The following is a 57,671-nucleotide window of genomic DNA, read 5'->3' on the forward strand; positions in this document are numbered from 1 at the left end:
TCGTGCTCCAGCCGCAGGGCTATCACACTACTAGGGCACACCTTCTCCCGAAGTTACGGTGTCAATTTGCCGAGTTCCTTCTCCTGAGTTCTCTCAAGCGCCTTAGAATTCTCATCCTGCCCACCTGTGTCGGTTTGCGGTACGGTCGTTTCTAGACTGAAGCTTAGTGGCTTTTCCTGGAAGCTTGGTATCAATCACTTCAGTGCCGTAGCACCTCGTCATCACGCCTCAGATAATTCCCGCGGATTTGCCTACGGGACACTCCTACACGCTTAAACCACCTATTCCAACAGATGGCTGACCTAACCTTCTCCGTCCCCACATCGCATCTAGAACCGGTACAGGAATATTAACCTGTTTCCCATCGACTACGCTTTTCAGCCTCGCCTTAGGGGCCGACTCACCCTACGCCGATGAACGTTGCGTAGGAAACCTTGGGCTTTCGGCGAGCGGGCCTTTCACCCGCTTTATCGCTACTCATGTCAGCATTCGCACTTCTGATATCTCCAGCATCCTTTACAAGACACCTTCACAGACCTACAGAACGCTCCCCTACCATATCTTTCGATATCCGCAGCTTCGGTGCACAGTTTGAGCCCCGTTACATCTTCCGCGCAGGACGACTCGACTAGTGAGCTATTACGCTTTCTTTAAAGGGTGGCTGCTTCTAAGCCAACCTCCTAGCTGTCTATGCCTTCCCACCTCGTTTCCCACTTAACTGTGTCTTAGGGACCTTAGCTGGCGGTCTGGGTTGTTTCCCTCTTGACAATGGACGTTAGCACCCACTGTCTGTCTGCCTTGCTCGCACTTTCCGGTATTCAGAGTTTGCCATGGTTTGGTAAGTCGCAATGACCCCCTAGCCATAACAGTGCTTTACCCCCGGAAGTGATACAAGACGCACTACCTAAATAGTTTTCGGGGAGAACCAGCTATTTCCGGATTTGTTTAGCCTTTCACCCCTATCCACAGCTCATCCCCTAGTTTTTCAACACTAGTGGGTTCGGACCTCCAGTTGGTGTTACCCAACCTTCATCCTGGCCATGGATAGATCATCCGGTTTCGGGTCTACGCCCAGCTACTAAACGCCCTTATCAGACTCGCTTTCGCTACGCCTCCCCTATTCGGTTAAGCTCGCAACTGAACGTAAGTCGCTGACCCATTATACAAAAGGTACGCAGTCACCCCACAAGGAGGCTCCCACTGTTTGTATGCATGCGGTTTCAGGTTCTATTTCACTCCCCTCCCGGGGTTCTTTTCGCCTTTCCCTCACGGTACTAGTTCGCTATCGGTCGATCACGAGTATTTAGCCTTGGAGGATGGTCCCCCCATGTTCAGACAAGGTTTCACGTGCCCCGCCCTACTTTTCTCCAGCTTAGTACCACAGGTGTGTTTTCGCATACGGGGCTATCACCCACTACGGCCGGACTTTCCATTCCGTTCTGCTAACACTCCTGCTATCACTGTCAGGCTCTTCCCTGTTCGCTCGCCACTACTTAGGGAATCTCGGTTGATTTCTTTTCCTCCGGCTACTTAGATGTTTCAGTTCACCGGGTTCGCCTCGCTTACCTATGTATTCAGTAAGCGATACCCTTGCGGGTGGGTTTCCCCATTCGGACATCACGGGATCAATGCTTCGTTGCCAACTCCCCCGTGCTTTTCGCAGGCTTGCACGTCCTTCATCGCCTGTGATCGCCAAGGCATCCACCACATGCACTTAGTCGCTTGATCCTATAACCTTGATGTCTCTTGCGAGACGGTTACAGGCAACTCAATAAACTTTGTGCCGTTTCTGACCTAGCTGTAAGCCAGAAACAGATGCAATCACTGTGTAAGTCGCTTCTCATCAAAGCGCTTACAACCTTCTTCCAATTTGTTAAAGAACAGTAGCAATTTGTTTTACCAAACGCTAAAGATAAACAACCCATGCTTATCTTTAGGTTTTGGTGGAGGATGACGGGATCGAACCGACGACCCCCTGCTTGCAAAGCAGGTGCTCTCCCAGCTGAGCTAATCCCCCGTTAAACACGTATTCATGTTTATCTGATAGACGTTTGGTGGGTCTGGTTGGAATCGAACCAACGACCCCCGCCTTATCAAGACGGTGCTCTAACCGACTGAGCTACAGACCCTCCGTCTGTTTGCTACTTCTATGAACAACCGATAGGTTGTGGGTGCCAGGATGCTTTTCTCTAGAAAGGAGGTGATCCAGCCGCAGGTTCCCCTACGGCTACCTTGTTACGACTTCACCCCAGTCATGAACCCTGCCGTGGTAAGCGCCCCCCTTGCGGTTAGGCTACCTACTTCTGGCAGAACCCACTCCCATGGTGTGACGGGCGGTGTGTACAAGACCCGGGAACGTATTCACCGCGACATGCTGATCCGCGATTACTAGCGATTCCGACTTCATGGAGGCGAGTTGCAGCCTCCAATCCGGACTACGATCGGCTTTCTGGGATTGGCTCCACCTCGCGGCTTGGCAACCCTCTGTACCGACCATTGTATGACGTGTGAAGCCCTACCCATAAGGGCCATGAGGACTTGACGTCATCCCCACCTTCCTCCGGTTTGTCACCGGCAGTCTCGCTAAAGTGCCCAACTTAATGATGGCAATTAACGACAAGGGTTGCGCTCGTTGCGGGACTTAACCCAACATCTCACGACACGAGCTGACGACAGCCATGCAGCACCTGTGTTCCAGTTCCCTTTCGGGCACACCCAAATCTCTTCAGGCTTCTGAACATGTCAAGGGTAGGTAAGGTTTTTCGCGTTGCATCGAATTAATCCACATCATCCACCGCTTGTGCGGGTCCCCGTCAATTCCTTTGAGTTTTAACCTTGCGGCCGTACTCCCCAGGCGGTCAACTTCACGCGTTAGCTACGTTACTAAAGGGTTTTACCCCCCCAACAACTAGTTGACATCGTTTAGGGCGTGGACTACCAGGGTATCTAATCCTGTTTGCTACCCACGCTTTCGTGCATGAGCGTCAGTATCGGCCCAGGGGGCTGCCTTCGCCATCGGTGTTCCTCCACATCTCTACGCATTTCACTGCTACACGTGGAATTCCACCCCCCTCTGCCGTACTCTAGTGAGGCAGTCACAAGCGCAGTTCCCAGGTTGAGCCCGGGGATTTCACGCCTGTCTTACCAAACCGCCTGCGCACGCTTTACGCCCAGTAATTCCGATTAACGCTCGCACCCTACGTATTACCGCGGCTGCTGGCACGTAGTTAGCCGGTGCTTCTTATTCCGGTACCGTCATCCATGTAGGGTATTAGCCCACACGATTTCTTCCCGGCCGAAAGAGCTTTACAACCCGAAGGCCTTCTTCACTCACGCGGCATGGCTGGATCAGGCTTTCGCCCATTGTCCAAAATTCCCCACTGCTGCCTCCCGTAGGAGTCTGGGCCGTGTCTCAGTCCCAGTGTGGCGGATCATCCTCTCAGACCCGCTACAGATCGTCGCCTTGGTAGGCCTTTACCCCACCAACTAGCTAATCTGATATCGGCCGCTCTATCAGCGCAAGGCCCGAAGGTCCCCTGCTTTCCTCCTCAGAGAATATGCGGTATTAGCGTAACTTTCGCTACGTTATCCCCCACTGAAAGGTACGTTCCGATACTTTACTCACCCGTTCGCCACTCGCCGGCACCCGAAGGTCCGCTGCCGTTCGACTTGCATGTGTAAGGCATGCCGCCAGCGTTCAATCTGAGCCAGGATCAAACTCTTCAGTTCAATCCAACAAACTCGCAAATTCACTGACGGTAGATTTCTCTACCTATTACTCGGTGTATTTGCCTTAATACTATTTGCGATTGCTCGCTTTCGCATCAAGACACCCACACCTATCGGTTGTCCAAATTGTTAAAGATCACTACCGCGCCAACTCGTCGTTTCAAACAACTCGTCGTCTGCAGCAGAGAAGCGAGATTATGAACAACTCCTCACTTCTCGTCAAGCACTTTTTTAAAATTTCTTTTTCGAAACCACCGAAAAACAATACCTAAAAAACCGCTTCACTCTTCGCCGCTTCGCTTCCTGACTCGTTTCCGAATCCCCGTCGCGTCGAAGAGGTGCGCATTCTACTCAACTTTAAAAATACGTCAATACCTTTGACGAAAAAATCGTATCTCACCCCATTCGATTAACGCCACGGGCCTGGTTGCTTACAATCACAGAAACTCACAGGAGGACTCATGGGCTTTTTCCTTTCCCTTGCCGATCACCTAGAACGGAACCGGGTCACTCGGCGACAGGCGCTATGGCTATTCGGTGCGAGCACCGTTGTGACGCTTTCCGGTTGCGCCACATCGCCCGTCACCGGCCAATCGATTCTGGTTGGCATGAGCGAGGAGGACGAACGACGCACCGATGCCAAGGTTTCTCCTCATCAGTTCTCACAGGATCTCGGCGCAGTTCAGGATGGAGGACTCCACCGCTACCTTGGCGAGGTCGGCAAACGCATTTCCACCGTTTCGCATCGCCCGCAAATGCCTTATTCGTTTCGCGCCCTCAACGCCAATTACGTGAATGCGTACACATTCCCCGGCGGCGCCATGGGCATCACCCGAGGCATTCTGGTCGAGCTTGACGACGAGGCGCAGTTGGCAGCCCTGTTAGGCCACGAGGCCGGGCACGTCAATGCCCGCCACGCTGCACAACGTCAAGGACAATCGATGATCGCCCAGGTGGCCGTTGCCGGGCTCAACATCGCCACCAGCGACAGCCGCTGGGGTAGCCTGGTTGCACTGGGCAGCCAACTAGGCGCCAGCGCCCTGCTTTCCAGTTATTCGCGCGACAACGAGCGCGAGGCCGACGCTCTAGGTCAGGAATATATGGTTCGCGCCGGATATCCGGCACACGGCATGGTGCAATTGCACGAATTGCTGATCCGGCAGGAAAAATCGGAACCCGGGCTGCTGCAAACCATGTTCGCCACCCACCCGATGAGTCGGGAACGACGCGACACGGCGCGTCATCTGGCCGACACCCAGTATTACGACAGCCAGAAGCGCAATCCGCAAAGAGAACGCTTCATGGACAACACCGCCGGGCTACGGCGCCTGAAACCAACCATTGACGACCTCAAGCAGGGCGAAAGCCGGATGGCCAAAAAAAATCTGCAACAGGCACAAGAAAGCTTTCAGTCTGCCCTGCGGCGCAGCCCCGAGGATTACGCCGCGAATTTGCGCATGGCCCAATGCCTGCAGGCCCGCGGCCAAGGGAGTGAGGCTCTGCGCTACGCCGAAAACGCCTGCCGGATTTATCCTCAGGAAGCACAAGCACACAAGATGGCCGGGGTACTCGCTTTGGAGCAGCGCGATCCGGCGCGCGCCTATCAGCGTTTCGACCAGTTTGACCGCCTGCTCCCCGGCGACCCTGGCACCACCTTTCTTAAGGGTGTCGCCCAAGAGGGACTGGGCAACCGGCAAGCAGCAGCCAATCTTTATGGGCAATATCTCCGCCAGGAGCGCCAGGGCAATGCTTCGCAGTACGCAGCCAATCGCTTGCAGAGTTGGGGATATCTCAAATGACAATAACCCTGATGGCAATACGCTTGAATTAATTGCCATTCTCGGCGATAGTCACGCTTCAATTTTTTGTTGCCACCACCGAACCCAGATGACTGCCACCGCCCGTACCTTTGCCCATGCCGCCGTAGCGCTGCCGGTCGTCGTACGTGTAGTCGTAAGCGTAGTAACGCACGCGCCGTCGCGGTTCGGATAAAGCAGCTAGAAGCCAGATTTCGAAACCCCGCCGGCGCAACCGGCGGGGTTTTTGTTTTTGGGCCCCGCCAGCAGCCAACAACCACCGGCACCCACCCCAGGAGATTTTCATGAGTGAAACCTTGAACGGCGCCCAACTGACCGTGCGCCTCCTTGAACGCCAAGGCGTCCGCATCGTCAGCGGCTACCCCGGCGGCGCGATCCTGCCGATTTATGATGCTCTCGGGCAGTCGACCGTGATTCATCACGTTCTCGCCCGTCACGAACAAGGCGCCGGCTTCATCGCTCAGGGGATGGCGCGCGCCACCGGCCAGGTCGGCGTCTGCCTCGCATCCTCCGGGCCCGGCGCGACCAATCTGCTCACTGCCATTGCCGATGCCAAGCTGGACTCGATTCCTCTGGTGGCGATCACCGGCCAGGTACCGAAGGCGATGATCGGCACTGACGCTTTTCAGGAAGTTGACACCTACGGTCTGAGCATTCCGATCACCAAACACAACTTCCTGGTCTCCTCAGCAGAGGAATTGCTCACCGTGATTCCACGCGCCTTCGAACTGGCCCTATCCGGCCGCCCCGGCCCGGTCCTAGTCGACATCCCCAAAGATGTCCAGATGCAGGCCATCGAAATCAGCAAGTGGCCTACTCCCGGCCAGAGCCAGGCTGCCGAGGCTGCAGATGCCTGGGCCATCTCGGAAGCCGCAGCAATGATCAACAGCGCCAAGCGTCCGCTGCTCTATCTGGGCGGCGGGGTGGTGCACAGCGGCGCAGCCGAAGCAGCACTCGCCTTGGCAGAGAAAGCCAGCCTACCAACCGTGATGACTTTGATGGCGCTCGGCGCCATGCCGGTCGATCACCCCTTGTCGCTCGGCATGCTGGGCATGCACGGCGCACCGTACTGCAACCTCGCACTCGACGAATGCGACCTGTTGATTGCCGTCGGCGCCCGTTTCGACGACCGTGCCACTGGAAAAGTGGCAGCCTTCTGCCCGCAGGCCCGGATCATTCATATTGATATTGACCCGGCTGAACTCGACAAGATCAAAACCGCCCACGTCGGAATTGCCGCCGATGTCCACGAAGCCCTCGAGCGCCTGCTGCCACTGGTCAGTGAAAATTCCCGGCCAACCTGGGTTGACCGTGTCAAGCAACTCAAGCAGGCGCATCCGCAGCAATTCCCGGAGCGGGAGCAGACCCTGTCGCACTTTGGCCTGATCCGCGAAGTAGCCGAAGCCCTCGACGACCAGGCCAGTATTGCCACCGATGTGGGCCAGCACCAGATGTGGGTCGCGCAGGCCTATCCGCTCCGCCGCCCGCGCCAGTGGCTGACCTCGGGCGGACTGGGAACCATGGGCTTTGGTGTTCCGGCAGCGATTGGCGCCGCACTGGCCGAGCCGCAGCGCACTGTGGTCTGCTTTACCGGCGATGGCTCGATTCTGATGAATATCCAGGAACTGGTTACCGCCGGCGAGGAAAACGTCAATCTCAAGATCATCCTGATGAACAACGCCACCCTCGGGCTGGTGCACCAACAGCAAACCCTGTTCTACGGTGAACGGCTGTTCGCCTCGCAATTCAAAAGCATGCCCAACTTCATCAAGGTGGCCGAAGGACTGGGCATTGCCGCCGTTGACCTCGACCAGGAAGCCGATCCACGCGCCGCTTTGCGCGCCGCCCTGCAACGCCCCGGCCCGTGCCTGATCCACGCCAGCATTGACGCCGAGCAAAAGGTTTACCCGATGGTGCCCCCCGGCGCCGCCAACCGCGACATGATTGGAGTCTGAGAATGAATGCGACCAACCAGAACGAACAAACTGCACTGGCCCGCGCGGTGCTGGAAATCGACGTTAACAACCACGCCGGCGTCATGTCGCACGTGGTCGGCCTGTTTTCGCGCCGCGCCTACAACGTCGAAGGCATCCTCTGTCTGCCGCTGGCCGAAGGCGAACAAAGCCGGATCTGGCTGCTGGTGAACGAAGACAACCGCCTGCCGCAAATGATCAAACAGGTAGAAAAGCTGGAAGATGTGATGAAGGTCTGCCGACACAGCGGCGAACACCCGATTTTCTCGGGTCTCGGAGAGTACTTCCGCTAAAGGCTTCGGCTCGACACCGAAGCACCGCCAAGCGCGGCCCGGAATGCTCCGGGCCGGCCGGCCACTCAGGCGGCGGCCCGCCGTTCACGAATCCGACACAAGGTCTGATAGGCCTGGATCACCCGCAGATACTCATCGGCAATCGATTCGAAACGCAAACCGATCAGATAATGCTTGCCCAGCCGCTGTATTCGCATCACGCTGACGTAGGCATCAATCGTGCACGCCAGATCTAGCGATTCGATACGGCAACTGCCAACCTCGCCAGTCGGCTTGGTCCCGAACAAAGCGGAATCCAAAAAAATTCCCACGCCAGTCACCGAAATATCGGCTGCCGGGACCTCGATTTTTTTCCCCGCCAAATGCAGGAAGACTTTGCCCTGCAGATTGAAGCGGTTGAATCGACGACGCTCTCGCACGTTAGCTCCCGAAAACCAAGATGAGCAATTCTGCCATTTCGCCCAGTCGACCGCAAAAGCCAATCACGACGCAACTCAAATTCACCCCGCCACGCAGCGGGTATACTCACAGGCGACTCAAAACCCAGCTAGGACCATGAAAGCACCTGCAATCGTCTGGCAAAAAGCCCACGAATACACCGACATCCTCTACGACACCAGCGAAGGAATCGCCCGCATCACAATCAACCGGCCGGAACGGCGCAACGCCTTCCGTCCCGAAACGGTCAAGCAACTGATCGACGCCTTCCACCGCGCCCATCACGACAGCGGGATTGGCGTGATCATCCTGACCGGCGCCGGCAGCGAAGCCTTCTGCTCGGGTGGTGACCAGAAAGTGCGCGGCGCCGAAGGCTATATTGACGAAGTCGGCACGCCGCACCTCAACGTCCTCGACCTGCAGATGCAGATTCGCCGCCTGCCCAAGCCGGTGATTGCGATGGTTGCCGGCTACGCCATCGGTGGCGGCCATGTCCTCCACCTGGTCTGCGATCTCAGCATCGCCGCCGAAAATGCCCGCTTCGGACAAACTGGCCCGCGCGTCGGCAGCTTTGACGCCGGACTTGGCGCCGGACTGATGGCTCGCACCATCGGCCTGAAACGCGCCAAGGAAATCTGGCTGCTGTGCCGCCAGTATGACGCTGCCACCGCGCTCGACTGGGGTCTGGTCAATGCCGTCGTCCCGGTTGAAAAACTGGAAGAAGAAACCGTTGCCTGGTGCCGCGAAATGCTGCAGCTCTCGCCGATGGCACTGCGCATGATCAAGGCCGGCTTCAACGCCGACACCGACGGCCTGGCCGGAATCCAGGAACTCGCCGGCAATGCCACCGGCCTGTTCTATCAGACCGCCGAAGGCCAGGAAGGCCGCAATGCCTGGTTGGAAAGACGCGCCCCCGACTTCTCCCGCTACCGCAAGCGCCCTTGAAGATCGTCGCTGCGACCTGGTTTCCCTATACCCTGCCCCTGCTCAACCCGTGGGTCACCAGTCGCGGCCGTCGCGAGCACCTCTCCGGGCAATTGCTGCGTCTGAGCAGCGCCGACGGACTAACCGGCTGGGGCGATGCCGCCCCTCTACCGGAATTCTCCATCAGTGCAGAACAGGCCCGGCATTTTGCCCGCGAAACCGCGCTCCTTGATCTCTGCGCACAAGCCCGGCAACTACCTCTGCACCAATTCCTCAGCCAGGGACCATGGATTAGCCGGCTGCGAATTCACGAAAACCTGGGAAATCTTGCCGGAATTTCCGAAAGTCACCTGTCACTCCTCGCCAAACGCAGTGCCCCGGTTTGCAAGATCAAGGTCGGGATTCAGCCCTGGGGTGAGGAGATCGACTCCCTGCGACGAGTCACTCAAGCCTTGCCGGCAAACACCCGTCTTCGCCTGGACGCAAATCAAGCGTGGAACCAGGCCGACGCCCAAGCCTTCATCAAGGCTTGCAGCGAACTCCAGCTGCCAATTGAAAGCCTGGAAGAGCCGCTGCAAGTCGAGTCGCACAACACCGAGTTGCATGCCGCCCTGGGCAGGCTGCAACAATGCTGCGAGTTTCCTCTGGCGATTGACGAATCGGCCGACCTGATCGCCCCCAGCTTTTGGCAAGCACCACCAGTACGCCGGATCATCATCAAACCGGCGCGCCATGGCGGCCTGCTCGGCGCCTTCAACCTCGCTCGCCGAGCCAGGCTTGCCGGCCTCGAATGCGTAGTGACCAGCGCCCTGGAAAGCAACTGTGGCGTACTGGCCTGCGCCCATCTGGCCGCAGCGATCGCCCCCACTACCATCCATGGCCTGCATCACCCAAGGACCGAGGGACACCTGAACCCATCATTCGTGCGTGACGGCAACTTCTACCTACCCAAGCTTCCCGGCCTGGGCCTCCGACCTTAACCAGGCCAATCGCTCCCTGAACTACCGGCACAAACGACAAGACCGGCGATCGCCGGTCTTGTCTGACATCATATTCACGGTCGACGGCTATTTTTCGTCTTTTTCGCCGACACCTGGTTGAAAGCCCGAGAACATATTGCGGGTCTGGCTCTGAATCTGATCCTGCATCGACTGGAACATCTTCTTCGATTGATCCATGTAAGCGCTCATCATGCTCTGCATCGCCGGCTGCTGAAAATTGAGGAACTGCGCCCAGAAGTCAGCCTGCATGTGCGAATTGTCGCCATACATTGAACGCGACTGCTCCTGCATCTTCTGCTGGAAATCGACAAAGGCCTTCATGTTGTTCTCGAGATACTTGCCGAGCATGCCCTGCATCGTACTGCCATAAAAGCGGATGAACCCCGACAGCAACTCGCTGGAGAACATCGGCACACCACCAGTTTCCTCTTCGAGGATAATCTGCAGAAGGATGCTGCGCGTCAGGTCGTCGCCACTCTTGGCGTCGACCACTTTGAACGACTCAAACTTGAGCACCAGATCCTTGACATCACCAAGCGTGATGTATGCACTGGTCTTGGTATCGTACAGACGGCGATTGGGGTATTTCTTGATCAGACGGACCGGATCGGACATGCTGCAAACCTCGACAGTTTTGTGTGCAGCGCAACATTATAGCGGAAAACCGAAGCATACCCGCAGGGAATGCACCAGAATTGCGCAACCCGGAACCTGAAAACAAAAAAGCCCCTGACGGGGCTTTTTTGTTTTCAACTTGGGGCGACATACCGGGATCGAACCGGTGACACCTGGAATCACAATCCAGTGCTCTACCGACTGAGCTAATGCCGCCACTGAAAGATCGCCATTATAGGAAGGACTCAGCCAGTTGTCCACTATTTTTTTCTTTTTTTTGCACAACGCCTGCACATTCGGCCAACACACCTAAAATCCCCTCTGCCGGCAAAGGACGCGAATAGTAATACCCCTGCACCTCGTCACAACCAAACTCCTTCAGAAACTCGGCCTGCTTAGCTTCTTCCACCCCTTCGGCAATCACCCTCAGGCCAAGCTTGCGAGCCACTGCAATAATTGCCTGAACAATCGCCGCATCCCTTCCCTCGGCCTCGGCCAACTCGCAGACAAAACTGCGATCAATCTTGATCTTGTCGAGAGGCAGACGCTTCAAATACGCGAGACTGGAATACCCGGTACCGAAATCATCAATTGCCAACTTCACCCCCATTTGGCGGAATGCAGCCAGGGTTGCAATCGCCGCCTCGGTATTCGCCATCAACATGCTCTCGGTGATCTCCAACTCCAGACAAGCCGGCGCCAGACCGGTTTGTTGCAAGACGCCGGCAACCACATCCACGATCCCGGCGGAGGCCAGCTGCACGGCCGACAAATTTACGGCAACCATCAGGCCCCTACCGGCGAAATCCCAAATCTTTGCCTGCTGACAAGCCTCACGCAACACCCACTCACCCAGCGAGCGGATCAGGCCGGTTTCTTCTGCCAAAGGGATAAAACGTGCCGGCGCAATCCACCCCTCACCCTCGACAAACCAGCGCAACAAAGCCTCCACCCCAACCATGTTCCCAGAGGCAAGGTGATACTGCGGCTGATAATGGAGACACAACTGCCCGACTTCAAACGCCTTGCGCAAGCGCGCATCCAGCTCCACGCGGTCAGCCGCCCGGGCGTTCATTTCCGGTTCAAAAAAACGGTAAGCATTGCGCCCGGCCGCCTTGGCACCATGTAATGCAGCATCCGCATTCTTGAGCAAGGACTCAATATCACCCCCATCTTCCGGATATAACGCAATCCCCGCGCTCAGCGAAATCCTTAACTCGCGCCCATCAATCAACAGCGGAACCATCGCTGCATCGAGCAGTTGCTGCGCCAGTTGTGCAACCCCGGAAACCCCCCCACGTCCGGCGGCAAGAAGCACCAATTCATCTCCTCCCTGTCGAACCAGCAGGTCGGTATCCGCGAGCAGCCCACTGATTCTTCCAGCGAGCTGCTTGAGCACCTGATCCCCAATCCGATGCCCCAAACTGTCATTGATATTTTTGAAATGATCGATATCCAGACAGAGCAAGGCCGGATGAGCTGCCGGACGATTTGCCAACAGGCGAACCAGATGCCCCGGCAACTGCGAAAAATTCGGCACCCCGGTCAGCGCATCAAACTCACTCAGATACCGGGCCCGCTCCTCTGCCGCCTTGCGCTCGGTGACATCCCGGGCAAAACCGGCGACACCCATCAGCTCACCGCGATCATCGCGCAATGGCGAGCGAATATATTCATAGTAGCGGTCAACACCATCTGCATGCCGCAACCTGCCCGCAATCTCAACCCGAGCACCAGCCTCCAGCACCTCGCCATCCTGGTAACGGAAGGCCGCCGCCCGCCGTGCAGACCAGACCTCCTCCAGCAGACACCCCACCACTTGCTCACGCGGCTTACCGCACAACGCAAGGTAGGCATCATTGACTGCCAAAAAGCGACCCTCGCGATCCCTCAACCAAGCCGGATCAGGAATACTGTCAAGCAAGGTACGGGCACGTCGCTCCGAATTGTTATACGCCGACTCCATCTCCTCAGCCAAACGCCAAGCCAGGCGGTAATTGCGCAACCACACCCGGACCAAAGAAAACAAGCCAGCAAGCAACACTGCCAAACAAATGCCATAAACCGCAGCTTTATCCCACCACTGCGCCAGAATATCGGCAGAGGTGCGGCCAATCACCAGCACCAAGGGCAGCCCCGCCACACGCTGAAAAATCAGCCGGTGCTCCACCTGACTACCCGGCAACACCGCCACCCCTCCCCCACGCATCTCTCCCCTGGCCAAAAATTCCACCAAGGCCGGAACCTCCAAATACTGTCCCGGCGCGACATTGATGACAGCATCCGCAGCCACCAACCGCATTTCGGTATCCAGTATCGCGACGAAATTCAACTCCTCTCCGACCACCCGGCGAAACAGACGAGTGAACTGCTCAGCATTGATTGCCGCCTGCACGTGACCGATGAATTCGCCATTAACGGCCCGCAATCGACGACTCAATGTGACCACCCAATTATTGGTCACCCGGGCATAGATCGGCTCAGACAGCACCAATCCGACCGCAGGATCGTTTTTCAGGCGCAAGCGATAGGGACGGTCCGCGACACTGACCGCAGGAGGCATACCAGTGGCATCGCGAATGAAACGACCATCGGCATCTGCAATCCGCAAACTCTGTGAATCCGGGATGCGCGCCAACCAGGCAGCAAGTTCGCGATTGACCTGCGAAGGAGAAGCGGCCACCCATTGCACATAGCCATTCGCAACCGTCACCAAGGCCAAATCAATGCGCTCCACCGTATCGAGGATGTGGCGCTCGAGCATACCGCCGAGAGTCTGCATTTCCCGGTCCGCATGCATCAGTTCGCGCTCGCGAGACAAGCGGAGATCTGCCAGAAGCAGCAACACCAAGGCGACGGTTACCAGCCCGCCGAAAAAAGCCAACCGCCAACTCGATTTTTGTGCCCCTCCCCCCATCGCCCCCCCCTTTATTCGCATCCCCGCCACCGACGGATCCGGCAGCACCGTTGATGTTAGCATGGCCATCAAAAGCGACAGGAAAGCGACAAAGTGCATGGATTTTGGCTTGCAGTTGGAGCTATCCGCTTCCGTGCTAGAATCGTCCGTTTCATTCTCGGCTCCATAGTCACAAGGAATCCAATTTCATGGAAGCAACCACTGCACAAGCCAACGAACTCGAACGCCGCATTGACCTTTCGATCGCCATCGCCGATGTCGAAAAGGAAATGGAACAGCGCCTGAAGCGCATGGGCAAGAACGTCAAAATGCCTGGCTTCCGTCCGGGCAAGGTTCCTTTCAACATCGTCAAGCAGCAATACGGCGACCAGGCTCGCCACGAAGTGCTGGCCGAGGAACTGGACCGCGTTTTCGGCACCTCGGTGACCGAACAGAAACTGCGTGTTGCCGGCTATCCGCGGATCGAACCGAAGGCCAGCGAGAGCACCACCCACCTCGAATTCACCGCAATCTTCGAAATCTATCCGGAATTCAGCCTGGGCGATCTGTCCAACTCCAACGTTGAGCGCCCGACTCTGGAAGTCGGTGCAGCCGAAATCGATAACACCCTCGAAATCCTGCGTAAGCAGCGCGTACGTTATGATGCCGCCGACCGCGGCGCCCAGAAGGAAGACCGCGTCGTCATCGACTTCCTCGGCAAGAAGGACGGCGAGCCGTTCCAAGGCGGCCAGGCCAGCGACTACCCCTTCGTCCTCGGCCAGGGCATGATGCTTGCCGATTTCGAACAAGCGGTTGAAGGCCTCAAGGCTGGCGAAGCCAAAACCTTCGACATGACCTTCCCGGCTGACTACTTCGCCAAGGACCTGGCTGGCCAGACCGTCCAGTTCGAAATTACCGTCAAGCAGGTTCAGGCTCCGCGCCTGCCGGAAATCGACGCCGACTTCGCCAAGATGATGGGCGTTGCCGATGGCGACGTGAGCAAAATGCGCGCCGAAATCGAAGGCAACCTGAAGCGCGAAGTGAAGCGCCGCATCGAAGGCAAGGTCAAGGAACAGGTCATGGAAGCCCTGCTCGCCGCCAACCCGATCACCGTCCCCAACGCTTTGGTCGAAATGGAAGTCCAGCGCCTGATGCAGGCCGCTCGTCAAGATATGGAACAGCGCGGGATGAAGACCAACGACTTCCCGATGCAGCCAGAATGGTTTGCCGACCAGGCCACCCGCCGAGTCAAGCTGGGCCTGATCCTGGCCGAAGTGGTCAAGACTGAAAAGCTGCAAGCCACTCCGGAACAAATCCGCAGTCTGGTGGAAGAAGCCGCCCAGAGCTACGAGCAACCGGAAGAAGTCGTTCGCTGGTACTATGCCCAGCCGCAGCGCCTCTCGGAAGTCGAAGGCGTTGCCATTGAAAACAATGTCGTCGCCTGGGTGCTCAGCAAGGCCAAGGTCGCCGACAAGGCCGTCGCTTTTGACGACCTGATGGGCCAAAAGCAGTAATCAACATCGCAACAGACAAGGGCTGACATGAATATCGACAACGCAAGCAACTGGAACCCGCAGGCATTGGGCCTGGTTCCTATGGTGATCGAACAGAGCGGACGTGGCGAACGCGCGTTCGATATCTATTCCCGCCTGTTGAAGGAGCGTGTGATTTTTCTTGTCGGCCCGGTCAACGATGCCAGTGCCAATCTGGTAGTGGCGCAAATGTTGTTCCTCGAAGCAGAAAATCCCGATAAGGATATCTACTTCTATATCAACTCCCCAGGTGGCTCGGTCACCGCGGGGATGTCGATCTACGACACCATGCAATTCATCAAGCCGGACGTTTCAACCCTGTGCATTGGACAGGCCGCCTCGATGGGCGCCTTCCTGCTCTGCGCCGGGACCAAGGGCAAGCGTTTCGCGCTGCCGAATTCGCGCGTGATGATCCATCAACCACTGGGCGGTTTCCAGGGCCAGGCCTCGGACATCGCCATTCACGCCAAGGAAATCCTGTCGATCAAGGACAAGCTCAACCGGATCATGGCCGAGCACACCGGCCAGCCGCTTGAAAGGATCGAAAAGGACACCGACCGCGACAATTTCCTGTCTTCGCAGGAAGCGGCCGACTACGGCCTGATTGACAAAGTACTGACCCGCCGCGAAGCGGCCTGAACCAAGAGGCACCGATGACCAAAGGCAGCCAGGAAAAACTGCTCTATTGTTCCTTCTGCGGCAAGAGCCAGCACGAAGTCAAGAAACTCATTGCCGGCCCGTCGGTTTTCATCTGCGACGAGTGTATCGCGCTGTGCAACGACATCATCCTTGATGAACTGCCGGCAGAAACTCCTCTCGCCAATCGCCCGGAATTGCCAACCCCTCGCGAAATCCGCAGCATCCTCGACCAATATGTGATTGGCCAAGATCTCGCCAAGCGAATTCTTGCAGTTGCCGTGTACAACCATTACAAGCGCCTGCGCCATCCGGCAAAGGGCGGAGACGACATCGAGCTGGCCAAGAGCAACATCCTGCTGATCGGCCCGACCGGTTCGGGCAAGACCTTGCTCGCCCAGACCCTGGCCCGCCTGCTGAATGTCCCCTTCGTAATGGCCGACGCCACCACCCTGACCGAAGCTGGCTATGTTGGTGAGGACGTCGAAAATATTATTCAAAAGCTGCTGCAAAAGTGCGATTACGACATTGAGCGAGCCCAGCAGGGCATTGTTTATATTGACGAAATCGACAAGATTTCGCGCAAATCAGACAACCCATCGATTACCCGTGACGTTTCTGGCGAAGGCGTGCAGCAAGCCCTGCTCAAGCTGATCGAAGGTACGGTTGCATCAATCCCGCCGCAAGGTGGTCGCAAGCATCCGAATCAGGATTTCGTCCAGGTCGACACCACCAATATCCTGTTCATTTGCGGCGGCGCGTTTGATGGCCTCGAAAAAGTCATCCGCAACCGTTCCGAAAAGGGCGGCATCGGCTTTGCAGCCGAAGTCAGCAGCAAGGACGAGAAAAACAACGTTGGAAAAGTGCTGGCTGATGTCGAACCTGAAGACCTGATCAAATTCGGGCTCATTCCTGAACTGATTGGTCGCCTGCCGGTCGTTGCGACGCTACAGGAGCTCGACGAAGCCGCGCTGATTCAGATTCTGACTGAACCCAAAAATGCTTTGGTCAAGCAGTACCAGAAGCTGTTCACGATGGAAAACGTCGAACTTGAAATCCGCCCGGCTGCGCTGACCGCCATCGCCACCCGCGCCCTCGAGCGACGCACTGGAGCCCGAGGCCTGCGTTCAATCCTTGAACACGCCCTGCTCGATACCATGTACGAACTCCCGGGCATGGACAATGTCTCAAAGGTCGTGATCGATGAAAACATGATCAACGGCGACGCTGCGCCACTCTTGATCTACACCGATCAGCCCAAGGTTTCCGGCTCGAACTGAGCCGGGGATTGAAATCCGTCACAACGCCCCCATCTAGGGGGCGTAACGCTTTTTCAAAGGCACCAGAATGTCTAACCCCAACAGCTTCCCGGAATCCATCGAACTGCCGCTGCTGCCGCTGCGCGACGTCGTGGTCTTCCCGCACATGGTCATCCCCTTGTTCGTCGGCCGGCCCAAGTCGATCAAGGCACTCGAGGTCGCCATGGAAGGCGGCAAGCAGATTCTGCTGGTAGCACAAAAATCAGCCGCCAAGGATGAGCCGGAACCTGCCGACCTGTATCACATCGGCTGCCTGGCCAATATCCTGCAGATGCTGAAACTGCCCGACGGTACAGTCAAAGTTCTGGTCGAAGGCACCCAACGAGCGCACGTTGAAGGCGTTGAAGCCCAGGCGGCGATGTTCGTCGCCACCGCTACCCCGCTCGAACAGGCCGGCAGCGACGATCATGAGATCGAAGCACTGCGCCGCGCCGTGGTCGCCCAGTTCGACCAGTTCGTCAAACTGAACAAGAAGATTCCGCCCGAAGTACTTTCGTCGATTTCCGGGATCGAAGATGCCGGCCGCCTGGCCGATACCATTGCCGCCCACCTGCCACTCAAGATTGAGCAAAAGCAGGAAGTGCTGGAAATGAACCACGTGCGTGACCGGATCGAGCGTCTACTGTCGCAACTGGAAGCCGAAATCGACATTCTTCAGGTCGAAAAGCGGATTCGCGGTCGGGTCAAACGGCAAATGGAAAAAAGCCAGCGCGAGTACTACCTGAACGAACAGGTCAAGGCGATCCAGAAGGAACTCGGCGAAGGCGAAGAAGGTGCCGACCTCGAGGAACTGGATAAAAAGATCAAGGCCGCCGGGATGAGCAAGGAAGCCTTGAGCAAAGCCCAGGGCGAGTTGAAGAAACTGCGCCTGATGTCCCCGATGTCCGCCGAAGCCACGGTCGTACGCAACTACATCGAAACCATGATCGCCCTGCCCTGGCGGAAGAAGACCCGGACCAGCAAGGATCTGGGGGCTGCCGAGAAAGTCCTCGACGCCGACCACTTCGGGCTGGAAAAGGTCAAGGAGCGGATCGTTGAATATCTCGCAGTGCAGCAGCGCGTCGAGAAGGTGAAGGCACCGATCCTCTGCCTGGTCGGCCCCCCGGGCGTCGGCAAGACCTCGCTCGGCCAGTCGATTGCCAAGGCGACCAACCGCAAGTTCGTCCGCATGGCGCTGGGTGGCGTGCGCGACGAGGCCGAAATTCGCGGACACCGCCGCACCTACATCGGCTCGATGCCAGGCAAGATCCTGCAAAGCCTGTCCAAGGTTGGTGTGCGCAATCCGCTGTTCCTGCTCGACGAAGTCGACAAACTCGGCCAGGACTTCCGTGGCGACCCGTCTTCGGCCCTGCTCGAAGTACTCGACCCGGAGCAGAACAACACCTTCCAGGACCACTACATCGAGGTGGATTTCGACCTCTCCGATGTGATGTTCGTCGCCACTGCCAACACGCTCAACATTCCGGCACCGCTGCTCGACCGGATGGAAGTGATCCGTCTCTCCGGCTACACCGAAGACGAAAAGCTGAATATTGCGACCCGTTATCTGTTGCCCAAGCAGTTGAAGAACAACGGTGTCAAAGCCAGCGAACTGACCGTCGCTGAAGAAGCGATCCGCGACATCGTCCGCTATTACACCCGCGAGGCCGGGGTGCGGGCGCTGGAGCGGGAAATCTCGAAAATCTGCCGCAAGGTGGTCAAGCTGCTGGTCCTCAAGGCCAAAGATGCTCCGATCACGGTCAACGCCGAAAATCTCGATAAATTCCTCGGTGTTCGCCGCTATAACTTCGGCATGGCCGAAAAGGAAAACCAGGTTGGCCAAGTCACCGGTCTGGCCTGGACCGAAGTCGGCGGCGAACTGCTGACCATCGAATGCGCCACCATGCCGGGCAAAGGCAACATCCTGCGCACCGGCTCGCTCGGCGATGTGATGAAGGAATCGGTCGAAGCGGCCCGTTCGGTCGTCCGCGCCCGCGCCCGCCGTCTCGGCATCAAGGACGAAGTGTTTGAGAAAAGCGACCTGCACATCCACGTCCCGGAAGGCGCCACCCCCAAGGATGGCCCGTCGGCAGGGATTGCGATGACTACCGCCCTGGTTTCCTCCTACACCGGCATTCCGGTCCGTTGCGACGTCTGCATGACCGGGGAAATCACCTTGCGCGGCGAAGTTCTGGCGATTGGTGGGCTAAAGGAAAAGCTGCTGGCTGCAGTTCGTGGCGGACTCAAGACGGCACTGATCCCGGAAGAAAACGTCAAGGATCTGGCCGAAATGCCCGACAACATCAAGAACCGCATCGAAATTATCCCGGTAAAATGGATCGATCAGGTTCTCGAAAAAGCACTGGAACGCTTGCCGGAAGCCTTGCCTGAAACTCCCGCCGATGCCTCGACCCTGGCCACCGACAGTACCGCCTTGAAGACGGCAGAAACCATCAAACATTAAGGCAACTCTCCGGGAGGCCAGGCCCTGCCGCGCCTCCCGCCGCGAATTCACTTGACACGACAATTTGGCGGACGCTATAAAGTCGCCCGCACAAGCATTTTGGCTACTTTTATTACTTTTCCTGGGACACACCAACATGAACAAGACTGAACTGATCGACCAGATCGCCACTTCCGCCGAAATTTCCAAGGCTGCCGCTGCCCGCGCCCTCGACGCTACGGTAGAAGCCGTCAAGACCGCGCTGAAGAACGGCGACACGGTCAACCTGATCGGTTTCGGCACGTTCTACGTTGGCGAGCGTGCTGCCCGTACCGGTCGCAATCCGCGCACCGGCAAGACCCTCGAAATCAAAGCGGCCAAGTCGCCCAAGTTCCGCGCTGGCAAGGGCCTCAAGGACGCCATCAACTAAGTCCAGTAGGCGGAGCCTTGCTCCCGTTAGCGCAGGCAGACCGCAAAGCCGGTCCGGTGCCCAGCCAGAAACCCGCCGCATACCGGCGGGTTTTTATTTTATGCCATACCTGCCACGGTCAACGGGGCAAAACATGGGATTTTCCCCTTGCTACCAGCCTCCTGGCGGCAGCACACGTGTATACTCGCAGCCGTCAAAACTAGCAAAAACAACATTAGGGAGAGCCGAGGATGCACCATTTTCGATCATGGCCGCACCGCATCGCGTTCTTGGCGGCCCTATGCTTGTTGCCGCTCCCCATCCTGAGCCAGGAGACCCGGCCGCTCAGCCGTAGCCAGACGCTGTACCTGCCAATTTATTCCCACATGTTTTACGGAAATATCGGCAAAAGCGGAAAACCTTCGCATACCCTTCTTTCAGCCTTGGTCAGCATTCGCAACACCGACCCCAAGGCGGGATTGCGTATTCGCTCGGCACGCTATTACGACACCCACGGAAAGCTGCTCGGAGAGCGAGTTCCTGCAGTCACCAGCATTCCGCCCCTGGGAACCCTGGAGTTGTTTGTTGAACTCAACGATGCCTCGGGTGGCTCTGGGGCCAACTTCATCATCAAATGGGATGCCGACCAGTTGATCAATCCACCGCTGGTTGAATCACTGCACGCCAACCTCGACGGCGGCAAGGCAATCGTATTCACCACTCAGGCCACACCGATCAACGACTGAAGCCCGAAGCCAACGTGTCCTCACAAAAAGCCGTCCAGACCGGCTACATCGTTCGTCTGCTCTACATCGCGCTGGTTGCGCTGGTCGCCGTGCACATCCTTGGAACTGTAGGTTACATGTGGCTGACCGAACACAAATATTCCTGGTTCGACTGCTTTTACATGACCTTCATCACCGTCGCCACCATCGGCTTCGGGGAAATCATCGACATGACCAGCAACGAACCGGCACGGATGTTCACCGTCTTCATCGGCATCCTCGGTGCCGGCAATCTGTCGCTGTTATTTTCAGTGGTCACGGTAGCGCTGCTCGAAACCGACCTCAACGGCAATCTGCGGAGAAAAAGAATGGAAAAGACGATCAGGAAGCTCAAGGGCCATTACATCCTGTGCGGCTTTGGCCGGGTTGGCCGCAACATCAGCCACGAACTCGAAGCCACCAACCGGCACTTTGTCTCAATCGATGAAGACGAGAACAAGTTGCTCGACTACCGCGAAAAAACCCCCGGTTTTCTCTATCTGCACGCAGATGCCAGCGACGACGATGTTCTTCTCGCCGCCGGCATCGAAGACGCCAAAGGAGTCTTCGCAGTAACTGGCGATGACTCCCGCAACCTGATGATCGTGATTACCGCCCGCCAGCTCAAACCTGACGTCCGCATCGTTGCCCGCTGCCAGGAAACCCGGAATATCGAAAAGATGCGCAAGGCTGGCGCGGACGCGATCGTCTCGCCGAACTTTACCGGCGGCATGCGCATCGCCTCGGCCATGATCCGGCCGCATGTCGTTTCCTTTCTCGATGAAATGCTCAAATCGGAAAAAAACCTGCGCGTTGAGGAAATTGCCATTCCTGCCGGTTTTATTCCCAAGCCTCTTGGCTCGCTGCAACTGCGCAGTGCAAACTACGTCCTGCTCGCCGTCCGCGAACGCAATGGCAGCTGGCAGTTCAACCCGGCTACCGAATGCCTGCTCAAGCCCGGCTACACCTTGATCGCCATGGCTACACCGCTCGGCCGCCAGGAAATCGAGGCAGCGCTGATCGAAATGCTGGGGTAACACCAACCCGAGCAGCAGCATTAAATGACGGTGCGCTTGTTCGGCTCAAACCCTTCGTGTAGCATAAAAGTCTAGACGCCAACATGTCGGGGGCACTTGTCCGGCACTGCGGTAGACCTGCCTAGGGCATCGCCCGCCATGCCAGGAGCAACGATGCGCCCTCCCCACTTCCGGTTTCAGCACTGGATCATGCTGATGACAACCGCGCTGGTCGTCACACTATCGGCAACCTATTTATTCACGGTCTTCGGCAAATTCACTGCCATGTCCGAGCGCGATGCCCAAGCTCGCTTCGCCCTGATTTCGCAGCGTGCAGCCGCCGAGATTGCAAACCTGATCGCCAATGCCAGTCGCCTGGTACAAACCCAGCGGGCCCTATCCCCTACCCCACTGTTTTCCGATGCAACACCAGAGCAACATCCGCAAACCCGGTTGCTCTTTTCAGCACTGGCTGCCGACCAACATGTCTATGGAATATTTTACGGCACCACCGACAATGCCTTTGTCCAGGCCATCGCATTACGTGACGATCAGCGCCTGAGCTCAGCCCTCAAGGCACCCACAGGCACACACTATGCGTTGCGAAGAATCGGAAGCTCGCAATACGGCCACGGACGACAGGAGGAATGGCGCTTCATTGATGCCGGAGGGCACTTGCTTGCGACCGAACATCGCCCCAGCACCTATGCTCCCAGTACCCGCCCTTGGTTTCGGCAAGCACTGGAGCGGCCAGGTACGGCGATGACCAGCCCCTACCTCTTTGCTTCGACTGGCGAACTCGGAATCACCCTGTCCACAGCACTTGCCGAGCCAGGAAAAATCATTGCCACTGACATCAAACTGAGTACCCTGGAGAACTTTCTCGGCCAACTGACACTCACCCCGCAGGCAGCCATCCTGATGCTTGATTCAGATGACCGGATCATTGCCTTCCAGCACCGGGGCGAACACTATGCCGGACTCAATTTTGCCCCCTTGCAATCCCTGCGTACTCTCCAGCATCCATTGACCTCGGCTCTAGCTGCGCTCGACGGTAAACTCGCGGGAACCAGCCTGCAACAACTAGCCGTAGGACCTGGCCGTTACGAGGAGTTCGTCATCGCTACCCAGCATGTGGAACCGATTCCCGGAACCCGCTTCAAGGTGCTTGCGCTTGCGCCGATGAGCGACTTCACTGGCCCGATCGAAGCGGCACGGATTGATGTCATGCTGGTCTCATTGCTTTTGCTTGCCCTGTTGCTACCGCTGTCCATGTTCGGCTCACGACGCCTAGTCAGCGCACTGGGGCAAATGGCCCGCAACTCAGAAAGTATCAAGCGCCTCGAGTTTGAAGATACCCAACCTGCAACTCCACATACTTTCATCTACGAAATCAATGCCCTGGGAGAGGCCCAGGAGGTGATGCACCGCTCAATCAAAGAGCGCACACAGGAACTCAAGTTATCGCAGCAAAAACTCAAGCTGCTGGTCGACAACGGGCTATTGATGTCACGTGAAACCGAGATGGACAAGTTGCTGCGCGAAATTCTCGAAGGTGGCACCCTGCTAACTCACTGCCAGGCTGGCAGCCTGCTGCTGCCGACAGATCACGACACCCTGTGCTTTGCCATACGCACCAATCGAGAGCCACTGCCCGAAACCGAGATTCCCCTTTATGAAACCGGCACTACCACCCCCAAAGCCGGCTACATCTCAGTTCACTCCTATCTCAACAACCAGACGGTCAACATCGACGATATTTATCAGGAGACTGCATTTGACCTGTCCGGCACTCGTGCATTCAGCGAATCCAGCGAGTTGTCTGTCAAGTCGCTATTGACCGTACCACTGTCGCCGCGAAGCGGCGAAGTAATCGGCGTTCTGCAGCTTATCAACGCGCAGAACCGGCAAAGCGGAGAAATCATTCCTTTCGATGCAGAATCGATCCGTTTTGTTGAAGCCCTAGCCGCTCAGGCTGCCGTCGCACTCGACAACCGCAATTTGTTCGCTGCCCAGAACCGGCTAATGGACTCGATGATTCGCATCATTGCCGGTGCAATCGATGCCAAGAGCCCCTACACCGGCGGCCATTGCGAGCGGGTGCCCGAACTTGCCCAAATGCTTGCCGAAGAGGCAACTGCCAGCAGCAGCGGCAGCCTGGCTAACTTTGCCTTCACCACCGAGGATGAGTGGCGCGAATTCAGGATCGGAGCTTGGCTCCACGACTGCGGCAAGGTAACCACGCCCGAATACGTGGTGGATAAAGCGACCAAGCTGGAAACCATTCACAACCGGATTCACGAAATTCGTACCCGTTTCGAAGTACTGCTCCGCGATGCACGCATCCGGCAACTTCAGGAGGAGGCATCTGGCGTCCCCTCGTTCGTTGCCGCAGCCCATTTCGAGGCGGAAAAAGCCGGCCTTGAGTCCGACTTTGCCTTTATTGCCGAGTGTAACCTGGGCAGTGAGTTCATGGCTCCCGAGAAAATCCGACGTCTTCGGGAAATCGGAGGGCGAGTCTGGCTACGCCATTTCGATGACCGGCTAGGGCTCTCGCAGCAGGAAGGGCTACGCCGCGGCGAGCAAGCCATGCCGCTCCCCGCCAGCGAACAATTGCTCGCCGACCAGCCCTGGCACATCCTGCCGCGCACCGACTGGCGGCCATTTGATGACAAATACGGATTCCAGATCGAAGTACCGCCCCATCTTTACCACTTTGGTGAATTGCACAACCTATCGATCTCCCGCGGCACGCTAACCGCCGAAGAGCGCTTCAAAATCAATGAACACATCATTCAGACCATCGTGATGCTGGAGAACCTTCCGTTCCCCAAACACCTCAGGCGCGTTCCCGAATATGCAGGAACCCACCACGAAACCCTGAATGGCAACGGCTATCCCCGCCACCTGAATGCCGAACAACTCTCGATCCCGGCACGAATCATGGCCATCGCCGATATCTTCGAAGCCTTGACGGCATCGGACAGGCCCTACAAAAAAGCCAAGACCCTGTCAGAAGCCATTCACATCCTTTACGGCTTCAAGAAGGATCAACACATCGATAGCGAATTGTTTGACTTGTTCCTGACCTCGGGCATTTACCTGCGCTATGCGGAACGTTTCCTGCGCCCGGAACAAATCGACCCGGTCGACATCAGCATTTATCTGGAACCCTACCCCCAAAACCCTAAACCTAGCCCCGGTTCCCGGATTCCGATGCTCGACAGTTTGCGTGCGACATTTGCCGGCGCTGCCGCTTAAAGGCCCAGCATACCGACATTCTCCCCCTGGAGCCTAATCGGAAATATCGCTCCAGCGCCGGGGTGGGGATTCCTGGACAAGATCGCCATTCACCTCGGTTGCCAGCAGCCAGGGACGGGCGATCAGTTCGGCCTCGTACTCGATCGCAGCCCGCTCTGCAGGGGGTAGATCGTCGAGCAATTCGTCTGTGGTCATGTGTTCCAGCATGGCACCCTCCTGCTTGAGCGACGTTGACTCGGGCTTTGAGTCGCGCCGGCAAAAAAAGTTTTATTAACCAAGCGACCTCAACGCTGCGCGCTGTGCTGCATCCGGGTTATATTTCGCCCCCTTCGCCGTTTTGTTGCTGCCCCGCCATGCCCTTGCCGATCATCGACCCTGCCCAGTACGACGCCCAGCTTGCCGCCAAGGTTGCCCGTTTCAAGGCTGATTTCGCGCCTTACGCACTGCCCGAGCCGAACGTCCTCGCCTCGGCCCCCAGCCATTACCGGCTACGCGCCGAATTCCGCATCTGGCACCATCGCGACGACCAGGGCAGCGAAGACCTCGATTACGCGATGTTCGACCCGGACAATCCCAAGCGGCCGATCCTGATGGCCGACTACCCGGTCGCCTGTGCCGCGATCTGCGCCCTGATGCCGCGCCTGAAAACGGCGGTACTGGCGCAGGAAATCCTGCACAAACGCTTCTACGCAGTGGAATTTCTCGCCACGCTGGCCGGTGACCTGCTGGTGACGATGATCTACCACAAGAAGCTCGACGCCGACTGGGAAGCCGCCGCCCGCGCGCTGGCCGAGCAACTCGGTGTCGGCATCCTGGGCCGCAGCCGGGGACAGAAGCTGATCCTTGACCGCGACTGGGTGCAGGAAGAACTGGAAGTCGACGGGCAGTTGCTGCGCTACCGCCAGCTCGAAGGCGGCTTCACTCAGCCCAACGGCGGCGTCAACCGGCAGATGCTAGCCTGGGCCCGCCATCAGGCCGGCGAAGTCGCTGCCGCGCGCCAGGCTGGTGATGGCAACGACCTGCTCGAACTATATTGCGGCAACGGCAACTTCACCGTCGCGCTGGCGCCACTGTTCGAGCGCGTGCTGGCCACCGAAATGGCCAAGACCTCGGTCCATGCGGCGCAGCACAACCTGGCTGACAACGGTATCGCCAATACCGCACTGGTTCGCCTCGCCAGCGAGGAAGTCAGCGCTGCGCTGGCCGGCCGCGAGAGCTTCCAGCGACTGAAGGACATCGACCTCGCCAGCTACCGCTTCTCGACCCTGTTCGTTGACCCGCCGCGCAGTGGTCTTGACCCGGCAACGCTGGAATTGGCGGCCGGCTTCGAGCACATTCTCTACATCTCGTGCAATCCGCAGACCTTGCTCGCCAACGTCGCCGCGCTGCACGCCAGCCATCAGATTGTTGCTGCTGCGGCCTTCGACCAGTTTCCCTATACCCACCACCTGGAATGCGGGCTGCTGCTCAAGCGGCGCTGAAATGAAAATTGCCGGTATTCACGGTCGACCGTGAATACCGGCAAAAATCGCTAGACCGGCGAAGATCAGGCGCGGCGGACGCCGACCACACCTTCGACTTCGTGAATCAGCGCCAGGGTCCGCTGCAACTGCTTGAGGTTGGGCACCTCGACGGTAAAGCTCATGTGCGCCTTACCCTGCTTGGACTGGGTATTGACCCCGACGACGTTGATCTTTTCGCGGGTGAAGATTTCAGAAATATCGCGCAACAGGCCCTGGCGGTCGTGCGCATCGACCACGATGTCACTGGCGAAAACGCCGGTGGTCTGCTCGCCCCATTCGGTCTCGATCACCCGCTCCGGATGCAGCGCCGCCAGGTTGGCGAAGTTCGGGCAGTCGGCACGGTGAATCGAAATCCCCTTGCCCCGGGTGATGAAGCCGTGGATTTCGTCTGGCGGCGCCGGCTTGCAGCAGCGTGCCAGCTGGGTCAGCAGCTTGTCGACGCCGACAATCAGGATGCCCTGATTGCCATCGACCGGCCGGCTCGGCCGGGTCTGCACCGCATCTGGCGCCTGCGCTTCGGCCAGCGGGTCGGCACCACGCGCCACTGCCTGAAACTGACGCTGGCTCAGTTCACCACGAGCGGCGGCGATATACAGGTCGTCAGCCCGGGCAAAACCCAGCTTGTGCGCCAAGTCCTCGATGTTGGCGCCGCTCTGGCCGGCACGCTGCAACTCCTTGGCCACCGCGTTGCGGCCTTCGGCCAGGGTTTCCTCCAGCGCCAGACTGGCAAACCAGGCACGCACCTTGGTCCGTGCGCTCTTGGTATGGATGTAACCGAGGGTTGGATTCAACCAGTCGCGCGATGGGCCACCGGTTTTGGCCGTAGTGATCTCGACCGTTTCACCGGTTTCCAGCGCGGTATTGAGCGGCACCAGCTGGCCATTGACCTTGGCGCCACGACAGCGGTGACCGAGGTCGGTATGGACGCGATAGGCAAAATCGACCGGCGTCGAACCGACCGGCAGGTCGACCACCCGCCCCTGCGGAGTCATCACGTAAATGGTTTCGTCGAGCGCCGCCTGTTTGTAATGGGTCACCCAGTCGGAACTGTCAGCGACCTCGTTTTTCCAGGTCAGCAGCTGGCGCAACCAGGCGATTTTCTCGTCGTAGCTATCCTCGCCGGCCCGCTTGTGGCCTTCCTTGTAGCGCCAGTGGGCGGCAACGCCGAGCTCGGCGTGCTGGTGCATTTCCCAGGTGCGGATCTGGATTTCCAGGCTGCGCCCGTCGGGGCAGCGCACCGCCGTGTGCAGCGAACGGTAATGGTTGCCCTTGGGGTTGGAGATGTAGTCGTCGAACTCCTTGGGGATCGGCAGCCACAGGTTGTGCACGATGCCAAGCGCGGCGTAGCAGTCCTTGACGTCGTCGACGATCACACGCAAGGCACGGACATCATAGACCTCGCTGAAATCAACGCCCTTTTTGCGCATCTTGTTCCAGATGCTGTAGATATGCTTGGGGCGGCCGTAGATTTCCGCTTTGGTAATCCCGGCCTGCGCCAGTTCGCTGCGCACGCGGGCCACCGCGTCGGTAATGAATTGCTCGCGTTCGCTGCGCTTCTCGTCGAGCATGCGCGCGATTTTCTTGTAGGTCTCGGGATGGATGAAGCGGAAGGACAGATCCTCCAGCTCCCACTTCAGTTCCCAGACACCGAGGCGATTGGCCAGCGGCGAGTAGAGTTCCAGCGTCTCGCGCGCCACCTGCACGCGCAGGTCGTCGGGGTTGGCGGCATAGAAGCGCAGGGTCTGGGTGCGGCTGGCCAGGCGCAGCAGCACGACGCGGATGTCCTCGACCATCGCCAGCAGCATCTTGCGCAGCACTTCAACCTGCGCCTTCATCTCGGCCGGATTGACGTCGCCGCCTTCGAGATTGGCCGCGACAAACCCTTTGGTGATCGGACGCAAGCGATTAAGCCGCGAAATCCCGCCGACCAGATGCGCCGCCGGCTTGCCGAAGCGCTCCTCGATCAGCGCCTGAGCATGCTCGACGTGCGAGGGAATGGCAAAGAGAACGGCCGCGATCCGCGATTCGACGTCGAGCCTGAGGCCGGCAATGATCACCGACATACCCAGCGCGTGCGACCAGATGCGCTCGCCACTGCCCAGGGTCTGGTCACCATAGACCTCCCAGGCATATTCCACGGCCGCACGCAGCGTGGCCGCCTCCTCGTCGCCCAAGCCGGACGACAGCGTTTTCAGGAACTGTTCGAAGTCGCTCTGCGCAGCGACCGAATGGACGACGGAAACCATCTAGGGATTATACCGTCTGACCTTGCCCGTCGCCGTCGGGCATAATCGCAAAAATGCAGAATACTTCGCCAAATCCGTTTTTCCGCCATTTCGCCAACCCCTACCTGCTGCTGACCCTGACTGCACTGTTCTGGTCCGGCAACATGGTGCTCGGGCGCGGCATCCGCGCCGACATTCCGCCGCTGACCCTGGCTTTCTGGCGCTGGGCGATTGCCTTCCTGCTGGTCCTGCCGCTGGCGCTGCCGCACCTCAAGAGCCAGTGGCCACAGCTCAAGGCCGGCTGGAAGCCGCTGATCGTCCTTGGCCTGCTCGGCGTCGGCGGCTACAACACCTTTGCCTACCTGGCGCTGCAACACACCACGGCGACCAATGCGACCCTGCTCAACTCCTTCATCCCGGTCGCCACCATCGCCATTTCCTGGCTCTTCCTCGGCAAGCGCCTGAGCGGCGGTCAGGCGCTTGGGGTCGGCATCTCGCTGGCCGGTGCGCTGACCATCGTCGCCCGTGGTCAGCTTGATGTGCTGTTGCACCTGCAACTCAACATTGGCGACGTCTGGATGCTAGTCGCCGTGCTTGACTGGGCGATCTATACCGTCGCCCTCGCCTGGCGCCCGGCCGGGGTACATCCGATGCTGATGCTGGCGAGTTCGATCGCCATCGGTCTCTGCGCGCTGATCCCGGCCTGGCTGTGGGAGATGGGCCACCTTGGCGGCCCCGGGCTACACATGAACGTGCATACCGGCTCGCTGCTGGCGCTGGCCTATGTCGGCATTTTCCCCAGCTTCATCGGCTACATCTTCTACAACCGGGGCGTGGCCGAAGTCGGTGCCAACAAGGGCAGCCTGTTCATCCACCTGATGCCGGTGTTCGGCACCCTGCTCTCCTTCCTGATCCTCGGCGAAGTCCCGCTGTGGTACCACTACGCGGGGATCGCGCTGATCTTCGCCGGCATCGGCCTGACGATGAAGAAGTGATGGGCCTCTTCGACTGGTTCAAACCGAAGCCGCCGCCGGCGATCCCGGCGGCGCTATGGCAGCGGACGCTGGCCCGCTACGATTTTCTCGCCGCACTCACGGTCGACGAGCAAAAACGTCTGAAAACCCTGGCTGAGGAATTCCTCGCCAGCAAGGAATTCACCACTGGCGGCGGCCTGGTACTCAGCGACGAAATCTGCGTCACGATTGCCGCGCAAGGCTGCCTGCCGATTCTTCAACTCGGCCTCTCGGCCTACGCCGGCTGGGTCGGGATCATCGTCTATCCCGACGAATTCGTCGTCGCGCGGGCGCTCCACGACGACGACGGCATCGTCCACGAATACGACGACGTGCTCGCTGGCGAAGCCTGGGCTGGCGGCCCGCTGATCCTCTCCTGGCGGGACGTGCAACTGGCCGGACAACACACCGGCAACGACGAAGGCGGCGCCGGCTACAACGTGGTGATCCACGAATTCGCGCACAAGCTCGACATGTTGAATGGCGAAGTCGACGGCATCCCGGCGCTGCACTCGGGCCTCGACGAAGCGACCTGGGACACGGTCTTCCTCGCCGCCTTCGACGACTTCTGCCGACGCGTGGACGGCGGCGAAGAGACGATCATCGACCCCTATGCGGCAAGCGAGGAAGGGGAATTCTTCGCCGTCTTCAGCGAAGCCTTCTTTTTGCTTCCGGCGGTGGTCGACCGTGAATATCCCGAGTTGTACGCGCTGCTTTGCCGCTACTACCGGCAGGACCCGCTGAGCCGCTCGGCAAAACCGACAATCGCCGCCAGCACCGCCGCCTCCTGATCGCGCTGCGGCGAATGGCCGCAAGCCGGCAGCTTGAGCACTTCAGCATCCGGCACCACGGCGCCGATCACCTCGATCTGGCGCATCGTCGCGTACTCGTCGTCCTCGCCCTGCAAGGCCAGCACCGGACAGGCGATCCGGGGCAAATAATCCTCGATGTTCCAGTCACGGAATTCGGGCGCCAGCCAGGTGTCGTTCCAGTCGTGAAAGACGCGCACCGGATCGCGGTGATAACGCGCCAATTTGTCACGCCAGTCGCTTTTCTGCCAGACCTCGCGGGCCGCGCGAATCCCGGCCAGCGTGATTTCCTCGACGAACTCGTGCGGCGCCATCGCCACCAGCCCAACCACCCGTTCGGGATGCGCGCCGGCGCAGATCAGCGCGATGCTGCCGCCGTCGCTGTGGCCGACCAGCAGCGGCCGCTCGATACCGAGCGCGGCGAGAAAGGCCGGCAACATCTGCTCGCCTTCGTGGTGCATGTAGCGCGGCGTACGCGGCTCGGGATAAGCGTCGGAGCCGCCATAGCCAGCGCGCGAAAACACCACCACCCGCGCACCGCTGGCCGCGGCCAGCTTTTGCGGAAAATCGCGCCACATCGCCACCGAGCCCAGCCCCTCGTGGAGCAGGACCAGCGGCGGCAGATCGTTGCGGGTGGCGGGAAAATCGCGATATTCAAGCCTGAGGCCAAGCACTTCTACCTGCTGCATCTGCATCTCTGTTCTCTGATCAATCAATGTTTTTGAAATTATTTCAAGCCGCCAGCAAAAAATCGCGGACCAGCGCGATCTGTGCCGCATCCATGAACATCGGCGCATGCCCGACCCCGGCCACCTCGGCCAGTTGCGCGCATGGGCCGACTTCGCCCATGCGCTGCCAGGTCGCCCGCGTCAGCAGGTCGGATTCGGCGCCGCGAATCACCAGCGTCGGGCAGGCAATTGCCTGATACACCGGCCACAGGTCGATATCCTGCTCGCCACAGGCCGCCCGGAACGGTGCGGCAATCGCCGGATCATAGCGGAAGCCCCAGCGCCCGTCTGTCCGCTGGGCGACACTGGTTTCGGTCAAAAAGTGCCAGTCGGCATCACTCAGCGGGCCAAACGGCGCGCTGATCGCCCGCACATAACGCTCGGCTTCGGCCAGCGTCACCCAGGTCGGATCGTTCCCGACGTATTCGCCGATCCGCTTAAGCGATTCCTGAGTAATCAGGGGGCCGACGTCATTCAGCACCAGCCTACGCAACGGGGCGCCCGGCTGCGCCGCCAGTGCCATGCCGATCAGCCCACCCATCGAGGTGCCGACCCAATCGACCGCCTCGACGTCGAGGCGGGCAAGCAGGGTCACCATATCGGCCACATACTGCGGAATCGCATAGCCGGCCGGGTCGCGCAGACGGCCGCTGCAACCGCGCCCGACCACGTCCGGGCAGATCACCCGGTAATGCCCGGCCAGCGCCGCCGCCAGTCGGTCGAAATCGCGGGCATTGCGGGTCAGTCCATGGACGCAGACAACAACCCGTGGATTGTCATGCGCGCCCCACTCGTTATAGGCCATCCGGTGCAAACCGGACGGGCTCAGGCACTGCACCGTACGTTGAACGTAAGCCATGTCTCGCTCCCCTTTGTCATTAATGATCTGATGTCCTGCCAATTTATCACTGCCGCAACGGCAAAAACCGTGATTTCCACGGTCGACCGTAACAAGGGGCAAAAAATCGCCAGCGCCGCGTAAGCCGCTATAATTGCCGACCGCCATCCAACCAGACCCTGCCCGTGTCCGACCGTCTTGCCGTTCTGCCCCAATACCTGCTTCCGAAACAAGCGCTGACCACTCTTGCCGGCCGGTTCGCCCGCGCCGAAGCCGGTACCCTGACCACCCGAGCGATCCGCTGGTTCGTCGGACGTTACGGGGTGAACATGGCGGAGGCTGCCAACCCGGATATCGCCAGCTACAAAAGCTTCAACGAGTTCTTCACCCGGCCGTTGCGGGCCGACGCCCGACCGCTGGCAACCGCTGATTTCGTCTGCCCGGTCGATGGCGCGATCAGCCAGTTCGGGCCGATTGCCCGCGACCAGATTTTCCAGGCCAAGGGCCACAGCTACTCGACTACCGCGCTGGTTGGCGGCGACCGCGAACTGGCGGGACAATTTGCCGACGGCGAATTTGCCACCATCTACCTCAGCCCGCGCGACTACCACCGGATCCACATGCCTTGCGCCGGCCGCCTGCGGCGGATGATTCACGTGCCGGGCGAACTCTTTTCGGTCAATCCGACCACCGCCCGTGGCGTGCCCGGGCTGTTTGCCCGTAACGAGCGTGTCGTCTGCGTTTTCGATTCGGCGCACGGCCCCTTCGTTCTTGCGCTGGTCGGTGCCACCATTGTCGGCAGCATGGCCACCGTCTGGCATGGCGTGGTCAACCCGCCCCGCCCCGGCCGCCTGCGCGAATGGCGTTACGACGGAGAACAGGCGATCGAACTGCAGCAAGGCGAGGAAATGGGGCGTTTCCTGCTCGGTTCGACCGTGGTCCTGCTGTTCCCGAAAAACACCCTGGCTTTCAATACCGACTGGGCACCGGCCCGGCCAGTACGGATGGGTGAAGCGATGGCCGCCGGCAGCGGCGACTGAGCCGACTCAATCGGCGGCCAGCACCGGCATCACCCGGTTGCGGCCCGCCTGTTTCGCCGCATAGAGTTGCTTGTCGGCTGCCGCAAGCAGGCCTGACGGCGTCAGTTCGGGACTCAGTGCAGCCACCCCGAAACTGGCAGTCACATCGCCGCCGGGCAAGCCGGCACGACGCCCCAGATCGTCGGCTACCGCCTGACGCAAGCGCCCGGCCACCGCCAGCGCTTCGGCCTGGCCGGTGTGCGGCAGCACAATCACGAACTCCTCACCGCCATAGCGAGCAACCCAATCGATCCGCTCGCGCAGGCAAGCGTCGAGACAGACCTTGAGAGCCTTGAGCACGGCATCGCCGACGGCGTGGCCATAGCGATCGTTGATCCGCTTGAAATGGTCGATATCGCAAAAAATCAGGGCCAGCGCCTGCTGATAACGGCTGGCCCGGTCAAACTCCTCGCCGTAACGCTCGTCGAAATGCCGCCGGTTGAAACACCCGGTCAGGGCATCGGTCCGCGACAGGGTCTCGATTTCTGACAAGGCTTGTTGCAAAGCGGCAGTTCGTTGCGCCACCAGTTCATCAAGATGGCGCACATGCTGGTCGACGGTCTGCTGCATGACCCGGAAGCCATCGACCATCAGATCGATTTCGTCGCGCCGGCGCTGTTCCGCCCGCTCCAGCTGCAAAGGCTGGCGCAGCCGTTCCGGCGTCAAGGTTCCGAGGTAGCGGGCCAGCTGGCGCAAGGGATTTTCCAGGTGGCGGCGGAGGAAAAAACCGACCAGCGTACACACCAGCAGGGTCAGCAGACCATAGGCCAGCAAGGTGCTGAGGACCAGGTAGAACAACTCTTCCTGGAAGGCTGCCGGATCGGCATAGACCTCCAGCTGGCCCAGCCGGTTCAGCGGCCGCCCCGGCTGGGGTACTTCGAAGAGGCTGGGTGCCATCCTTTCCGCCAGCCGTTCATCGCCGGCAATGAAGACCTGCCCGGTCGGTACCGTCAACCGGACCAGACCGATCTCGGGACGCTCGGCCATGGTCTCGATCTGCCACTGCACCGCCTCGCGTTCAATGTCCCACAGCGCCACCGCCAGCAAAGGCACACTGGTCTGGGTGATGGCCCGCAGTTCGTCGGCCAGTTCCCCCTGCACATGACGGTAGGACAACCAGCCCTGCAGCGATCCGACCAGCAACGAAGCCAGTGTCGCCCACAGCCAGATCAGGCGCTTGAGCCGCTCGGCAAGAGGGAAAATGCGTTGTTCTTCCATCACCGCCTCAATCGAGCAACTGCCGGAAACGGAAGTCGTACCGCTTCAGTCGCGGGTTCTTCACCTTGCTGTAACGGGAAAAATCAATACCGGAAAAATCAAGCTCACCAAACCGCCGCTCAAAGCGTTCCGCCAGCCGCGAATCGAACGCGACAAACATCGGCTGCTCCAGTTCCAACCCTTCCTCGGCGGCAAAATCGCGGCCATGGTGGTAGTCGTAAAGCATCACCAGGGCCCAGGCGCCGGCGATGAAATGGCCTCCGGACAAGGCGCTCAGTCGCCCCGAACGAATCCCCTCAAGCGCCTCACGGGAAGTGTTGATGGCGCTGAACAACGCATCCCGACCGGGCTTGCCCCCGCGCTTTTCCCAGGCGTGCATCGCACCGAAAGCCATCTGATCACTACCGGCCCACACCAGGCGCGCCTGCGCATGCCGGGCGAACAGCCATTCCGCCTGCTCCTCCGCCTTCTCCCGCTTCCAGGAGGCAAACACTTCCTGATCGACGCTGACATCACCGGCTTCGCTGACCGCCCGCCGCATCCCCTCGCCCCGCCGGATTGACGAAGGGGTCGAGCGATCGCCGCTAATCACCAGCATGTGCAGACGGCCATCTGCCGCCTTCAGGCCGGCACGCCGACCAGCCTCGATCAGCCAGCGGGCCGTCTGGTAACCCGCATCGTCGGCTCGCGGTTCCAGGCTCCCCAGCCAGTGCCGGTAACGCCCGCGCGGCTGCCCGCTCTGGGCGCGGTCAACCGCTTCGACAATCCCGCTGAAGGCAAGCATGACCTTGATCCCGGAGCCGTCGAACAAACGCAACAACTCCGGTCCGGTACCGTAATCGTTGGAAAAAATCACGTATGTCGGGCGCCTTTCCGGCGGACGGGCAACCAACTCGCGAGCGAGATCAAGCGCCCGCAAATGCTGGCGCTCGGCGTAATGCACTTCAAGCTCGACCCCAAGCCGTTCGGCAGCCGACTGCATGGCCCGGGCTGCAGTCAGCCAATAGACCTCGTCCGACTTGCCCGGATTGATGAAGGCTACCGACATCGCCCAGGATAGCGCCGGAGCACATAACAACACGAGCCAAAGAAGCCGACGCACATCCCCTCCCGATCAAGAAACTGGCCGGACCGCCCGGCTGGCAGGACTATGCCACAGTTCAAGCGCAGTGCTTATTACTTAGGTAATACACTTATGCCAAATATTCAAGGAACAAATAACCCCGTCATCTACTTAATAAATCGTCGATAAATCGCATTTCATGGAGCGAAAAAAATTAACCGATTACGCAAAATCGCCTTATCCTTTAAAGCAAGCCGGACTTAGTCGGCGGATGAATGATCACGACAAGGGAGAAGGTCATGTTCCGTTCGCTTCAATCCCGCCTGCAAGCCTTTGTGATCGGCCTGCTGGCGCTTACTGTCATCACACTGGGCGGCCTGTTCTACCGCCAGTTGCATCAATCCCTGCTGCACGATATCGAAAACGAAGCGCGCAGCGCCAGCAACGGCTATGCCTTTGCCATCAGCGAATGGCTGGCGATCCGCTCTGCGACGATAGCCTCGCTGCGACCGCTGGTCGGACAAGCCGATGCTGCCGGCGAGTTTGCCCGCGCAGCCGAGGCCGGCGGCTTCGATCTGGTTTATGCCGGAACGCCGGACAAGAAAATGGTTTTTTCCAAGCACTCGGAAGTGCCAGCCGGCTACGATCCAACCCAGCGTCCCTGGTATCAGGGAGCGGAGCAAGCCGGCGAAAAAGGCGTTTTTGTCACCAAGCCCTACGTTGATGCCTTTACCGGGCAGCTGATCATCTCGATTGCAGCGGCAGCCCGCAAGGAAGGAAAAACGACCGGGGTTGTCGCCAACGACATGACGATCACCCAGATTGCCAAGGAAATCCTCGGCGTGCGCCTGCCGGGAGAAGGTTACGCCTTCATCCTGCACAAGGACGGCACGGTGCTGGTACACCCGAACAAGGAGGCGATCCTCAAGCCGGTTGCCAGCATCGCCCCCGAGTTGACGCCGGAACGCCAGGCCCGGGCCATTCAGGAAGCGCGGCTGTTCACCATTGCCCGCCAGGACGAAGAACGCCTGATCTATCTCTCGCCGGTGCGCAACAGCGACTGGGTCCTCGGCGTTTCGATGTCGAAAAAGGCTGTGCTGGCGCCGCTCGACCAGTTGCTGCTGACCCTGCTGGGAGTGCTGCTGGCGGTCATCCTGGTTGCTGCGCTACTGGCCAGCGCAGTCACCCGCAAGATGCTCGGAGGACTGCGTCAGATTCGCGACCGGATGCAGGATATTGCCAAGGGTGGCAGTGACCTGACTGTCCGCCTGCAGATCAGCAGCCGCGATGAAATCGGCGATACCGCACAAGCCTTCAACCGTTTTCTCGAACAAACTGGCCAGATGTTCGCGGCCCTGCGCAACGAAGCCAATCAATTGGCCGACGGCGTACAGCGCCTGAACAGCGCAATCGACACCATCGCCGGCGAATCGATGCATCTCTCGGAAACGGCTGGTTCAAATGCCGCATCGATTGAGGAAATCACGGTCGCGGTATCGCACATTGCCGACAATGCCCGCGACGTCGATGGAATGATGCGCGAAACCGCAGCCCTGTCGCGGCGCAGCGTCGGCGAAGTCGGAGCCGCATCGGCGGAGGCAGAACACTCGGTTCAGCAGGTTGAAACCATGGCCCAGATCCTGCACAGCCTCGACACCCGCTCACAAGAGATTCAGGGCATCGTCGATGTGATCAAGGGAATTGCCGACCAGACCAACCTGCTCGCCCTCAATGCCGCCATCGAGGCTGCTCGCGCCGGCGAACAGGGACGCGGCTTTGCCGTAGTCGCCGACGAGGTCAGAAAACTGGCTGAAGGCACGGCCAAGGCGACGGTCGAAATCGCCGGGATGATCGACGCGATCCGCAACGAAACCTCGGCGGCCGGCCAGACTATGGAAGAAACCGTGAGCAGCGTGCGCCGCGGGGTAGAAATCTCGCGCGATGCGGCCACCCGAATTGGCGAAATCGAGCAGAAAATCAACGAAGCAGTCTCCCGGGTTGGCGACATCGCACTGGCCACCGACGAGCAGCGCGATGCCACCACGGCCATGGCCCAGTCCACCGAGGACATCAACAACCGGGTGATGAGTGAAGATGACGCCATCCAGTCCGCCCGCCATGAACTCGGACAACTGGCCAAAACCGCCGAGCAGACCCGCCAGCTGCTCGGGCGTTTCAAACTCTAGCCTGCGGCAGAACCGGCCGGAACGCGACTGGAAGAACCGGGGCGCAGACAGGCTCCACTGCTTTGCCGTCAGCCACCGGAGCCATTGACGGCAAAGCGGGAACAATCCGCGCCCTGGCCGCTAACGCCACCGGCCCGGTTTCGGTCCGCCGCCGGTGCCAGTGCCAGCAGCCGGGGCGCCGGCGGGCTTGGGAAGGATGCTGACAATTAGCCCAAGGCCACGGTCGACCGTGAAAATCGGCCAAAATGGCGGCTTTCCTGTTTTCGCCCGCAATTGCCATGAAGCCTGCCCAGCACCCCAACGCCCTGCGCATCCAGCAACTCCTCGACCAGGCCGGCCTGGCCCGCCAGGTGGTCGAATTCGATCAGCCCACCCGCAGCAGTGCCGAAGCCGCAGCCGCCATCGGCTGCCAGGTCGGCGAAATCGCCAAATCGGTGGTTTTCCGCAGCAAGCCCGATGGGCAGGCAGTGATCGTCGTCGCCAGCGGCGACAACCGGGTTTGCGAAGACAAGGTTGCCTCCCGGCTGGGCTGCAAGCTGGGTCGTGCCAACGCCGATTTTGTTCGCGAAAAGACCGGCTATGTGATCGGCGGCGTCGCCCCGCTCGGCCACGCCGAGCCGCCCCGCCTGCTCCTCGATGCCGACCTGCAGGCCTACGCCACGCTGTGGGCTGCTGCCGGCACGCCCAACTCGGTATTTCCGCTCAGCCCGGATGAACTGGTCCGCATCACCGGCGCGGAATGGGCCGACATCAAGCAGACCAGCACGGCCTGAAGCTCAAGGCCATCCCGCAACATGCGGCCAGCAGCCGGCCGTTTCGACAACCAACCCGTTCCTAGCAAGTCATGCCTCTCAGTTTTCGACGCCCCTCCCTGCCCCTGTTACTCCTCGCTCTCAGCCTGTACCTGCCTCTGGCCGGCCAAGCCAAGGCCGAAGGCACCGCCGCCGACCGTGCAAGCCCTTTGCCAACCATCGGGCAGCTTGACGTTCCACGCTACCTCGGCCGCTGGTACGAAATCGCCCGCCTGCCCAACCGCTTCCAGCAGGCCTGTGTCGGCCAGAGCGAAGCCGATTACGAACAGCAAGCCGACGGCAGCCTGCGCGTAACCAATCGTTGTCCGCTGGCCAGCGGCGAAATCAATCAGGCCGTCGGTCTGGCCCGCCAGATCGGGGCTGCGGACTCGCCCAAACTGCAAGTCCGCTTCGCCCCCGCCTGGCTCTCATTCATTCCCGCAGTCTGGGGCAACTACTGGGTGGTCGACCTCGACCCCGACTATCGCTGGTCGATCGTCAGCGAACCCCGCCGCGAATATCTATGGCTGCTCGCCCGCGAGCCACGGCTCGACGCCGCCCCCCTGAGCCGCCTGCGGCAGCGCCTGCAGGCACTGGGCTTTGACCCGGACGCACTGCGCTACGCGCAGCCGTAAAAAAGGCGGATTCCACGGTCGACCGTGAAATCCGCCATATTTGTCTCTGGCCGGAGGCAAACTGCCGAACAGTCGATTTACCAGGTGAAATCGTCGGGAATCTTGTAGTCAGCGTAGGGATCGTCGGCATCCGGCTCGCTGCTAGGCTTGCTGACCCAGACCACGACGGCCGGGTCACGCTCGGCGATTTTCTCGGCCACCACTTTTGGCACCAGTTCAAAACCCTCGCCCTGCGCGACGATGACCAGCCGCCCGGCGATCAGGTGTGCCTGCACGGCCGGAGAAACCAGCAAGCGTTTGACCTTGTTGTCGTAAGTGAAGTTATAGACGATGTCGCCCTTCCCCTTGTCCTGGCGGCTTTGCTGGATCATTTGCGCGATCTGCGCCTGGAGTTCCTTCTGCCTGGCCAGTGCATCGCGCTGAGCGTTCAGCTCGCGCGCCCGCTCGGCGCTTTTGCGCTGGTTTTCGAGCACCGCCTGACGGACTTCGTCGACCACCTCAACCCCGGTCCGCCGCTCCTGCTTCTTTTGCCGGGTCTTTTCCTGATTCACCTGTTTGACCTTTTTCTGGCTGGTCAGGCCGGCTTTTAACAACTGGTCTTGCAAAGAGGCCATCGTCGCCACTCCATGAATTAAGACGGCACCGGCCCTCAGCGGCCGGCTGCGGGCCGTAAGCTTAACAAATCCGCAGGCGGAGGGCATTCCTGCCGGACTTGCTGCCGCCTGGCGAATGAGCACGGTGAACTAGGCGTATCCCCCCTCCGCCAGCCCCATTGAGGGACGATCAGCGCAAAGAGAAGAAGGCACCTCCACAACCGCTGGCCGCGTTCATGCCCCTCACTGAGGCCGACTCGGGCAATCAGCGCCAGATATTTGAAACCACCCATTGACTTCATCATGTCGATACAACTAAACTTATCGACATGAAAAACGACTACACCCAAACCATCCCCGCCGAGTGGGCGGCGATGTCGAAAATTTTTGTCGCGCTGGGCGATGAGCACCGGCAGCGGATTGTCTTGTTGTTCGAGCGCGGCGAACGGCTGAATGTCGGGCAGATCGCCGAAGTCTCGACGCTGGCGCGGTCGACCGTGTCGCACCACCTCAAGGTCTTGCACGACGCCGGGGTGCTGGCTTCCGAGAAGATCGGCAAGGAGGTGTGGTTCTGGATCAACCGCCCGGCACTCGAAGAAACCTTTGGCAACGTGCTCGATTACGTGAAGGAGAACACCTGATGCTGCGCCAATTCTTACGTCCGGTGCTGCGCGCGCTGGCGCGCCTGCTGTTCCGCGTCGAGCTGCGCTTCCAGGGCAGCGATTTTTCGGCCAGCCGCCTGCTGGTGGTGGCCAACCACGAGTCCTTTCTCGACGGCCTGCTGCTCGGCTTGTTCCTACCGATCGACCCGGTTTTCGTGGTGCATACCGGAATCGCCAACAATGCTTGGTTCCGCCTGCTGCTGTCGCAGGTCGATTACCTGGCGGTCGATCCGACCAGCCCGATGGCGATGAAGAAGGTGATCCGGCTGATCGAGTCCGGACGCCCGGTAGTGATTTTCCCCGAGGGGCGGATCACCCAAACCGGGTCGCTGATGAAGGTCTACGACGGCCCTGCCTTCGTCGCCGCCAAGACCGGAGCAACGGTGCTGCCGGTGCGGCTGGACGGCGCGGCGCGCTCGTATTTCTCGCGCCTGTCGGGCAAGTACCCCAAGGAAATTTGCCCAAAAATCCGGTTGACCGTGTTGCCCCCGGTGCATTTCACCATGCCGGAGGCGGCCACCGCCAAACTGCGCCGCCGCCAGTCGGGCGAACAGATGCGCAAGCTGATGCAGGAGATGATCTTCGCGTCGCGGCCACAGCAGACCTTGTACTCCGCACTGTGCGACGCCGCCGAGATTTTCGGCAAGGGCCGCCGGCTGCTGGAGGACATGAAGCAAATCGAGTATTCGTACAACGACCTGCTCAAGATGGCGCTAATCCTCGGCCGCCAGGTCGAACGGCTAACCCGGCCGGGTGAGAAGGTCGGCCTGCTGCTGCCCAACCTGGTGCCGACCGTCGGCCTGATCTTCGGCCTCGCCGCCCGCCGCCGGGTGCCGGCGATGCTCAACTACACCGCTGGCGCCGATGCGATGCAGGCTGCCTGCACCGCCGCCGAGGTCCGCACCATCGTCACCGCCCGCGCCTTTGTCGAGCAGGCCAAGCTGGCCGACAAACTGGCGGCGCTGCAAGGCGTCGAGCTGGTGTACCTCGAAGACATCCGCGCCCGGATCGGCCTGGCCGACAAGCTGTGGCTGCTGCTGTGGGCGATCCACCGGCCGCGCGCCTTCGAACTGCCGGCCTCGCCGGAAGACGCGGCGGTGGTGTTATTCACCTCCGGTTCCGAAGGCAAGCCCAAGGGCGTGGTGCTGCCGCACCGGGCGATCCTCGCCAACATTGCGCAAATCCGCGCGGTGATCGACTTTTCGGTCGACGACAAGGTGCTCAACGCGCTGCCGATCTTCCACAGTTTCGGCCTCACCGCCGGCGCGCTGCTGCCGATCCTGACCGGCGCCAGCCTCTTCCTCTACCCGTCGCCGCTGCATTACCGGGTAATCCCGGAAGTCGCCTACGACCGCAACTGCACCGTACTCTTCGGCACCTCGACCTTCCTCGCCAACTACGCCAAGTTTGCGCATCCCTACGACTTCTACCGCCTGCGCTACGTCGTCGCCGGTGCCGAAAAGCTGTCGGATGCGGTGCGCAGCCTGTGGTTCGAGAAATTCGGCATCCGCATCTTCGAAGGCTACGGCGCCACCGAAACCGCGCCGGTACTCGCGGTCAACACCCCGATGGCCTATAAAACCGGCACCGTCGGCAACCTGCTGCCGGGCATCGAACACCGGCTGCTGCCGGTGCCGGGGATCGCCCACGGCGGCCTGCTGCATGTGCGTGGCCCGAACGTGATGGCCGGCTACCTCAAGGCCGAACAACCGGGCGTGCTGCAACCGCCAGCCTCCGAACTCGGCGCCGGCTGGTACGAAACCGGCGACGTGGTCGAGATCGACGGCGAAGGCTTCGTCAAGATCGTCGGCCGGGTCAAACGCTTCGCCAAGATCGCCGGTGAAATGGTCAGCCTGGAAGTGGTCGAAAAACTCGCCACCGCCACCGTTCCGGAGAAGCAGCACGCGGTGTCGAGCCAGCCCGATGCGACCAAGGGCGAAGCGCTGGTGCTATTCACCACCGACGCCGCCCTCAGCCGCGAACTGCTCGCCGCCAAGGCCCGCGAACTCGGCCTGCCGGAACTGGCGGTGCCACGCAAAATCCAGCGGGTCGACGCGCTGCCGCTGCTGGGTACCGGCAAGATCGATTATGTGACGCTGAAGCGTCTGGCGGAGGCGGCGTGATGCCCCACGCCAGCCATTCACGGTCAACCCTGAAAAAACCTAAAAACGAGGTCACGCCAGCATGAGCGGACAATTCAGCCTCCTCAAACAACGCCGTTTTGCGCCCTTTTTCGTGACGCAATTTCTCGGCGCCTTCAACGACAACCTGTTCAAGAACGCGCTGGTGGTGCTGCTCACCTTCCAGGCGGCGCAATGGACGACGCTGCCGCCGGAATTGCTGGCCAATCTCGCGGCCGGCATCTTCATCCTGCCCTTCTTCCTGTTTTCAGCAACGGCCGGGCAGCTTGCCGACAAGTACGACAAGGCGCGGCTGGCACGGCTGGTCAAGGTGCTGGAAATGGCGATCATGGGCATTGCCGGCGCCGGTTTTGCGCTGCACTCGCTGCCCGGGCTGTTGCTCGCGCTGTTCCTGCTCGGCCTGCATTCGACGCTATTCGGCCCGGTCAAGTACGCGATCCTGCCGCAGCACCTGCACCCCGACGAGCTGGTCGGCGGCAACGCGCTGATCGAAGCCGGCACCTTCGTCGCGATCCTGATCGGGACGCTGGCCGGCGGCCTGCTTGCCGGTTCGGTCGAGCATCCGGCGTGGATCGCTGCCGGCGGTTTTGTCGTCGCGCTGGCCGGCTACCTGAGCAGCCGCAGTGTGCCGGCCGCGCCACCGCCGGCGCCGGAACTCACGGTCAACCTCAATCCGCTGTCGGAAACCTGGCGCAACATCGCCTTCGCCCGCCAAAACCGCACGGTGTTCCTGTCAATCCTCGGGATTTCCTGGTTCTGGCTGTACGGCGCGCTATTCCTGGCGCAGTTCCCGGTCTACGCCAAGAACGTGCTCGGCGGCAGCGAGAGCGCAGTCACGCTGCTGCTCGCCACCTTCACCATCGGCATCGGCGTCGGTTCGATGCTGTGCGAGCGGATGTCGGGCAAGCACGTCGAAATCGGGCTGGTGCCCTTCGGCTCGATCGGCCTGACGCTATTCGGCCTCGACCTGTGGCTGGCTTCGCCGCAACACCTGGCCGACGCCGGTGCGCACAGCCTGGCAGCACTGCTGGCCGAGCCAGCGGTATGGCGGGTGCTGGGCGACCTGCTGCTGCTCGGCGTCTTCGGCGGTTTTTTCATCGTCCCGCTCTACGCGCTGGTGCAGTTGCGCAGCAGCGAGCAGCACCGGGCGCGGATCATCGCCGCCAACAACATCCTCAACGCGCTGTTCATGGTCGTCGGCGCGCTCGGGGCAGCGGCGCTGCTCGGTGCCGGGCTGTCGATCCCGGCGCTGTTCGCGGTCGCCGCCCTGCTCAACGCCGCCGTCGCGCTCTACATCTACCGGCTGGTCCCGGAATTTCTGCTTCGCTTCGTTGCCTGGCTGCTGGTCAAGGCGGTGTACCGGCTACGCACACAGGGACTCGAACAGATTCCGGCAGAAGGCCCGGCGCTGCTGGTCGTCAACCACGTCAGCTTTGCCGACGCGGTGATCATCATGGGCGCTTCGCCACGACCGATCCGTTTCCTGATGGATCACCGGATTTTCCGGACGCCGCTGCTCGGCTTCGTCTTCCGCCACTGCGGCGCGATCCCGATTGCCCCGGCCAAGGAAGACCCGGCCCTGCTCGAAGCCGCCTTTGCCACCGCTGCCGCCGCGCTGGCCAACGGCGAACTGGTCGGACTGTTCCCGGAAGGCGGGATCACCCGCGACGGCCAGTTGCAGCCCTTCCGCCCCGGCCTGAGCCGGATTCTGGCAACGCAGCCGGTGCCAGTGGTGCCGCTGGCCCTGCGCGGACTGTGGGGCAGCTTCTTCTCGCGGATCGACGGCGCAGCGATGAGAACCCCGTTCCGCCGTGGCTTGTTCTCGCGCATCGAACTGCACGCCGCCCCCACATTGCCGGCCATCGAGGCAACACCGACAGCCCTGCAACAGATCATCGGTGATTTACTGCAGGAGACGACCACCACCGCCACGGGTAGAATCACCGGTTAAGCCCGCAGGCGAATTGGGGCAGCCGGCTCGACATCGCGGCTGCCCGCCCCTCCGCTCCTTGCCCGTCCCATATGCCCACGCACTCCCGCCAGGCCGCCGGTTTTACCCTGATCGAACTGGTCACGGTCATCGTGATTCTCGGAATCCTGTCCGCCTACGCCCTGCCACGCATGGTGCGCCTGTCAAGCGATGCCAAAATCGCCCAGATGCGCTCGTTCGCCGGAGCACTGGCCAGCGGCATCGCGCTAACCCAGGCCAAGTGGATTGCCGCCGGCAAACCCGGTAGCGGGGTCACCCAGAACGACGGCAGCGTGGTGCTGTTCAATCTCGATTACCCGACCACCGCAACGGTCAAAAACGTACTTGCCGCGACCTCCAGCGACCTCTACCCGATGGCCTCCAGCCGCGGCACCTCATTCTGCTATGTCGACGGCAACGGCATGACTGATTGCGCCAGCGCACCGGTGGCAGGAGTCCCGGGCGGTGCCGGCAGTTTCGGCAAGTGCGGCTTCATCTACTATCCGCCGACCGCAAGCAATCCGGCGTTCCGTATCGATACCTCTTACCTGACCAGCAGCAACTGCAACTAAGCGCGCCAGCCAGTTTGGCTGTCGTTCTAGCAGGAGACCGGCCACCTCTGGAAAAAGATGCAGCAACCAGGGGCCATGGCGCGCTACCGGGGCATTGCAGTGAAGAGGGTTATGGCGACGATTGGCGCAGCGATTTGCTGCAGCGCACAACAGAATTTGCTGTTTTACCCGGTTTGTGGGTTACAATGCGCCCCGCAGAAAACAAAAAAGCCCGTTTAATCACGGGCTTAATCGTTTTGGATAGTGGCGGAGAGGAAGGGATTCGAACCCTTGTGCCAGATTTCTCTGACCATCCGATTTCGAGTCGGCGCCGTTATGTCCACTTCGGTACCTCTCCGCAAGAACGAAATAATAGCATAAGTGATCCGTAGGACAACAGCCCTTCTCTATCTGATTTTTGCCCTGTTCGTGGCCGCCTGCGGCAACGGCGCCCTGCCGTTCCCGACGCCGGCGCAGCACGACCTGGTGGTGCTCACCCGGAGCGGCCCGCTCAGCTACCAGGCGAGCGAAGACAATACCGCCAGTGGCCTCGAGCACGACCTGATCGAGGCCTTTGCCCAGGAGCTCGGGGTCGGCGTCAGCTATCGCGTGGTCGAGCCTGGCGAGTTCGAAACGCAGTTGCGCCAGGGCGACTACCATCTCGCTGCCGCCTGGCTGTCGCCGCACAACGAGGCCAGCCTGCAGGGCAGCGCACCCATCTTTCTCACCCGCGACGTGTTGATGCAGCACGAAGCCTCGCTACCGCTCAGCCGGCCCGAACAACTCGCAGGCCAGACCGTGCACGCCCTGGCCGGCACCCGGCAGGCGGCAACCCTGCGCCAGCTGGCCCGCAAAATCCCCGACCTGCGGGTGGTCGAAGTGGCTACCGGCGACATCCTCCAGCTTCTCGAAGCACTGGGCGAGCGCAAGGTCGATTACGTGGCCATGGATGCCCGCCTTGAAGACATCGCCAACCAGTTCGTACCCAACCTGCGCAACACCCTGCCGCTGACCGAAGAACAGCCGATCATCTGGCAGTTCGGACCGCATCCGAATGCCGAACTGGCGGCCCGCGCCAACGCCTTTATCGAACGAGTGCAGCACGACGGCACGCTGGCCCGGATCGAGGAGCGCTATTTCGGCCACGTCCGCCGCCTGACTCAGGCCGATGTAGTCAAATTCCTCGGCGAAATCGAAACCACGCTGCCCAAGTTCCGCCGCTTTTTCGAATCTGCCGAAGCCCTGACCGGCATCGACTGGCGCCTGACTGCCGCGATTGCTTACCAGGAATCACACTGGGACCCGAATGCGACCAGCCCGACCAATGTGCGGGGGATCATGATGCTGACCGAGGACACCGCCGACCATCTCGGGGTGAGCAATCGCCTCAACGCCCGCGAAAGCATCATCGCCGGCGCCCGCTACCTGGTGCAGCTGAAGGAAGCGCTCGACCCCGAGATTGGCGAACCTGACCGCACCTGGCTGGCGCTGTCGGCCTACAACCTCGGTCCCGGCAACGCCGGCGCCAGCCGCCGGCTGGCGCGCGAACTCGGCGCCAACCCCAACCAGTGGTACGAGATGAAGCGCATCCTGCCGCTGCTCGCCCAGCGCAAGTACTACGAGCGGGTCAAGGGCAGCCGGGCACGCGGCGGCGAAGCGGTAATCCTGGTCGAGAACATCCGCAGCTATTACGACATCCTGCAACGCCACGAAAATCCCTGGCAACCGCCAACGGCCAAGCCGCGCCAGTCAGACAAGCCGGCCGGCGAGACACCATCCGGAAAGAAGCCGCGACACAAAGGCGGAAAGAAGAAATAGGACTTCCGGCTGCAGCCCCAAACCGGCTTTTTGCCGGTTTTACCGGTTGACCGTGACTATGGCTGTACTCCGTCAGCAAACTGACCGTCTGCTTTGGCATTCTCCTCCCCCATGCCGACCCTTGAAGAATCGATTGCCGTTTATCGCCAGGCAATGGCGCTGCGCACGCAGCGCCATGAGTTGCTGGCGTCCAATATCGCCAATGCCGACACGCCCAATTTCAAGGCCCGCGACATCGATTTCCGCTCGGCCATCGCCGCCGCCATCGACCAGCGCGGACTAAAACTGCAGACCAGCCAGCAGGGCCACTTTGCGATTCCGCTGAAGAACACCAATCCACCGCTACTGTTTCGTAACGAATACCAGTCGGCAGTCGACGGCAACACCGTCGAAATGGATCACGAACGCAGCCAGATTTCCGACAACGCGATCCAGTACCAGATCCTCACCCAACTGCTCAACGACGAATTCCAGGGCATGCGCCAGGCAATGACCGCGCAGCAGGGCTAAACCCGGAGCAGACCGGCAACACCTTCAGCCAAGACTAAAAATGGCCGCTCCGATGGATTGCGAAGCGGCCATTTTCTTGAAATGTTCGCAGTACGCTTTGCCTGGACCACGTTTAACCAAACGGCACCAGTGCTGGATCGGCCCCAACCGGCAAACGCCACGGTCGACTGCCCAAACGGGCAAAAACTCAAGCCAGCCCCGGCATGCCCGGCAACACCTCGGCCAGCGTCGCCGCCGAGAAACCCTGACTTTCCTGCAGCAAACGCCCGAGCACGCTGCGCCAGTCGAGCCGTACCGGCAAATCGCGGCGCTGGTGCAGTGCCGCTTCGGCCAGCCCGGAAAAATCGCCGAGCAGACGGCCACCGCCCAGTCGCCCCAACGCCCCGCCGAGCAAGAGCGCCAGACCGCCGTGGCCGTGATCGCTGCCCTGAGTACCGTTTTCGCGCACGGTACGCCCGAATTCGCTGCACACCAGCACCTGGGTCCGCCGCCACTCGGCGTCGCCCAGGCCGTCGCGCAGCGCCAGCAAGCCCTCGGCCAGTGGCGGCAGGCTGCGCCCCAGGCTGGCAGCCTGCCCGGCGTGGGTATCAAAACCGCCGAGGTCGATAAAGGCCAGACCCAGCCGTGGATCGCTGCGCAGCACTTGCGCCATGCGTGCCGCCAGCTTGGGAAAACCCGCCACGCCGTTGGCGCCGCGCGCGGCCTGCGGGTCCATGCCGCCGATCCGGTCGAGTTCGGACTGGGTCGCCAGTGCCTGCTCAATCGCTGCGCCGCTGGCCTGCTGCGCGTGCATCGCACGAATCGCGTCGAGCGCCCGATCAGAGCGTACTTGTCGCCCGTTGCCGCCCAGCGGCATCGCCTCGACCCGCCCGAGCGGCGCGCCCTGCAAGATCAAGGGCTGCTCGCCACCGAACCCGACGCAGCGCACCTCGCCACCGGCCGCCTGCGCCGCCCGCGCCAGCCAGCCGGAGCGCCCCGAGGTCTGACCGTTGCCCAGCTCGAACAAATCCTGCGCCTGGAAATGGCTGCGGCTCGCGTCGGTGGTGCCGAAACAGGGGGCGAAGCTCAGTTCACCGCGCGCGAACAAGTCGGCCAGCGGCGTCAGTGCCGGGTGTGCGGCAAAGCCGCTGCGCCCGAGCGCCTTGCCCTCGTTCAGCAGCGGCCGCGACAGGCTCGGCCGCCACTCGGCAAACTGCGGATCGGCAGTCGGCCCGAAGGCAAACAGGCCATCAAGCCCCCCCCGCAAAAACACCACCAGCAATCGCCCATTGGCCCGCTGCGGCTGGCTCAAGGCCCAGGCGGCTGGCGCCACCGCGCAGGCGGACAGCGCCGCGAGACCACCGAGCAAGGCGCGGCGACGGGAAAAATTGAGTGCGGACATGCTGCTTCCTTTCTCGGCCAAGGCCGCTTAACGGCGCATGAATTCGGGGCTGGCGAGCAAGGCGGCGATTTCGTCGCTGCTCCCTAATCCGGCCAGCGCCGCGCTGGAGGTCGCGCTCAAAGGCCCGACTGCCGCGCGCACAGCCGCAAGCTGGGGCTGACAAGCCGCCGCCCGGCGCCCCCCTTCCTCTGGCAAGCGGAGCAGCGGCAGCCGGCCGCCGGCCAGGTCCTGCGCCAACCTCACCCGTTTGCCCAGCGCCGGCGACGACAGCCAGTCGGCCTCCTGGCTGCCGTAACCATCCGGCGTGGTCCGCAGCAAGGGCGCCTGCCCCAGCTCCTGCGCCGCGCGCCAGAAAAAGCGGCCGTTCGCCATCGGCTGCCCGTCGCACACAGCCCGTGCTGCCGACAACAGGTAATCGAGCGGCTCCTTGAATTTGCCCGGCGCCTGCAGCGAGCGGGCAAACTCAGGGCTATCGAGCAAGGGCTGCAAGGTCGCCGAAATCCGCCCGCCGCTGCGCTGAAACGCGGCGGCCATCGCCGCGACCAGCGCCGGCGGCGGTTCGTCGGCAAGAAAACGCCGCGCCAGCTTGCCGGCCAGATGGCGGCCGGTCGCCGGGTGCTGCGCCAGTTGCTGCAAGGCCCGGTGGATTTCCTCGCTGCCTCGACCGGCCGGGTAATCGACCCCGAGCAGGCGCTTGGCGCCGAAGTCGTGGCGCGCCGGGTCGAAGAAGAAATAGCCGCGCCGCTCGGCCCCGGCCGCCTCGACCCGGGCCGGCGGCAGCCGGTTATTGAGGATGCCGGCGCCGGTGATGATCCGCGCCAGCGCCTGCACGTCGCCCTGGCTGTAACCGCCATTGACGCCCAGGGTGTGCAGTTCGAGCAGTTCGCGGGCCAGGTTTTCGTTGATCCCCGGCGTTTCGCCGCGCTGTGCGGCGCGCTCGCCCAGCAGCGAATCAGGGGCGGTCGAGCGGATGTTGTCGAGATAGACCTGCATCGCCGGGTGGTAAAAGCTGGCTTCGAGCAAGGCCAGAAAACGATCCTCGCGCAGCGCCGCCTGCAAGGTCCGGACGTAATCGGCGGCGAGAAACTGGTTGATCGTCTTGAGCCCGTGGATCGAGAAATGATTGAGCCAGAAATTGAGCAGCACCTCATGCCCGGGGTTGTCCGAATTGGCGCTCTGCAGCAGCCGGTCGGCAACAGCCGCCTGGAGCAGTTCGCGCCCGTCCACCTCGCGTTGCGAGCGCACCACTTCGCTTTGTTCGGGCTGGCGGCGGGCCGGCTGGTTCATTTTTTCGCTGCCGCCCGGGCCGTACAGCGGCCACAGTACGCTCAAGGGCTGCGCCGCCGGTGAGGCCGCGAGTACTGCCGCGACCGCCGGCGGATATTGGGCCGGCCCGTGGATCGCCCGCCGCAGCAGCTGCTGCGGCGTCTGGCCGACGGTGGCCGCCAGGCTGGCGCGGTCGGCACCGTAGCCAAAGCGATTCAGCCAGGCCCGCGCGGCCTCGGCAGCAAGCGGGGTCTGCCCCGGCGTTGCCGCCATTGCCGCCGACAGCGGCAGGGCACAGAGCACGGCCAGGCCGCAACGAATCAGGATCGCACCAGAACGAGACCGCATCGAATTTCCCCCGCCAACGAATGCGCCCATTGTTGCCCCGGATCGCTGCTTGAGGCAGCCTGCCCGACAAGGAAAATTGCAAGCACTTGTTACTGCCGCCCCGAGTTTTTGCGGTTTTTTACGGTCGACCGTGGCCAAACGGCAAAAAGCGGCCCTGAACTCAGCCCCGCGCCACGATATTGCGGCGCAGCCAGTTCAGCATGTCCGCCCAGATCGCCCGCTGTTCGCGCGCCGGCGGCATCGCGTTCGCATGCGGCAGCTCGATGGTGACCACCGGCACATTCTTGTGCACCCCGCCATAGTTGCCGAGCGAGCCGGGATAGACGCCAAGACGGCTCAGCGTCAGTTGCCCGAAACGCTGCGGCTGGCGGGCCGGTCCGTCGTAGTCGAGCAAGCCGTAGGGGGCATGGACGCTGACGATCACATCCGGGCGGAACTGGCCGATTTCACTTTCCAGCCAGCGGGTTTCCGGTTCCGAACTCGCCGCCTTGCCGGGATAGCGCCGGGGATCGCGTTCGGTCTTGCGCTGCCAGTAGGCGTGCGCGTCCTTGTGCCAGTCGGGCGTGGCGAAGTTGCGGTTGAGATCGACGCCGTTGGCATTGACCCGGGTCGGCTTGCCGGCCAGCAGGCCGTCCGGGTTGGCAACCGGAATCACCCGCCAGTGGTAATGCGTTGCCTCGCCTTCCTGCATCCACGGCAGCCAGCGGAAAACCAGCGCCGCCGAGGTCAGTTCGTCGCCATGAATGCCGCCGATCACCAGCACCCGGGGCGCCCGCCCCCCAGGCTGGCGGCTGGCCAGTTTCTTGGCCGGTGGCGGCAGGTCGCGCCACATCAAGGCCCGCCCTTGCTGCGACCGCGCCGCCGCCGGCTGCAGCCCGAGCGCCCGGCATTGCGCCGCCGGCACGCTCTTCAAGCGCTTGCCGATGGCGGCGCACCAGTCCTCGGCCAACACCGCCCGGGGCAGGAGCAAGGCCAGCAAGAGCAGCGGCAAACCAGGAAGACAGCGGGAAATACAGCACATACGAGGGCAACATCGCTCAGCAAAGATCAGCCCGATATGATGCCTCAGACTGCCTCAGAACGGGGCTGAAGTCCTATAATTGGCGGTTTATGGCCGTTTTCACGGTCGACCGTAAAAATCAGGAAAAACCATGCTCGACATCCAGCAACTCCGCTCCAACCTCGACGCCGTCGCCGCCGGTCTGGCCAAGCGCGGCAAGCCCATCGACTTTACCGAATTCTCGGCCCTTGAAGCCGAGCGCAAAACGCTACAGACCCGCACGCAAGACCTGCAGGCGCAGCGCAACAGTCTCTCCAAGCAGATCGGCATGTTGAAGGGCAAGGGCGAAGATGCATCGGCGGTGATGGCCCAGGTCGGTGCCCTTGGCGACGAGCTCAAGGCTTCGGAAGTGCGCCTCGGCGAGTTGCTGGAAAAATTCAACGCCATCCTCGCCGCGCTGCCCAACATTCCGGACGAATCGGTCCCGGTCGGCGAAGACGAAACCGGCAACGTCGAAGCCAAGCGCTGGGGCAGCCCGCGCGCCTTCGACTTCCCGGTCAAGGACCACACCGACGTCGGCGAAAACCTCGGCCAGCTCGACTTCGCCACCGCCGCCAAGATCTCCGGCGCCCGCTTCTCGCTGCTCAAGGGCGGCGTCGCCCGCCTGCACCGCGCGCTCGCCCAGTTCATGCTCGACACCCACACCGGCCTGCACGGCTACACCGAAGTCTACGCCCCCTACCTGGTCAACGCCGCCAGCCTCTACGGCACCGGCCAGCTGCCCAAGTTCGAGGAAGACCTGTTCAAGGTGCTGCGCGGCGACCAGGACCCGCTCTACCTGATCCCGACCGCCGAAGTGCCGGTAACCAACATCGTCCGCGACGAAATCCTCGCCGGCGAAGCCCTGCCGCTCAAGTTCGTCTGCCACACCCCCTGCTTCCGCTCCGAAGCCGGCTCCGGCGGCCGCGACGTGCGCGGCATGATCCGCCAGCACCAGTTCGAAAAAATCGAACTGGTCCAGATCGTCCACCCCGACCAGTCCGCCGCCGCGCACGAAGAACTCACCGGCCACGCCGAAGCCATCCTCGAAGCGCTGGAACTGCCCTACCGCCGCATGGTGCTCTGCTCCGGCGACATGGGCTTCTCCGCCGCCAAGACCTACGACCTCGAAGTCTGGCTGCCGGCGCAGGACACCTACCGCGAAATCTCCTCCTGCTCCAACTTCGGCGCCTTCCAGGCCCGCCGCATGCAGGCCCGCTTCCGCAACGACAAGAACAAGCCGGAACTGGTGCACACCCTCAACGGCTCCGGCCTCGCCGTCGGCCGCACCCTGGTCGCGGTACTGGAAAACAACCAGCAAGCCGACGGCAGCGTCGTCATCCCGACCGCACTGCGCCCCTACATGGGCGGGCTGGAAGTACTGACCCCGGCGGGGTAAGGCGGGTTGGTTTCAGATTGAGGAACGGCGCCGGGGAGACGGCGCCTTTTTTTTGGGGGGTGCCGCTAACTGAAGAAGCACCAGAGAGAATCAGCGAAAGAGCAATTCTCTGCCGAAGCCGATTCTGAGCAACCAGAGGAAGTTTGGACACGAGAGCGCAGATTGTCTGCCATTCACTCGGTGGCATGAATCACCTGGGTTGAGTGGAAACTCCGTAGTGCAGGCTCTAGCTTTTTCGGCAAGAGCCAGTGCCCGCAGAAAAAACCCGACCTCGAAAGATTGGGGGTTTACAAGCCAAGAGGCTCCACTGCCGAGCCAACTCCAAGGCTGTTTGTGGTGTTTCCCGTTGCCCAATCAAGTTGGTTGGCTACCAATTGCATCGAGGGGATAAAGCACCTTTACGCTCGGTAACGCCAGCAGCCATTCAGCCACTTTTTCACGATAGTCGAGGTAATGCCGACTTGCCTTGTGGGCCTCAAAGGCAGCCACATCGGTGTAACTTTCAATGAGGTAAAAGCCTCTGTCACCCTCTCCTGCAATAAAAAGGTCATAGGTAATGTTACCGGGCTCTGCCCGGGTGGCGCTGACCAGCGATTTCAGCGCCAGCGCAACTTTTTCCCGGTGATCCGGTTTGGGTTGCAAACTGGCAAAGACGTGAACGGTCATTTCATTCTCCTTGGTATCTGTTAAATCTCTGTGCGGTCTGGGTTATGCGGGGCGGTAGCGTTCGAGCCAATGGGCATAAGAGGCCGGCAGCGTCCATGCCGGACGCTCAATCCGCAAAACCTGAGCGGCGTGATAGGGCCAATGTGGGTTGGCAAGATGTGCCCGTCCGATCATGACCAGATCGAGTTGCCCATTGGCTACGACCTGATTGGCCATCACCGGGTCGTCAAAGCCCCAGGCGGACGCCACGGGGATTTTGGCCTCATGCTTCACGCGCGCCGCGATCGGTGCCAGGAAGGCCGGTCCCCAAGGAATGGCAGCCTCCGGGGTGGAAAATCCGATGCTGACATTCAGGAAGTCGAGCCCCTCATCGCGGAACCGGGTCACCAGTTGTATCGCATCGGCCAGCGTTTCCTCGTCCCGACCATCGTATTCAATGACCCCCAGGCGAACCGTGAGCGGCAGGTGATCCGGCCATACCTGGCGGACGGCGGAGAGCGTCTCCAGCAGGAAGCGGCCCCGGTTTTCCGGGCTGCCGCCGTATTCGTCGGTGCGCTGGTTTGCGTGACGGGAAAAGAAACTCTGGCCGAGATAACCGTGCGCGAAATGGAGTTCCAGCCATTCAAAGCCAGCATCGCGTGCACGGATGGCGGCTGCGACGAAGTCATGACGGACCCGCTCGATATCGGGCTGGTCCATGGCTTTCGGGACTCGGGGCAAATGGCCGCCAAACGCCACGGCGGACGGTGAAATCGTCGTCCAGGCACGCGGATCATGTTCCGGGATGTGGTCATCACCTTCCCACGGACGGTTGGCATTGGCCTTTCTGCCAGCATGGCCAATCTGAATGCCGGCAACTGCACCGGCTGCCTTGATGGCCTTGGCTACCGGTTCGAGCGCGGCAGCCTGCGCATCGTTCCAGAGCCCCAGGCAGGCGGGGGTGATTCGCCCCTCCGGGGAAACAGCGGTGGCTTCGACAATCACCAGGCCGGCACCGCCACGCGACAAGGCTGTGTAATGGGCCAGATGCCAGTCATTGGCCACCCCATCCGTGGCAGCGTACTGGCACATCGGCGGAATCGCGATACGGTTGCGCAGTTCAACGGACTTGAGGCGATACGGCGTAAATAGCTGGGACATGATGTGTGGTTTCCTGCTTCGAGATTCGTCATGGAAGATCGGCAATGCGAATGACCACCTTGCCTTGGTTCTGGCCTGCCTCGGCCGCTCGGAGGGCGTCCGGCACGGCCTCCAGCGGAATCACCTGACGGATCATCGGGTCAAGCTGGCCGTCGGCCATCTGTTTCGCCATGAATTCGCCACCCCGGGCGATGTCACGCAGGTTATCGCTATCGCCGTGCTGGTAGGCAAACCCTAGAGCAACGTCGTGGATGGAGATGGCCTTTCCCCACGGAGGCAGCGTCGCATCACTGGGGCGGCCCACCACGCAGACGATGTGACCGTTGTGACGCAACACTGGCAGCAAAGCAGCGGAGGCCGCTCCCGAGACCATGTCGATCACCGCATCGACACCTCGCCCACCGGAAAGCGCCATGACGCGCTCCACGACGTTTTCAGTCTTGTAGTTGATGACCGCATCGGCACCCAGTTTACGAAGCCGTTCCGGCTCGCTGGAGGCGGTTGCGTACACCGTGGCACCCAGCGCCTTGGCAAGCTGGATGACGAATCCGCCTACGCCGCCACCGCCGGCATTGACGAGTACCGACTGGCCGGCCTCCAGGTGCGCCTTGCGATAAACCGCCTGCCAGGCGGTGATGCCGGCACAGGGGATCGTGGCGGCCGCATCGAACGCCAGATGTGCCGGTATCGCACTGACAATGTCCTGGCTCACCACCACGTACTCGGCAAACCCGCCCCAGCGCAGGAGGTTGTTCAGGGCGACCACGCGGTCGCCGGCCTTCCAGGCGGAAACCTCAGGCCCCACGGCATCGACGATGCCTGCCGCATCAATCCCCAGCACATGCGGCAGGGCCAGCGAACTGCCGCCCTTGGCAAATTTGAAATCGACCGGATTGATGCTGGAATACGCGACCTTGATGCGAACCTCGCCCGGCCCGGGGACAGGCACAGGAACTTCTTCGAGCGACAGTTCGTAGGGGCAGCCGACTTGATTGAGCAACAGTGCTTTCATGGCTGTTCTCCTTGCCACTCAAGCCTTCATGCCAAGGGCTTCGATCAGCATGTCGGCAACCTTTTCCGAAGACTGGGGGTTCTGGCCGGTGATCAGCTGGCCGTCCCGAATGGCAAAGGCCTGCCAGTTATCGCCCCCTTCGAAGACACCGCCCAACTCACGCAAGTGGCTTTCCAGCATGAAAGGAACCACGCCAGCCAAGCCGACTTCGCGCTCCTCAGCGTCGGTGAACGAATTCACACGGTGGCCCTGCACCATCGGCTGCCCATCGCCCCGAACGGCGGAGACCAGACCGGCGGCGCCGTGGCAGACCGAAGCGATGAACTTGCCCTGGCCATAAGCAGACTCCACTGCGGCTTTCACGCCGCGATCCGTTGGCAGGTCCCACATCGTGCCGTGTCCGCCTGGAAAGAAAACTGCATCGAAGTCTTCGACCTTCAACTCGAGTACGGGGCGGGTATTTTCAATCATGGCCTGCAAGGCCGGATCGGTCAGCATCCGTTCGACAGCAGGGTGATTCGTTCCCCAGGCTTTGACACTGCCAGGGTCGATGGGCGCTTTGCCGCCGGCGGTGGAGGCAATCACCACCGAGGCGCCGGCATCAACGAGGGCGTAGTACGGCACGGCGAGTTCTTCGGCCCAGAGGCCGGTGGGCTTGTCGGTATTGCCCATCAGGTTGCTGGAGGTGACGATCATCAGAATACGGGTTGTCATGATTATTTCCTTGTCGAGAAGTGATGGATTACAGAGCGGCTTCGAGAATCTGGCGGCTCACCACCAGGTTGACGTCGCTGTGTTCACCCAGCGCCGTCATGCCGTGGGCTTCGAGTTGATGAACGATGGGATCGATGGCTTTTGCATCCAGTCCGTAGGCAGAAAAGCGGGTCGGCACCCCCAGGCTTTCAAAGAAGGCTTCGGTGCGTGCAATAGCCCCATCAATGCGCATTTCGTCGGTGCCTTCGTGCAATTGCCAAACCCGCGCGGCGTACTGAAGCAGCTTGGCGCGCTTGGCCTCACGCCGCACTTTGAGATTGGCCGGCAACACCATGGCCAGTGTCCGGGCATGATCAATGTCATGCAGCGCCGTGATTTCGTGGCCGATCATGTGGGTGGACCAGTCTTCCGGCACGCCGGCACTGATCAGACCATTGAGGGCCAGGGTAGCGACCCACATCAGGTTGGCCCGTGCTTCTTCGTCGGGTTGGGAATCAAGCACACGCGGGCCAATATCGATCAGCGTTTGCAGCAGACTCTCGGAGAAGCGATCCTGGATCAGGCCCCCTGCCGGGTAGGTCATGTACTGCTCCATGACGTGGGTGAAGGCATCGACCACGCCATTGGCGAGTTGTCGTTCGGGGAGTGTGTTCGTTTTCGTGGGGTCCAGGATGGAGAACTGCGGGAAAACATGGCCATTCAAGAACACAAGTTTTTCCTTGCTGGCACGCCGGGTAATCACCGCACCGGAATTCATCTCCGAGCCGGTGGCGGGCAGGGTCAGCACACTGCCAAACGGCATGGCACTTTGGACGACTGCCCCGTGGCTTTCGAGAATTTCCCAGGGCTCGCCTTGGTAATGCACTGCAGCGGCCACGAATTTCGTGCCATCAATAACGGAACCGCCGCCGACTGCCAGCAGAAAATCCAGATCGTTGCTGCGCACCAAATCTACTGCTCGCATCAGGGTTTCGTAGGTCGGGTTGGGCTCGATGCCGCCGAACTCGTGAATGATCCGGCCTTGCAGGGCAGTACGCACCTCGCTCAAGGTGCCGTTTTTCTCGGCACTACTGCCACCGTAGAGCACCAGAATTCGTGCATTGACGGGAACTCGCTCACTCAGCCGAGCGATGGAGCCTTGGCCGAAGACGATGGCTGTCGGGTTGTGGAAAGTGAAGTTCAACATGGTGAATCCTTTACTTGGGATCAAGAGCAGTGCTCAGCGCTTGTTCAGCGCTTCAATCAATGCGGCGGCCAGGGCATGGTCAGAGAAGGGGTTCTGACCGGTAATCAGTTCGCGGTCTACCAC

At 60.8% G+C, this 57,671-nt stretch carries 47 protein-coding genes, 4 tRNA genes and 2 rRNA genes (2 of these 53 cut by a window edge); 27 read left to right on the forward strand and 26 right to left on the reverse strand.

Annotation, left to right across the window (positions count from 1 at the left end; translation table 11 throughout):
* The 4 genes from VX159_RS10135 to VX159_RS10150 form a co-directional block, all read right to left on the reverse strand.
* Positions 1-1,728, reverse strand: a 23S ribosomal RNA gene (locus VX159_RS10135); it reaches 1,150 nt to the left of the window's first position.
* 213 nt (positions 1,729-1,941) lie between these two features.
* A tRNA-Ala gene (locus VX159_RS10140) sits at positions 1,942-2,017 on the reverse strand.
* 35 nt (positions 2,018-2,052) lie between these two features.
* Positions 2,053-2,129, reverse strand: a tRNA-Ile gene (locus tag VX159_RS10145).
* A 64-nt stretch (positions 2,130-2,193) separates the two neighbouring features.
* Positions 2,194-3,729, reverse strand: a 16S ribosomal RNA gene (locus VX159_RS10150).
* Together the 16S and 23S rRNA genes with 2 tRNA genes alongside form the textbook arrangement of a ribosomal RNA operon.
* Positions 3,730-4,337: 608 nt before the next feature.
* Here VX159_RS10150 and VX159_RS10155 point away from each other — a divergent pair.
* On the forward strand, positions 4,338-5,528 hold the full coding sequence (locus VX159_RS10155; RefSeq protein WP_371322767.1) for a M48 family metalloprotease: 1,191 nt from the start codon (positions 4,338-4,340) through the stop codon (positions 5,526-5,528).
* A gap of 58 nt (positions 5,529-5,586) precedes the next feature.
* Here the strand turns inward: VX159_RS10155 and VX159_RS10160 are convergent, their stop codons facing one another.
* On the reverse strand, positions 5,587-5,832 hold the full coding sequence (locus VX159_RS10160) for a hypothetical protein (RefSeq protein WP_371322768.1): 246 nt from the start codon (positions 5,830-5,832) through the stop codon (positions 5,587-5,589).
* Here VX159_RS10160 and ilvB point away from each other — a divergent pair.
* Positions 5,831-7,501, forward strand: a complete 1,671-nt coding sequence (ilvB, locus tag VX159_RS10165) for an acetolactate synthase large subunit (RefSeq protein WP_371322769.1) — start codon at positions 5,831-5,833, stop codon at positions 7,499-7,501. The two genes, VX159_RS10160 and ilvB, sit on opposite strands and share 2 nt — an antisense overlap.
* A 2-nt stretch (positions 7,502-7,503) precedes the next feature.
* On the forward strand, positions 7,504-7,812 hold the full coding sequence (gene ilvN, locus VX159_RS10170) for an acetolactate synthase small subunit (RefSeq protein ID WP_371322770.1): 309 nt from the start codon (positions 7,504-7,506) through the stop codon (positions 7,810-7,812).
* A 65-nt stretch (positions 7,813-7,877) separates the two neighbouring features.
* Here ilvN and VX159_RS10175 read toward each other — a convergent pair whose 3' ends face one another.
* Positions 7,878-8,294 carry a PilZ domain-containing protein gene (locus tag VX159_RS10175; RefSeq protein WP_371322771.1) on the reverse strand — a complete coding sequence of 139 codons (417 nt, stop codon included), beginning with the start codon at positions 8,292-8,294 and terminating at the stop codon, positions 7,878-7,880.
* A 73-nt stretch (positions 8,295-8,367) separates the two neighbouring features.
* Between VX159_RS10175 and menB the strand changes: the two genes are divergently transcribed.
* A complete protein-coding gene (gene menB, locus VX159_RS10180; protein ID WP_371322772.1) occupies positions 8,368-9,195 on the forward strand; it encodes a 1,4-dihydroxy-2-naphthoyl-CoA synthase in 828 nt (275 codons plus the stop codon).
* A complete protein-coding gene (locus VX159_RS10185) occupies positions 9,192-10,154 on the forward strand; it encodes an o-succinylbenzoate synthase (RefSeq protein WP_371322773.1) in 963 nt (320 codons plus the stop codon). The genes menB and VX159_RS10185 overlap by 4 nt, the downstream gene beginning before the upstream one ends.
* Before the next feature lie 87 nt (positions 10,155-10,241).
* On the opposite strand, the gene phaR is transcribed toward VX159_RS10185, so the two are convergent.
* The 3 genes from phaR to VX159_RS10200 all read right to left on the reverse strand — a co-directional run bounded on the left by phaR (position 10,242) and on the right by VX159_RS10200 (position 13,806).
* On the reverse strand, positions 10,242-10,790 hold the full coding sequence (phaR, locus tag VX159_RS10190) for a polyhydroxyalkanoate synthesis repressor PhaR (RefSeq protein ID WP_371322774.1): 549 nt from the start codon (positions 10,788-10,790) through the stop codon (positions 10,242-10,244).
* A gap of 140 nt (positions 10,791-10,930) precedes the next feature.
* A tRNA-His gene (locus VX159_RS10195) sits at positions 10,931-11,006 on the reverse strand.
* Between the two features lie 16 nt (positions 11,007-11,022).
* Positions 11,023-13,806, reverse strand: a complete 2,784-nt coding sequence (locus tag VX159_RS10200; RefSeq protein WP_371322775.1) for an EAL domain-containing protein — start codon at positions 13,804-13,806, stop codon at positions 11,023-11,025.
* A gap of 89 nt (positions 13,807-13,895) precedes the next feature.
* Here VX159_RS10200 and tig point away from each other — a divergent pair, with 89 nt between their 5' ends.
* The 8 genes from tig to VX159_RS10240 all read left to right on the forward strand — a co-directional run bounded on the left by tig (position 13,896) and on the right by VX159_RS10240 (position 25,045).
* Entirely contained in the window at positions 13,896-15,200 is a 1,305-nt protein-coding gene (tig, locus tag VX159_RS10205; RefSeq protein WP_371322776.1) for a trigger factor, read from the forward strand.
* A gap of 27 nt (positions 15,201-15,227) precedes the next feature.
* Positions 15,228-15,857 carry an ATP-dependent Clp endopeptidase proteolytic subunit ClpP gene (gene clpP, locus VX159_RS10210; RefSeq protein ID WP_371322777.1) on the forward strand — a complete coding sequence of 210 codons (630 nt, stop codon included), beginning with the start codon at positions 15,228-15,230 and terminating at the stop codon, positions 15,855-15,857.
* 14 nt (positions 15,858-15,871) lie between these two features.
* On the forward strand, positions 15,872-17,134 hold the full coding sequence (gene clpX, locus VX159_RS10215; protein WP_371322778.1) for an ATP-dependent Clp protease ATP-binding subunit ClpX: 1,263 nt from the start codon (positions 15,872-15,874) through the stop codon (positions 17,132-17,134).
* 67 nt (positions 17,135-17,201) lie between these two features.
* Positions 17,202-19,616, forward strand: a complete 2,415-nt coding sequence (gene lon, locus VX159_RS10220) for an endopeptidase La (protein WP_371322779.1) — start codon at positions 17,202-17,204, stop codon at positions 19,614-19,616.
* Positions 19,617-19,752: 136 nt separating this feature from the next.
* Entirely contained in the window at positions 19,753-20,025 is a 273-nt protein-coding gene (locus tag VX159_RS10225; protein ID WP_371322780.1) for an HU family DNA-binding protein, read from the forward strand.
* A 284-nt stretch (positions 20,026-20,309) separates the two neighbouring features.
* Complete coding sequence (locus tag VX159_RS10230) at positions 20,310-20,750, forward strand: DUF3124 domain-containing protein (protein WP_371322781.1); 441 nt, start codon at positions 20,310-20,312, stop codon at positions 20,748-20,750.
* A 14-nt stretch (positions 20,751-20,764) separates the two neighbouring features.
* Positions 20,765-21,805, forward strand: a complete 1,041-nt coding sequence (locus tag VX159_RS10235; protein ID WP_371322782.1) for a TrkA family potassium uptake protein — start codon at positions 20,765-20,767, stop codon at positions 21,803-21,805.
* 153 nt (positions 21,806-21,958) lie between these two features.
* Entirely contained in the window at positions 21,959-25,045 is a 3,087-nt protein-coding gene (locus VX159_RS10240) for an HD domain-containing phosphohydrolase (RefSeq protein ID WP_371322783.1), read from the forward strand.
* A gap of 33 nt (positions 25,046-25,078) precedes the next feature.
* On the opposite strand, the gene VX159_RS10245 is transcribed toward VX159_RS10240, so the two are convergent.
* Positions 25,079-25,252, reverse strand: a complete 174-nt coding sequence (locus VX159_RS10245; protein WP_371322784.1) for a hypothetical protein — start codon at positions 25,250-25,252, stop codon at positions 25,079-25,081.
* A 146-nt stretch (positions 25,253-25,398) separates the two neighbouring features.
* Between VX159_RS10245 and trmA the strand changes: the two genes are divergently transcribed.
* Positions 25,399-26,526, forward strand: coding sequence for a tRNA (uridine(54)-C5)-methyltransferase TrmA (gene trmA, locus VX159_RS10250; protein WP_371322785.1), 1,128 nt, complete (start codon positions 25,399-25,401; stop codon positions 26,524-26,526).
* Positions 26,527-26,591: 65 nt separating this feature from the next.
* On the opposite strand, the gene VX159_RS10255 is transcribed toward trmA, so the two are convergent.
* On the reverse strand, positions 26,592-28,814 hold the full coding sequence (locus VX159_RS10255) for a bifunctional (p)ppGpp synthetase/guanosine-3',5'-bis(diphosphate) 3'-pyrophosphohydrolase (RefSeq protein WP_371322786.1): 2,223 nt from the start codon (positions 28,812-28,814) through the stop codon (positions 26,592-26,594).
* Positions 28,815-28,867: 53 nt separating this feature from the next.
* Between VX159_RS10255 and VX159_RS10260 the strand changes: the two genes are divergently transcribed.
* Together VX159_RS10260 and VX159_RS10265 are read left to right on the forward strand one after the other, a co-directional pair.
* Positions 28,868-29,788 (forward strand): DMT family transporter, encoded by a 921-nt coding sequence (locus VX159_RS10260; protein WP_371322787.1) that lies wholly within the window; start codon positions 28,868-28,870, stop codon positions 29,786-29,788.
* Positions 29,788-30,597, forward strand: coding sequence for a zinc-dependent peptidase (locus VX159_RS10265; protein ID WP_371322788.1), 810 nt, complete (start codon positions 29,788-29,790; stop codon positions 30,595-30,597). The genes VX159_RS10260 and VX159_RS10265 overlap by 1 nt, the downstream gene beginning before the upstream one ends.
* Here the strand turns inward: VX159_RS10265 and VX159_RS10270 are convergent.
* Together VX159_RS10270 and VX159_RS10275 are read right to left on the reverse strand one after the other, a co-directional pair.
* Entirely contained in the window at positions 30,531-31,304 is a 774-nt protein-coding gene (locus VX159_RS10270; protein WP_371322789.1) for an alpha/beta fold hydrolase, read from the reverse strand. The two genes, VX159_RS10265 and VX159_RS10270, sit on opposite strands and share 67 nt — an antisense overlap.
* Positions 31,305-31,347: 43 nt before the next feature.
* Positions 31,348-32,202 (reverse strand): alpha/beta fold hydrolase, encoded by an 855-nt coding sequence (locus tag VX159_RS10275; protein ID WP_371322790.1) that lies wholly within the window; start codon positions 32,200-32,202, stop codon positions 31,348-31,350.
* Between the two features lie 164 nt (positions 32,203-32,366).
* Here VX159_RS10275 and asd point away from each other — a divergent pair, with 164 nt between their 5' ends.
* The gene (gene asd / locus VX159_RS10280) at positions 32,367-33,221 is read left to right on the forward strand and encodes an archaetidylserine decarboxylase (protein WP_371322791.1); all 855 of its coding nucleotides are present in this window, start codon (positions 32,367-32,369) and stop codon (positions 33,219-33,221) included.
* 6 nt (positions 33,222-33,227) lie between these two features.
* On the opposite strand, the gene VX159_RS10285 is transcribed toward asd, so the two are convergent.
* Positions 33,228-34,478: a diguanylate cyclase gene (locus VX159_RS10285; protein WP_371322792.1), complete on the reverse strand. Its 1,251-nt coding sequence runs from the start codon at positions 34,476-34,478 to the stop codon at positions 33,228-33,230.
* A 7-nt stretch (positions 34,479-34,485) separates the two neighbouring features.
* The gene (locus VX159_RS10290; protein WP_371322793.1) at positions 34,486-35,526 is read right to left on the reverse strand and encodes an ABC transporter substrate-binding protein; all 1,041 of its coding nucleotides are present in this window, start codon (positions 35,524-35,526) and stop codon (positions 34,486-34,488) included.
* 314 nt (positions 35,527-35,840) lie between these two features.
* Here VX159_RS10290 and VX159_RS10295 point away from each other — a divergent pair, with 314 nt between their 5' ends.
* From VX159_RS10295 to VX159_RS10305, 3 genes are all read left to right on the forward strand, one after another.
* Entirely contained in the window at positions 35,841-37,727 is a 1,887-nt protein-coding gene (locus VX159_RS10295) for a methyl-accepting chemotaxis protein (RefSeq protein ID WP_371322794.1), read from the forward strand.
* A gap of 278 nt (positions 37,728-38,005) precedes the next feature.
* Positions 38,006-38,500 carry a YbaK/EbsC family protein gene (locus VX159_RS10300; protein WP_371322795.1) on the forward strand — a complete coding sequence of 165 codons (495 nt, stop codon included), beginning with the start codon at positions 38,006-38,008 and terminating at the stop codon, positions 38,498-38,500.
* A gap of 71 nt (positions 38,501-38,571) precedes the next feature.
* Positions 38,572-39,153 carry a lipocalin family protein gene (locus VX159_RS10305; RefSeq protein ID WP_371322796.1) on the forward strand — a complete coding sequence of 194 codons (582 nt, stop codon included), beginning with the start codon at positions 38,572-38,574 and terminating at the stop codon, positions 39,151-39,153.
* Positions 39,154-39,230: 77 nt separating this feature from the next.
* Here the strand turns inward: VX159_RS10305 and VX159_RS10310 are convergent, their stop codons facing one another.
* On the reverse strand, positions 39,231-39,767 hold the full coding sequence (locus VX159_RS10310) for a DUF2058 domain-containing protein (RefSeq protein ID WP_371322797.1): 537 nt from the start codon (positions 39,765-39,767) through the stop codon (positions 39,231-39,233).
* A gap of 308 nt (positions 39,768-40,075) precedes the next feature.
* On the opposite strand from VX159_RS10310, the gene VX159_RS10315 reads away from it, so the two are divergent.
* The 4 genes from VX159_RS10315 to VX159_RS10330 all read left to right on the forward strand — a co-directional run bounded on the left by VX159_RS10315 (position 40,076) and on the right by VX159_RS10330 (position 45,090).
* The gene (locus tag VX159_RS10315) at positions 40,076-40,387 is read left to right on the forward strand and encodes an ArsR/SmtB family transcription factor (RefSeq protein WP_371322798.1); all 312 of its coding nucleotides are present in this window, start codon (positions 40,076-40,078) and stop codon (positions 40,385-40,387) included.
* A complete protein-coding gene (gene aas / locus VX159_RS10320) occupies positions 40,387-42,531 on the forward strand; it encodes a bifunctional acyl-ACP--phospholipid O-acyltransferase/long-chain-fatty-acid--ACP ligase (RefSeq protein WP_371322799.1) in 2,145 nt (714 codons plus the stop codon). Before VX159_RS10315 ends, aas begins: the two co-directional genes overlap by 1 nt.
* Positions 42,532-42,592: 61 nt before the next feature.
* Complete coding sequence (locus VX159_RS10325) at positions 42,593-44,500, forward strand: MFS transporter (RefSeq protein WP_371322800.1); 1,908 nt, start codon at positions 42,593-42,595, stop codon at positions 44,498-44,500.
* 71 nt (positions 44,501-44,571) lie between these two features.
* On the forward strand, positions 44,572-45,090 hold the full coding sequence (locus VX159_RS10330; RefSeq protein WP_371322801.1) for a Tfp pilus assembly protein FimT/FimU: 519 nt from the start codon (positions 44,572-44,574) through the stop codon (positions 45,088-45,090).
* Positions 45,091-45,334: 244 nt separating this feature from the next.
* On the opposite strand, the gene VX159_RS10335 is transcribed toward VX159_RS10330, so the two are convergent.
* Positions 45,335-45,427 (reverse strand) — tRNA-Ser (locus VX159_RS10335).
* 23 nt (positions 45,428-45,450) lie between these two features.
* On the opposite strand from VX159_RS10335, the gene mltF reads away from it, so the two are divergent.
* Both mltF and flgB read left to right on the forward strand, forming a co-directional pair.
* Positions 45,451-46,887, forward strand: a complete 1,437-nt coding sequence (gene mltF / locus VX159_RS10340) for a membrane-bound lytic murein transglycosylase MltF (RefSeq protein ID WP_371322802.1) — start codon at positions 45,451-45,453, stop codon at positions 46,885-46,887.
* 111 nt (positions 46,888-46,998) lie between these two features.
* Positions 46,999-47,397 (forward strand): flagellar basal body rod protein FlgB, encoded by a 399-nt coding sequence (flgB, locus tag VX159_RS10345; protein WP_371322803.1) that lies wholly within the window; start codon positions 46,999-47,001, stop codon positions 47,395-47,397.
* A 187-nt stretch (positions 47,398-47,584) separates the two neighbouring features.
* Here flgB and VX159_RS10350 read toward each other — a convergent pair whose 3' ends face one another.
* The 3 genes from VX159_RS10350 to VX159_RS10360 form a co-directional block, all read right to left on the reverse strand.
* Entirely contained in the window at positions 47,585-48,778 is a 1,194-nt protein-coding gene (locus VX159_RS10350) for a DUF1501 domain-containing protein (protein ID WP_371322804.1), read from the reverse strand.
* A 27-nt stretch (positions 48,779-48,805) separates the two neighbouring features.
* On the reverse strand, positions 48,806-50,392 hold the full coding sequence (locus VX159_RS10355; RefSeq protein WP_371322805.1) for a DUF1800 family protein: 1,587 nt from the start codon (positions 50,390-50,392) through the stop codon (positions 48,806-48,808).
* 160 nt (positions 50,393-50,552) lie between these two features.
* Positions 50,553-51,413, reverse strand: a complete 861-nt coding sequence (locus VX159_RS10360) for a M14 family murein peptide amidase A (RefSeq protein WP_371322806.1) — start codon at positions 51,411-51,413, stop codon at positions 50,553-50,555.
* 130 nt (positions 51,414-51,543) lie between these two features.
* On the opposite strand from VX159_RS10360, the gene serS reads away from it, so the two are divergent.
* Complete coding sequence (gene serS, locus VX159_RS10365) at positions 51,544-52,830, forward strand: serine--tRNA ligase (RefSeq protein WP_371322807.1); 1,287 nt, start codon at positions 51,544-51,546, stop codon at positions 52,828-52,830.
* A gap of 354 nt (positions 52,831-53,184) precedes the next feature.
* Here serS and VX159_RS10370 read toward each other — a convergent pair whose 3' ends face one another.
* The 6 genes in view from VX159_RS10370 to VX159_RS10395 are tightly spaced (at most 42 nt apart) and all read right to left on the reverse strand, a layout consistent with a single transcriptional unit that may run on beyond the window.
* Positions 53,185-53,496, reverse strand: a complete 312-nt coding sequence (locus tag VX159_RS10370; protein WP_371322808.1) for a putative quinol monooxygenase — start codon at positions 53,494-53,496, stop codon at positions 53,185-53,187.
* Positions 53,497-53,538: 42 nt separating this feature from the next.
* Complete coding sequence (locus VX159_RS10375) at positions 53,539-54,636, reverse strand: NADH:flavin oxidoreductase/NADH oxidase (RefSeq protein ID WP_371322809.1); 1,098 nt, start codon at positions 54,634-54,636, stop codon at positions 53,539-53,541.
* Between the two features lie 28 nt (positions 54,637-54,664).
* Positions 54,665-55,648: a zinc-binding dehydrogenase gene (locus VX159_RS10380; RefSeq protein WP_371322810.1), complete on the reverse strand. Its 984-nt coding sequence runs from the start codon at positions 55,646-55,648 to the stop codon at positions 54,665-54,667.
* Between the two features lie 18 nt (positions 55,649-55,666).
* Complete coding sequence (locus VX159_RS10385; protein ID WP_371322811.1) at positions 55,667-56,362, reverse strand: type 1 glutamine amidotransferase domain-containing protein; 696 nt, start codon at positions 56,360-56,362, stop codon at positions 55,667-55,669.
* A gap of 28 nt (positions 56,363-56,390) precedes the next feature.
* Complete coding sequence (locus tag VX159_RS10390) at positions 56,391-57,548, reverse strand: iron-containing alcohol dehydrogenase (RefSeq protein ID WP_371322812.1); 1,158 nt, start codon at positions 57,546-57,548, stop codon at positions 56,391-56,393.
* Positions 57,549-57,581: 33 nt separating this feature from the next.
* Positions 57,582-57,671, reverse strand: partial view of a type 1 glutamine amidotransferase domain-containing protein gene (locus VX159_RS10395; protein WP_371322813.1) — the 3' portion only. The gene runs 768 nt beyond the window's last position; 90 of the gene's 858 nt are visible here — the last part of the coding sequence; its start codon lies beyond the right edge, outside the window; its stop codon occupies positions 57,582-57,584.

The sequence above is a fragment of the Dechloromonas sp. ZY10 genome (assembly GCF_041378895.1).
Lineage (GTDB): Bacteria > Pseudomonadota > Gammaproteobacteria > Burkholderiales > Rhodocyclaceae > Azonexus > Azonexus aquae.

Excerpts from the sequence above, each read along its gene's own strand:
- VX159_RS10160 (WP_371322768.1), bottom strand. The coding sequence starts at position 5,832 with ATGAAAATCTCCTGGGGTGGGTGCCGGTGGTTGTTGGCTGCTGGCGGG.
- ilvB (WP_371322769.1), top strand. The coding sequence starts at position 5,831 with ATGAGTGAAACCTTGAACGGCGCCCAACTGACCGTGCGCCTCCTTGAA.
- aas (WP_371322799.1), top strand. The coding sequence starts at position 40,387 with ATGCTGCGCCAATTCTTACGTCCGGTGCTGCGCGCGCTGGCGCGCCTG.
- VX159_RS10300 (WP_371322795.1), top strand. The coding sequence starts at position 38,006 with ATGAAGCCTGCCCAGCACCCCAACGCCCTGCGCATCCAGCAACTCCTC.
- VX159_RS10295 (WP_371322794.1), top strand. The coding sequence starts at position 35,841 with ATGTTCCGTTCGCTTCAATCCCGCCTGCAAGCCTTTGTGATCGGCCTG.
- VX159_RS10290 (WP_371322793.1), bottom strand. The coding sequence starts at position 35,526 with ATGTCGGTAGCCTTCATCAATCCGGGCAAGTCGGACGAGGTCTATTGG.
- VX159_RS10350 (WP_371322804.1), bottom strand. The coding sequence starts at position 48,778 with ATGTCCGCACTCAATTTTTCCCGTCGCCGCGCCTTGCTCGGTGGTCTC.
- VX159_RS10225 (WP_371322780.1), top strand. The coding sequence starts at position 19,753 with ATGAACAAGACTGAACTGATCGACCAGATCGCCACTTCCGCCGAAATT.
- lon (WP_371322779.1), top strand. The coding sequence starts at position 17,202 with ATGTCTAACCCCAACAGCTTCCCGGAATCCATCGAACTGCCGCTGCTG.
- VX159_RS10305 (WP_371322796.1), top strand. The coding sequence starts at position 38,572 with ATGCCTCTCAGTTTTCGACGCCCCTCCCTGCCCCTGTTACTCCTCGCT.
- VX159_RS10380 (WP_371322810.1), bottom strand. The coding sequence starts at position 55,648 with ATGAAAGCACTGTTGCTCAATCAAGTCGGCTGCCCCTACGAACTGTCG.
- VX159_RS10385 (WP_371322811.1), bottom strand. The coding sequence starts at position 56,362 with ATGACAACCCGTATTCTGATGATCGTCACCTCCAGCAACCTGATGGGC.
- VX159_RS10390 (WP_371322812.1), bottom strand. The coding sequence starts at position 57,548 with ATGTTGAACTTCACTTTCCACAACCCGACAGCCATCGTCTTCGGCCAA.
- VX159_RS10255 (WP_371322786.1), bottom strand. The coding sequence starts at position 28,814 with ATGGTTTCCGTCGTCCATTCGGTCGCTGCGCAGAGCGACTTCGAACAG.
- VX159_RS10245 (WP_371322784.1), bottom strand. The coding sequence starts at position 25,252 with ATGCTGGAACACATGACCACAGACGAATTGCTCGACGATCTACCCCCT.
- VX159_RS10370 (WP_371322808.1), bottom strand. The coding sequence starts at position 53,496 with ATGACCGTTCACGTCTTTGCCAGTTTGCAACCCAAACCGGATCACCGG.
- VX159_RS10155 (WP_371322767.1), top strand. The coding sequence starts at position 4,338 with ATGAGCGAGGAGGACGAACGACGCACCGATGCCAAGGTTTCTCCTCAT.
- VX159_RS10285 (WP_371322792.1), bottom strand. The coding sequence starts at position 34,478 with ATGGAAGAACAACGCATTTTCCCTCTTGCCGAGCGGCTCAAGCGCCTG.
- tig (WP_371322776.1), top strand. The coding sequence starts at position 13,896 with ATGGAAGCAACCACTGCACAAGCCAACGAACTCGAACGCCGCATTGAC.
- VX159_RS10330 (WP_371322801.1), top strand. The coding sequence starts at position 44,572 with ATGCCCACGCACTCCCGCCAGGCCGCCGGTTTTACCCTGATCGAACTG.
- menB (WP_371322772.1), top strand. The coding sequence starts at position 8,368 with ATGAAAGCACCTGCAATCGTCTGGCAAAAAGCCCACGAATACACCGAC.
- VX159_RS10315 (WP_371322798.1), top strand. The coding sequence starts at position 40,076 with ATGAAAAACGACTACACCCAAACCATCCCCGCCGAGTGGGCGGCGATG.
- VX159_RS10355 (WP_371322805.1), bottom strand. The coding sequence starts at position 50,392 with ATGCGGTCTCGTTCTGGTGCGATCCTGATTCGTTGCGGCCTGGCCGTG.
- clpP (WP_371322777.1), top strand. The coding sequence starts at position 15,228 with ATGAATATCGACAACGCAAGCAACTGGAACCCGCAGGCATTGGGCCTG.
- flgB (WP_371322803.1), top strand. The coding sequence starts at position 46,999 with ATGCCGACCCTTGAAGAATCGATTGCCGTTTATCGCCAGGCAATGGCG.
- VX159_RS10240 (WP_371322783.1), top strand. The coding sequence starts at position 21,959 with ATGCGCCCTCCCCACTTCCGGTTTCAGCACTGGATCATGCTGATGACA.
- VX159_RS10375 (WP_371322809.1), bottom strand. The coding sequence starts at position 54,636 with ATGTCCCAGCTATTTACGCCGTATCGCCTCAAGTCCGTTGAACTGCGC.
- VX159_RS10310 (WP_371322797.1), bottom strand. The coding sequence starts at position 39,767 with ATGGCCTCTTTGCAAGACCAGTTGTTAAAAGCCGGCCTGACCAGCCAG.
- VX159_RS10270 (WP_371322789.1), bottom strand. The coding sequence starts at position 31,304 with ATGCAGCAGGTAGAAGTGCTTGGCCTCAGGCTTGAATATCGCGATTTT.
- VX159_RS10325 (WP_371322800.1), top strand. The coding sequence starts at position 42,593 with ATGAGCGGACAATTCAGCCTCCTCAAACAACGCCGTTTTGCGCCCTTT.
- VX159_RS10360 (WP_371322806.1), bottom strand. The coding sequence starts at position 51,413 with ATGTGCTGTATTTCCCGCTGTCTTCCTGGTTTGCCGCTGCTCTTGCTG.
- VX159_RS10200 (WP_371322775.1), bottom strand. The coding sequence starts at position 13,806 with ATGCACTTTGTCGCTTTCCTGTCGCTTTTGATGGCCATGCTAACATCA.
- VX159_RS10265 (WP_371322788.1), top strand. The coding sequence starts at position 29,788 with ATGGGCCTCTTCGACTGGTTCAAACCGAAGCCGCCGCCGGCGATCCCG.
- phaR (WP_371322774.1), bottom strand. The coding sequence starts at position 10,790 with ATGTCCGATCCGGTCCGTCTGATCAAGAAATACCCCAATCGCCGTCTG.
- clpX (WP_371322778.1), top strand. The coding sequence starts at position 15,872 with ATGACCAAAGGCAGCCAGGAAAAACTGCTCTATTGTTCCTTCTGCGGC.
- ilvN (WP_371322770.1), top strand. The coding sequence starts at position 7,504 with ATGAATGCGACCAACCAGAACGAACAAACTGCACTGGCCCGCGCGGTG.
- trmA (WP_371322785.1), top strand. The coding sequence starts at position 25,399 with ATGCCCTTGCCGATCATCGACCCTGCCCAGTACGACGCCCAGCTTGCC.
- VX159_RS10260 (WP_371322787.1), top strand. The coding sequence starts at position 28,868 with ATGCAGAATACTTCGCCAAATCCGTTTTTCCGCCATTTCGCCAACCCC.
- VX159_RS10275 (WP_371322790.1), bottom strand. The coding sequence starts at position 32,202 with ATGGCTTACGTTCAACGTACGGTGCAGTGCCTGAGCCCGTCCGGTTTG.
- serS (WP_371322807.1), top strand. The coding sequence starts at position 51,544 with ATGCTCGACATCCAGCAACTCCGCTCCAACCTCGACGCCGTCGCCGCC.